This is a genomic window from Streptomyces sp. CA-142005, assembly GCF_050942335.1.
GTDB lineage: Bacteria > Actinomycetota > Actinomycetes > Streptomycetales > Streptomycetaceae > Streptomyces.
On record NZ_CP192078.1, the window covers coordinates 9,116,031 to 9,172,373 of the forward strand.

At 72.7% G+C, this 56,343-nt stretch carries 48 protein-coding genes, 4 pseudogenes and 1 riboswitch (2 of these 53 running past the window's edge); of the genes and pseudogenes, 27 read left to right on the plus strand and 25 right to left on the minus strand.

Annotation, left to right across the window (positions count from 1 at the left end; translation table 11 throughout):
• Window positions 1–749 carry the 3' end of a cellulase family glycosylhydrolase gene (locus ACQPXS_RS42055; RefSeq protein ID WP_433454763.1) on the plus strand. Its footprint begins 1,117 nt before the window's first position, so 749 of the gene's 1,866 nt are visible here — the last part of the coding sequence; its start codon lies beyond the left edge, outside the window; it ends in the stop codon at window positions 747–749.
• A gap of 65 nt (window positions 750–814) precedes the next feature.
• Here the strand turns inward: ACQPXS_RS42055 and ACQPXS_RS42060 are convergent, their stop codons facing one another.
• Window positions 815–2,068 (minus strand): YncE family protein, encoded by a 1,254-nt coding sequence (locus tag ACQPXS_RS42060; RefSeq protein ID WP_433454764.1) that lies wholly within the window; start codon window positions 2,066–2,068, stop codon window positions 815–817.
• Window positions 2,069–2,218: 150 nt separating this feature from the next.
• Between ACQPXS_RS42060 and ACQPXS_RS42065 the strand changes: the two genes are divergently transcribed.
• Together ACQPXS_RS42065 and ACQPXS_RS42070 are read left to right on the plus strand one after the other, a co-directional pair.
• Window positions 2,219–2,881, plus strand: coding sequence for a TetR/AcrR family transcriptional regulator (locus ACQPXS_RS42065; protein WP_433454765.1), 663 nt, complete (start codon window positions 2,219–2,221; stop codon window positions 2,879–2,881).
• A 319-nt stretch (window positions 2,882–3,200) separates the two neighbouring features.
• Entirely contained in the window at window positions 3,201–4,226 is a 1,026-nt protein-coding gene (locus tag ACQPXS_RS42070) for an alcohol dehydrogenase (protein WP_390679975.1), read from the plus strand.
• Window positions 4,227–4,256: 30 nt separating this feature from the next.
• On the opposite strand, the pseudogene ACQPXS_RS42075 reads toward ACQPXS_RS42070, so the two are convergent.
• The 3 genes and pseudogenes from ACQPXS_RS42075 to ctaD all read right to left on the minus strand — a co-directional run.
• Window positions 4,257–4,964, minus strand: a pseudogene (locus ACQPXS_RS42075) (glycosyltransferase); the annotation flags it as partial.
• 11 nt (window positions 4,965–4,975) lie between these two features.
• Window positions 4,976–5,314 (minus strand): hypothetical protein, encoded by a 339-nt coding sequence (locus ACQPXS_RS42080; protein ID WP_433454766.1) that lies wholly within the window; start codon window positions 5,312–5,314, stop codon window positions 4,976–4,978.
• The gene (gene ctaD / locus ACQPXS_RS42085; protein ID WP_433454767.1) at window positions 5,311–6,945 is read right to left on the minus strand and encodes an aa3-type cytochrome oxidase subunit I; all 1,635 of its coding nucleotides are present in this window, start codon (window positions 6,943–6,945) and stop codon (window positions 5,311–5,313) included. Before ctaD ends, ACQPXS_RS42080 begins: the two co-directional genes overlap by 4 nt.
• A 106-nt stretch (window positions 6,946–7,051) precedes the next feature.
• Between ctaD and ACQPXS_RS42090 the strand changes: the two are divergent.
• Window positions 7,052–7,564 (plus strand): annotated as a pseudogene (locus ACQPXS_RS42090) (RNA polymerase sigma factor); the annotation flags it as partial.
• Window positions 7,565–7,811: 247 nt separating this feature from the next.
• Entirely contained in the window at window positions 7,812–8,807 is a 996-nt protein-coding gene (locus ACQPXS_RS42095) for a CU044_5270 family protein (protein ID WP_433454768.1), read from the plus strand.
• Between the two features lie 39 nt (window positions 8,808–8,846).
• Here ACQPXS_RS42095 and ACQPXS_RS42100 read toward each other — a convergent pair.
• Window positions 8,847–9,530, minus strand: a pseudogene (locus tag ACQPXS_RS42100) (bifunctional 5,10-methylenetetrahydrofolate dehydrogenase/5,10-methenyltetrahydrofolate cyclohydrolase); the annotation flags it as partial.
• Between the two features lie 25 nt (window positions 9,531–9,555).
• Window positions 9,556–9,637, minus strand: a riboswitch (ZMP/ZTP riboswitch).
• 26 nt (window positions 9,638–9,663) lie between these two features.
• Window positions 9,664–10,503, minus strand: a complete 840-nt coding sequence (locus ACQPXS_RS42105; protein ID WP_433454769.1) for a hypothetical protein — start codon at window positions 10,501–10,503, stop codon at window positions 9,664–9,666.
• 59 nt (window positions 10,504–10,562) lie between these two features.
• Here ACQPXS_RS42105 and ACQPXS_RS42110 point away from each other — a divergent pair, with 59 nt between their 5' ends.
• A complete protein-coding gene (locus tag ACQPXS_RS42110; protein ID WP_433454770.1) occupies window positions 10,563–11,105 on the plus strand; it encodes a MarR family winged helix-turn-helix transcriptional regulator in 543 nt (180 codons plus the stop codon).
• A 54-nt stretch (window positions 11,106–11,159) separates the two neighbouring features.
• Here ACQPXS_RS42110 and ACQPXS_RS42115 read toward each other — a convergent pair whose 3' ends face one another.
• The gene (locus tag ACQPXS_RS42115) at window positions 11,160–11,525 is read right to left on the minus strand and encodes a nuclear transport factor 2 family protein (RefSeq protein WP_365331319.1); all 366 of its coding nucleotides are present in this window, start codon (window positions 11,523–11,525) and stop codon (window positions 11,160–11,162) included.
• 175 nt (window positions 11,526–11,700) lie between these two features.
• Between ACQPXS_RS42115 and ACQPXS_RS42120 the strand changes: the two genes are divergently transcribed.
• On the plus strand, window positions 11,701–12,006 hold the full coding sequence (locus ACQPXS_RS42120) for a hypothetical protein (RefSeq protein WP_433454771.1): 306 nt from the start codon (window positions 11,701–11,703) through the stop codon (window positions 12,004–12,006).
• 523 nt (window positions 12,007–12,529) lie between these two features.
• Here ACQPXS_RS42120 and ACQPXS_RS42125 read toward each other — a convergent pair.
• Window positions 12,530–13,321, minus strand: a complete 792-nt coding sequence (locus ACQPXS_RS42125; protein WP_433454772.1) for an acyltransferase domain-containing protein — start codon at window positions 13,319–13,321, stop codon at window positions 12,530–12,532.
• 235 nt (window positions 13,322–13,556) lie between these two features.
• Here ACQPXS_RS42125 and ACQPXS_RS42130 point away from each other — a divergent pair, with 235 nt between their 5' ends.
• The 4 genes from ACQPXS_RS42130 to ACQPXS_RS42145 all read left to right on the plus strand — a co-directional run bounded on the left by ACQPXS_RS42130 (window position 13,557) and on the right by ACQPXS_RS42145 (window position 17,093).
• Entirely contained in the window at window positions 13,557–14,642 is a 1,086-nt protein-coding gene (locus tag ACQPXS_RS42130) for an S-(hydroxymethyl)mycothiol dehydrogenase (protein ID WP_433454773.1), read from the plus strand.
• The gene (locus ACQPXS_RS42135) at window positions 14,642–15,271 is read left to right on the plus strand and encodes an MBL fold metallo-hydrolase (RefSeq protein ID WP_433454774.1); all 630 of its coding nucleotides are present in this window, start codon (window positions 14,642–14,644) and stop codon (window positions 15,269–15,271) included. The genes ACQPXS_RS42130 and ACQPXS_RS42135 overlap by 1 nt, the downstream gene beginning before the upstream one ends.
• A gap of 87 nt (window positions 15,272–15,358) precedes the next feature.
• Window positions 15,359–16,273 carry an SDR family oxidoreductase gene (locus tag ACQPXS_RS42140; RefSeq protein ID WP_433454775.1) on the plus strand — a complete coding sequence of 305 codons (915 nt, stop codon included), beginning with the start codon at window positions 15,359–15,361 and terminating at the stop codon, window positions 16,271–16,273.
• Window positions 16,274–16,304: 31 nt separating this feature from the next.
• Entirely contained in the window at window positions 16,305–17,093 is a 789-nt protein-coding gene (locus ACQPXS_RS42145; protein ID WP_433454776.1) for an SDR family NAD(P)-dependent oxidoreductase, read from the plus strand.
• A gap of 14 nt (window positions 17,094–17,107) precedes the next feature.
• Here the strand turns inward: ACQPXS_RS42145 and ACQPXS_RS42150 are convergent, their stop codons facing one another.
• Entirely contained in the window at window positions 17,108–18,496 is a 1,389-nt protein-coding gene (locus tag ACQPXS_RS42150) for a pyridoxal phosphate-dependent decarboxylase family protein (protein ID WP_433454777.1), read from the minus strand.
• A gap of 459 nt (window positions 18,497–18,955) precedes the next feature.
• On the opposite strand from ACQPXS_RS42150, the gene ACQPXS_RS42155 reads away from it, so the two are divergent.
• Entirely contained in the window at window positions 18,956–19,651 is a 696-nt protein-coding gene (locus ACQPXS_RS42155) for a L,D-transpeptidase family protein (protein ID WP_356315135.1), read from the plus strand.
• A 30-nt stretch (window positions 19,652–19,681) separates the two neighbouring features.
• On the opposite strand, the gene ACQPXS_RS42160 is transcribed toward ACQPXS_RS42155, so the two are convergent.
• Entirely contained in the window at window positions 19,682–20,884 is a 1,203-nt protein-coding gene (locus ACQPXS_RS42160; RefSeq protein ID WP_433454778.1) for a Gfo/Idh/MocA family protein, read from the minus strand.
• 126 nt (window positions 20,885–21,010) lie between these two features.
• Here ACQPXS_RS42160 and ACQPXS_RS42165 point away from each other — a divergent pair, with 126 nt between their 5' ends.
• Complete coding sequence (locus ACQPXS_RS42165; protein ID WP_433454779.1) at window positions 21,011–22,159, plus strand: ROK family protein; 1,149 nt, start codon at window positions 21,011–21,013, stop codon at window positions 22,157–22,159.
• Between the two features lie 99 nt (window positions 22,160–22,258).
• Window positions 22,259–22,444 (plus strand): hypothetical protein, encoded by a 186-nt coding sequence (locus ACQPXS_RS42170; protein ID WP_153537178.1) that lies wholly within the window; start codon window positions 22,259–22,261, stop codon window positions 22,442–22,444.
• A gap of 92 nt (window positions 22,445–22,536) precedes the next feature.
• Here the strand turns inward: ACQPXS_RS42170 and ACQPXS_RS42175 are convergent, their stop codons facing one another.
• Window positions 22,537–23,925, minus strand: a complete 1,389-nt coding sequence (locus ACQPXS_RS42175) for a S1 family peptidase (RefSeq protein WP_433454780.1) — start codon at window positions 23,923–23,925, stop codon at window positions 22,537–22,539.
• Window positions 23,926–24,338: 413 nt separating this feature from the next.
• Window positions 24,339–25,169 carry an SAM-dependent methyltransferase gene (locus tag ACQPXS_RS42180; RefSeq protein ID WP_433456189.1) on the minus strand — a complete coding sequence of 277 codons (831 nt, stop codon included), beginning with the start codon at window positions 25,167–25,169 and terminating at the stop codon, window positions 24,339–24,341.
• Window positions 25,170–25,314: 145 nt separating this feature from the next.
• On the opposite strand from ACQPXS_RS42180, the gene ACQPXS_RS42185 reads away from it, so the two are divergent.
• Window positions 25,315–26,493: a MalY/PatB family protein gene (locus tag ACQPXS_RS42185; RefSeq protein ID WP_433454781.1), complete on the plus strand. Its 1,179-nt coding sequence runs from the start codon at window positions 25,315–25,317 to the stop codon at window positions 26,491–26,493.
• Window positions 26,494–26,561: 68 nt separating this feature from the next.
• Entirely contained in the window at window positions 26,562–26,948 is a 387-nt protein-coding gene (locus ACQPXS_RS42190) for a PPOX class F420-dependent oxidoreductase (RefSeq protein ID WP_433454782.1), read from the plus strand.
• An 88-nt stretch (window positions 26,949–27,036) separates the two neighbouring features.
• Here ACQPXS_RS42190 and ACQPXS_RS42195 read toward each other — a convergent pair whose 3' ends face one another.
• The 4 genes and pseudogenes from ACQPXS_RS42195 to ACQPXS_RS42210 form a co-directional block, all read right to left on the minus strand.
• A complete protein-coding gene (locus tag ACQPXS_RS42195; protein ID WP_399175631.1) occupies window positions 27,037–27,456 on the minus strand; it encodes a Zn-ribbon domain-containing OB-fold protein in 420 nt (139 codons plus the stop codon).
• A 158-nt stretch (window positions 27,457–27,614) separates the two neighbouring features.
• Window positions 27,615–28,361: a TetR family transcriptional regulator gene (locus ACQPXS_RS42200; protein WP_433454783.1), complete on the minus strand. Its 747-nt coding sequence runs from the start codon at window positions 28,359–28,361 to the stop codon at window positions 27,615–27,617.
• Window positions 28,362–28,565: 204 nt separating this feature from the next.
• A pseudogene (locus ACQPXS_RS42205) lies at window positions 28,566–29,396 on the minus strand (cytochrome P450); the annotation flags it as partial.
• A 173-nt stretch (window positions 29,397–29,569) separates the two neighbouring features.
• Window positions 29,570–30,142: a MarR family winged helix-turn-helix transcriptional regulator gene (locus tag ACQPXS_RS42210; RefSeq protein ID WP_365331262.1), complete on the minus strand. Its 573-nt coding sequence runs from the start codon at window positions 30,140–30,142 to the stop codon at window positions 29,570–29,572.
• A 199-nt stretch (window positions 30,143–30,341) separates the two neighbouring features.
• Here ACQPXS_RS42210 and ACQPXS_RS42215 point away from each other — a divergent pair, with 199 nt between their 5' ends.
• A complete protein-coding gene (locus tag ACQPXS_RS42215) occupies window positions 30,342–31,184 on the plus strand; it encodes a hypothetical protein (RefSeq protein ID WP_433454784.1) in 843 nt (280 codons plus the stop codon).
• On the opposite strand, the gene ACQPXS_RS42220 is transcribed toward ACQPXS_RS42215, so the two are convergent.
• Window positions 31,171–33,588: a polysaccharide lyase 8 family protein gene (locus ACQPXS_RS42220; protein WP_433454785.1), complete on the minus strand. Its 2,418-nt coding sequence runs from the start codon at window positions 33,586–33,588 to the stop codon at window positions 31,171–31,173. The two genes, ACQPXS_RS42215 and ACQPXS_RS42220, sit on opposite strands and share 14 nt — an antisense overlap.
• Window positions 33,589–33,737: 149 nt before the next feature.
• Here ACQPXS_RS42220 and ACQPXS_RS42225 point away from each other — a divergent pair, with 149 nt between their 5' ends.
• The 3 genes from ACQPXS_RS42225 (at window position 33,738) to ACQPXS_RS42235 (ending at window position 35,493) form a co-directional block, all read left to right on the plus strand.
• A complete protein-coding gene (locus tag ACQPXS_RS42225) occupies window positions 33,738–34,367 on the plus strand; it encodes a peptidoglycan-binding protein (RefSeq protein ID WP_433454786.1) in 630 nt (209 codons plus the stop codon).
• A gap of 426 nt (window positions 34,368–34,793) precedes the next feature.
• Complete coding sequence (locus tag ACQPXS_RS42230) at window positions 34,794–35,267, plus strand: flavin reductase family protein (protein ID WP_433456191.1); 474 nt, start codon at window positions 34,794–34,796, stop codon at window positions 35,265–35,267.
• A 4-nt stretch (window positions 35,268–35,271) separates the two neighbouring features.
• Window positions 35,272–35,493: a hypothetical protein gene (locus tag ACQPXS_RS42235; RefSeq protein WP_433454787.1), complete on the plus strand. Its 222-nt coding sequence runs from the start codon at window positions 35,272–35,274 to the stop codon at window positions 35,491–35,493.
• A gap of 51 nt (window positions 35,494–35,544) precedes the next feature.
• On the opposite strand, the gene ACQPXS_RS42240 is transcribed toward ACQPXS_RS42235, so the two are convergent.
• From ACQPXS_RS42240 to ACQPXS_RS42265, 6 genes are all read right to left on the minus strand, one after another.
• A complete protein-coding gene (locus ACQPXS_RS42240) occupies window positions 35,545–37,962 on the minus strand; it encodes a SpoIIE family protein phosphatase (RefSeq protein WP_433454788.1) in 2,418 nt (805 codons plus the stop codon).
• Window positions 37,963–38,144: 182 nt separating this feature from the next.
• The gene (locus ACQPXS_RS42245) at window positions 38,145–38,525 is read right to left on the minus strand and encodes a hypothetical protein (RefSeq protein WP_356315208.1); all 381 of its coding nucleotides are present in this window, start codon (window positions 38,523–38,525) and stop codon (window positions 38,145–38,147) included.
• A gap of 443 nt (window positions 38,526–38,968) precedes the next feature.
• The gene (locus ACQPXS_RS42250) at window positions 38,969–39,886 is read right to left on the minus strand and encodes a MurR/RpiR family transcriptional regulator (protein ID WP_433454789.1); all 918 of its coding nucleotides are present in this window, start codon (window positions 39,884–39,886) and stop codon (window positions 38,969–38,971) included.
• A 78-nt stretch (window positions 39,887–39,964) separates the two neighbouring features.
• A complete protein-coding gene (locus ACQPXS_RS42255; RefSeq protein ID WP_433454790.1) occupies window positions 39,965–41,911 on the minus strand; it encodes a phospholipid carrier-dependent glycosyltransferase in 1,947 nt (648 codons plus the stop codon).
• A 92-nt stretch (window positions 41,912–42,003) separates the two neighbouring features.
• Window positions 42,004–43,911, minus strand: a complete 1,908-nt coding sequence (locus tag ACQPXS_RS42260) for a phosphatase PAP2 family protein (RefSeq protein WP_433454791.1) — start codon at window positions 43,909–43,911, stop codon at window positions 42,004–42,006.
• A gap of 227 nt (window positions 43,912–44,138) precedes the next feature.
• A complete protein-coding gene (locus ACQPXS_RS42265) occupies window positions 44,139–45,071 on the minus strand; it encodes an N-acetylglucosamine kinase (protein WP_433454792.1) in 933 nt (310 codons plus the stop codon).
• A 287-nt stretch (window positions 45,072–45,358) separates the two neighbouring features.
• Here ACQPXS_RS42265 and ACQPXS_RS42270 point away from each other — a divergent pair, with 287 nt between their 5' ends.
• The 5 genes from ACQPXS_RS42270 (at window position 45,359) to ACQPXS_RS42290 (ending at window position 51,902) form a co-directional block, all read left to right on the plus strand.
• Window positions 45,359–46,504, plus strand: a complete 1,146-nt coding sequence (locus ACQPXS_RS42270; protein WP_433454793.1) for an ROK family transcriptional regulator — start codon at window positions 45,359–45,361, stop codon at window positions 46,502–46,504.
• 310 nt (window positions 46,505–46,814) lie between these two features.
• Window positions 46,815–48,146 (plus strand): ABC transporter substrate-binding protein, encoded by a 1,332-nt coding sequence (locus tag ACQPXS_RS42275; RefSeq protein ID WP_433454794.1) that lies wholly within the window; start codon window positions 46,815–46,817, stop codon window positions 48,144–48,146.
• Between the two features lie 44 nt (window positions 48,147–48,190).
• Window positions 48,191–49,168, plus strand: coding sequence for a carbohydrate ABC transporter permease (locus tag ACQPXS_RS42280; protein ID WP_433454795.1), 978 nt, complete (start codon window positions 48,191–48,193; stop codon window positions 49,166–49,168).
• A gap of 20 nt (window positions 49,169–49,188) precedes the next feature.
• Entirely contained in the window at window positions 49,189–50,067 is an 879-nt protein-coding gene (locus tag ACQPXS_RS42285; RefSeq protein ID WP_433454796.1) for a carbohydrate ABC transporter permease, read from the plus strand.
• 5 nt (window positions 50,068–50,072) lie between these two features.
• Entirely contained in the window at window positions 50,073–51,902 is a 1,830-nt protein-coding gene (locus ACQPXS_RS42290) for a hypothetical protein (RefSeq protein ID WP_433454797.1), read from the plus strand.
• Window positions 51,903–51,908: 6 nt separating this feature from the next.
• Here the strand turns inward: ACQPXS_RS42290 and ACQPXS_RS42295 are convergent, their stop codons facing one another.
• Entirely contained in the window at window positions 51,909–52,571 is a 663-nt protein-coding gene (locus ACQPXS_RS42295; RefSeq protein WP_433454798.1) for a nucleoside/nucleotide kinase family protein, read from the minus strand.
• Between the two features lie 85 nt (window positions 52,572–52,656).
• Here ACQPXS_RS42295 and ACQPXS_RS42300 point away from each other — a divergent pair, with 85 nt between their 5' ends.
• Complete coding sequence (locus tag ACQPXS_RS42300; RefSeq protein WP_390679941.1) at window positions 52,657–53,397, plus strand: HAD family hydrolase; 741 nt, start codon at window positions 52,657–52,659, stop codon at window positions 53,395–53,397.
• Window positions 53,394–55,757, plus strand: coding sequence for a glycoside hydrolase family 65 protein (locus ACQPXS_RS42305; RefSeq protein WP_433454799.1), 2,364 nt, complete (start codon window positions 53,394–53,396; stop codon window positions 55,755–55,757). Before ACQPXS_RS42300 ends, ACQPXS_RS42305 begins: the two co-directional genes overlap by 4 nt.
• A 49-nt stretch (window positions 55,758–55,806) precedes the next feature.
• Here ACQPXS_RS42305 and ACQPXS_RS42310 read toward each other — a convergent pair whose 3' ends face one another.
• Window positions 55,807–56,343 carry the 3' portion of a M56 family metallopeptidase gene (locus ACQPXS_RS42310; protein WP_365331238.1) on the minus strand. Its footprint extends 357 nt past the window's final position, so the window shows 537 of its 894 coding nt (coding positions 358–894); its start codon lies off the right edge, out of view — the gene reads right to left on this strand; it ends in the stop codon at window positions 55,807–55,809.

The following is a 56,343-nucleotide window of genomic DNA, read 5'->3' on the forward strand; positions in this document are numbered from 1 at the left end:
GCACGGTGTCCGACAAGGCGCCGTCCGTCCTGAAGGCCATGTACCAGGCCCTCGACTCCCGCGTCGCCGGGGCAGGTTGGTGGACGCACCCGGCCGCCTCCGGTCCGGTGCTCTCCGGCACCCAGTGGCAGTGGGACCTCTACAACGGCCGGCACCACGAGCTGATGAACGGCAACCCCGACAAGGTGCGCACCTCCGGCGACGCCTGGAACGACGAGGACCTCTCCGCCGTGCGCCTGGACGACTCCGGAAACGTCGCCCTGCGCCAGGACGCCCGCCTGCTGGACCGCCTCTACCCGAGCGCCACGGCCGGTACGGCACTCGCCTTCACCTACGAGGACCGCTCCCGCGACGGCTCCACCACCCTCACCTGGAACCCGGTGCCGTCCTCGTTGCCGAACGCGGCGAAGCTGGTGGGCCCCGGCCGGTACGGGCTGCTGGTGTGGCGCTCCGGCGCCGGCAGCGCCCCGACCGAACTGCATCTGCCGGCGTCCTTGCCCACCGCGTCCACCACCGTCGTCTCCGACCTGGGCACGGCCCACGCCCCGCCCGCCTACACCGGCGCCGCCACCCCGGTCGCCGTCGCCCCCGAGCCGGGCGGCACCGGCAGCCGCCGGCTGCTCCTCACCGACACGGACTCCGGGGCCCTGCACTACGCGCTGGTGACCGACGGGGCCACCGCGCCCTCGGCGGACCTGCTGAGCGCGGCCCGGTCCGAGCTGGCCGCGTGGGCGTCGGCGCACTTCTGAGCCGTCTCGGAGGGAGCCGTACGGCCCCCGGGGGGAGTGGGGTCGCCCCGGAAGCCGTACGGCGCTCAACTCCCGGCCGGAGTCGTCCAGTCGGCCTGGACGTGGCCCAGCCGGACGCGCTGCGGATGGTCTCCCACCGGCACCGACAGCACCTTCTGGCCGGTGGCGAAGTCGATGGCCGTGACCTGGTCGGCGCCGGCCTCGGAGACGACGCAGTCCTTGCCGTCGCCGCTCACGGTCGCCCAGTACGGCGTGGAGGCGGTGATCAGCGGGCCGACGTCGAAGGAGGCCCGGTCGACCACGGTGGCGTAGTTGTCCATCGTCCCGGCGACGCACAGCTTGGTGCCCTCGGGGTTCATGGAGATGCCGTGGTGGCGCGAGTCCAGCAGCCAGGTGGTGCGGTCGGGGTTCGTCGCCGGGTTCTCCGGCAGGGTCTTCACCCGGGTGATCCTGTCCGTGGCCACGTCGTACTCCAGGAAGCCGTTGAAGAACGACACCTGGAAGTACAGCTTGGACCAGTCGGGCGTGAAGGCGGCGGGCCGGACGGCGTCGGAGAAGTCCTTCAACCCGATCGCGTCCAGCCGCTGCCGCATGTCGATGGTCCTGACCTGCTTGAACGTGGTCGCGTCGACGATCGTGATGTGGCGGTCGCCCTTGGTCCAGTCCCAGCCCGGGGCGTCGAGGGAGGTGGTCACCTCGCCGATGGACATGTTCCAGATGTACTTCCCGCCGCCTGTGAAGAAGTTCTCGTGCGGCTTGTCACCGGTGCCGAACTCGCCCAGTTCCTCACCGGTGTCGATGTCCAGCACCTGCACCTTGTTCGCGGTCGAGGCCGACACCGCGACCCGGGTGCCGTCGGGTGAGACCGCCATGTGGTCCGCGCGGTAACCCGCCACCGGGAAGCGCCAGTTGACCTTGCCGGTGGCCAGGTCGATGGAGACGACGTCCGCGAAGCTGGGCCGGGAGACGACCACGGACCTGCCGTCGGGCGTGGAGTACATGTCGTCCACGTACTGGTCGTGTCCCTCGCCGACCTGGTTGCGGATGGACGTGTAGTAGATCCACTTGATCGGGTCGGCGTTGATCTCCGCCAGCCGCTCCGCCTTGTCGGGGATCACGTTGATCCGGCCGATCTTGGCGAAGTCGCCGGAGGATTTGATGACATCGGCGGTGCCGTCCCAGTTGTCGCCGACGAACAGCACCTCACGCAGGCCGCCGGAGATGCCGCTCGCGGCGGAGGCGGCGGTCGCCGGGCCGGCGACGCTCAGGGCGAGGGCGGCGGCCATGGAGCACAGGTGCCTGGTTCTGGAAGCAGGCATGACTGCTCTCTTTCCTCGGGGGGTGTGCGGGGAATCTGAACACGGGCGCATTCACAGTGAACTTACTGAAAAGTAAGGAACGGTCGGGCTGCTCGACAAGATGTGTGCACGACAAGATTGGGGGAGTGGTGGCGAACGGAGGGGGAACACGTGACGGGCAGGCTCAAGGCGCCGACGGGCCGCTACGGCGGCAGATCCGCCGAGGAACGGCAGGCCGAGCGGCGCCGGCGTTTCCTGGACGCGGCCCTGGAGCTCTTCGGCGGCGCACCCGGCTACCGGAGCACGACGGTCGCCGCGCTGAGCCAGGCCGCCGGCCTGTCGACCCGCCAGTTCTACGAGGAGTTCCGCACCCTGGAGGACGTCCTCGCCGCGCTGCACCTCCAGGTCAACGGCTGGGCCGAACAGGCGGTTCTGGACGCCCTCGCCACGGCGGACGGACTGCCGCTGGCGGAGCGGGCCGGCGTGCTCTTCCGGGCCTACGCCCGCGACGTCACCTCCGACCCGCGCCGCACCCGCATCACCTTCGTGGAGATCGTCGGCGTCAGCCCACGTCTGGAGGAGCAGCGACTGGCCCGCCGGGCCCGCTGGATCGACCTCATTCGCGCCGAGGCCGACGCGGCCGTGGTACGCGGGGAGGCGGCGCCCCGCGACTACCGCCTCGCCGCGACGGCCTTCATCGGCAGCGTCAACGGCCTGCTGCACGACTGGAGCGCCGGCTGGGTGGACGCCACCCTGGACGAGGTGGTGGACGAGCTGGTGCGGCTGCTGCTGGGCATGCTCCGCCCGGAGGGCTGGCGGCCAGGGGGCGGGTGACACGGGCGGCGGGGGCCGACGGGCCCCGGACCGGTGCCACAGGTGCTGCTCGGCCTGTCGGCCCCCAGCCCCGGTCCCGGCGCGCCCGCGGCGCGTCCCTCCCGCTGCTGGGCCGCTGCCCCTCTCGCCCCCGCACCTCCGTCCCCCTTCCGCTTCCGCCGCTGCCGCCGAGGCGGCAAAGCCGCGGCCGGAGAGCGGAGGCGGCGAGGGCGGCGACGGTTCGGCGCGCGGGAACGGCCCGGAACTGGTCTGCTGGTGCGGGGGGTGTCGTAGCCGTGCTCCGGAACGCGGGACACACCGCCTGACCCAGGAGAATGTGATGAGTACCTATCGAGTCGCGCAGGTGACGAGCGCGGGCGGCCCGTTCCAACTGGCCGAACGGGAGGTGTCCGAGCCGGGGCCCGGCCAGGTGCGGATCGCCGTCGAGGCGTGCGGCGTCTGCCACAGCGACAGCATGTTCGTGAACGCCGCCGTGCCGGGCCTGACCTTCCCGGTCGTCGCCGGGCACGAGATCGCCGGCCGCGTCGAGGCGCTCGGCGAGGGCACGCAGGACTGGGGCTACCAGGCCGGCGACCGGGTCGCGGTCGGCTGGTTCGGCGGCTCCTGCGGCCACTGCCCGTCCTGCCGGCGGGGCGACTTCATCGTGTGCGTCAATCTGAAGGTCCCCGGCTGGGCCTACGACGGGGGCTTCGCCGAGAAGGTGATCGCGCCCGTCGACGCCCTCGCCCGGATCCCGGAGGCGCTGGCGGCGAGCGACGCCGGGCCCATGGCCTGCGCCGGTGTGACCACGTACAACGGGCTGCGGCGCAGCTCCGCCCGGCCCGGGGACCTGGTCGCGGTGCTCGGCCTGGGCGGCCTCGGGCACCTTGGGGTGCAGTACGCGGCGGCGATGGGCTTTGAGACCGTGGCGATCGCCCGGGGCGCCGAGAAGGCCGACTTCGCCAAGCAGCTCGGCGCCCACCACTACGTCGACAGCACCTCCGGCACCCCGGTCGCCGAGGCCCTGCAGTCCCTCGGCGGCGCGAGCGTCGTACTGGCCACCGCCGGGCACTCCGAGGCCATCACCGCCACCGTGGACGGCCTCGCGCCGCGCGGGGAGCTCGTGGTCATCGGCGCGGACCCCGAGGCGATGGGCATCAGCCCGCTCCAGCTGATCATGGGCGGCCGGGTCGTGCGCGGTCACCCCTCCGGCACCTCGCGGGACGTGCAGGACACCATGGAGTTCAGCGCCCTGCACGGCATCCGCCCGATGACCGAGAACGTGCCGCTGGACGCCGCCGCCGAGGCTTACCGGAAGATGCTCGACGGCAAGGCCCGCTTCCGCATGGTCCTCACCAACGGCTGACTCCGGGCACCCGGACTCCGGCCCGGCGCGTCAGCCGCCGAGCCGCTCCAGTGCCGCGAGGACCGGGGCGGCGCCGTCCTCGTCGCGGATCCGGGCGCCCAGACGGCGTGCCCGCTCCCGGAACTCCGGCTCCCGGGTGGCCCGTACCAGGGCCGGGGCCAGCGCGTCCACGGTGAGGCGGCGCAGCGGTACGACGTCCGGGGCGACCCCCAGCGCGACCAGCCGGGCGGCCCAGAACCCCGCGTCGAACTGGACCGGCACCGGCACGGCCGGCACCCCGGCGCGCAGCCCCGCCGCGGTCGTCCCCGCGCCCGCGTGGTGGACCACCGCGGCCATCCGCGGGAAGAGCAGTGCGTGCGGCACGTCGTCGATGGTCAGCATGTCGTCGCCGGCCGCCGCGAGCCCGCCCCAGCCGCGCTGGATCACCCCGCGCAGCCCGGCCCGCCGCAGCGCCGCGACCACCTGGGCGCTGAGCCGGGCCGCGTCCGGCACGGTGGCGCTGCCCAGCCCGACGAAGACAGGCGCCGGGCCGGCGTCGAGGAACTTCCGCACCTCTTCGGGGAGTTGTGTCTGCGTGTCGTACGGCCACCAGTAGCCGCTCACCGTGAGGCCGGCCCGCCAGTCGCGGGGCCTGGGCACCACCAGGGGGCTGAAGCCGTGGTGCACCGGCCAGCGCCGTCGCTCGCGGGCCCGCCGTGTCATGCCGGTGCGTATGCCGATGCCGCACCGCCGCCGTACCGCGGCGGCCCCTACGCCGCGGCGGACACCATCAGCAGGCCCGCCGCCGCGAGCACCGCGCATCCCAGCAGCAGACACGCCAGCAGGCGCTGCCGCAGCGCCCGGTAGCGCGTCTCGTACGTCCGCCGCAGTTCCTCGGCGCGGTCGGCCGTGCGCTGCCACGACCGGCGGGACAGGGCCAGGTACTCCGCCTCGAACTCCCGCTCCAACGCCTCTCGTTGGACATCGGTGAGCCAGCCCAGCCGGGACGCGGTGCGCACCGCCGCCGTACGGCCCTCCTGCCGTGCGGCGGCGAGCAGGAGATGGCCCTCGATCTCCCGGACGAGAGCTCGCTCTTCCGGCGCCGTCATCGTGCGCTCAACTCCCTTGCCGCTTCGGCGGTCTCGGGGTGGTGCAGGTCGAACGCCGGGGATTCGCTGCGGATCCGCGGCAGGGCGAGGAAGTTGTGCCGCGGCGGCGGGCAGGACGTCGCCCACTCCAGCGAACGGCCGTAGCCCCAGGGGTCGTCGCTCTCGACCCGCTCGCCGTACTTGGCCGTCTTCCACACGTTGTAGAAGAACGGGAGCATCGAGGAGCCGAGCAGGAACGAGAAGATCGTCGAGACCGTGTTGAGGGTGGTGAGCCCCTCGGCCGCGAGGTAGTCGGGAATCCGGCGCTGCATCCCGTTCGTGCCCAGCCAGTGCTGGACCAGGAAGGTGCCGTGGAAGCCGACGAACAGCGTCCAGAACGTGACCTTGCCGAGGCGCTCGTCCAGCATCTTGCCGGTCATCTTCGGCCACCAGAAGTGGAAGCCGGCGAACATGGCGAACACGACCGTGCCGAAGATGACGTAGTGGAAGTGGGCCACCACGAAGTACGTGTCGGAGGTGGCGAAGTCGATCGGCGGCGAGGCGAGCATGACGCCGGTCAGCCCGCCGAACACGAACGTGACCAGGAAGCCCATCACCCACAGCATCGGCGTCTCGAAGGAGAGACTGCCCTGCCACATGGTGCCGATCCAGTTGAAGAACTTCACCCCGGTCGGCACCGCGATCAGGAACGTCATGAAGGAGAAGAACGGCAGCAGCACGCCGCCGGTGACGTACATGTGGTGGGCCCACACGGTCACGGACAGACCGGCGATGGAGATGGTCGCGGCGATCAGGCCCATGTAGCCGAACATCGGCTTGCGGGAGAACACCGGGATCACTTCGGAGATGATGCCGAAGAACGGCAGGGCGATGATGTACACCTCTGGATGGCCGAAGAACCAGAAGAGGTGTTGCCACAGCAGGGCGCCGCCGTTGGTGGCGTCGAAGACGTGCGCGCCGAACTTGCGGTCCGCCTCCAGGGCGAACAGCGCGGCCGCCAGGACCGGGAAGGCCAGCAGGACCAGCACGGCGGTCAGCAGCACGTTCCACACGAAGATCGGCATGCGGAACATGGTCATGCCCGGGGCGCGCATGCAGATGATCGTGGTGATGAAGTTGACCGCACCGAGGATGGTGCCGAAGCCGGAGAAGGCCAGACCCATGATCCACATGTCGGCGCCGACGCCCGGGGAGCGGACGGCGTCCGACAGCGGCGAGTAGGCGAACCAGCCGAAGTCGGCCGCGCCGTCCGGGGTGAGGAAGCCGCCCACCGCGATGGTCGAGCCGAACAGGTACAGCCAGTAGGCGAACATGTTCAGCCGCGGGAACGCCACGTCGGGCGCGCCGATCTGCAGCGGCATGATCCAGTTCGCGAAGCCGGCGAACAGCGGCGTCGCGAACATCAGCAGCATGATCGTGCCGTGCATCGTGAACGCCTGGTTGAACTGCTCGTTCGACATGATCTGCAGGCCCGGCCGGGCCAGCTCGGTGCGCATGAGCAGCGCCATCACACCGCCGATCAGGAAGAACGCGAACGCGGTGACCAAATAGAGCGTTCCGATCGTCTTGTGATCGGTGCTGGTGATCCACCGCACGGCCCTGCTGCCCCTGAAGTCTCTGATCCTCTTCACGCCCCGCCTGTGTCCGCGCCCGGCCCACGGGTCACACTCGGACGACGCGAGAAGCATCACGGAAGAAGGGTGTGACGATCCGGGCGGTGCCGGACACGAACGGAACATGAGCAACGACGAGATCTTCGCCGCTGCCTACCGCGAGCACTACTGGGCGGTCAGCCGCTATGTCGCGCGGCGACTGCACGGACGGGCCGACGAGGTGGAGGAAGTGGTGGCGGAGGTGTTCACGACCGCCTGGCGGCGCCGGCGCGACCTGCCGGACGCGCCGCTGCCCTGGCTGTACGGGGTGGCCCGCAACTGCCTGGCGAACGCGGTACGCGGCTACGGGCGCCGGCGCCGGCTGGTGGACCGGCTGGGCAACGACGAGGCCGCGCACGGCCGGCACGTCGTGGACAGTCCGGACGCGGAGACGGCCGGCGCCTGGGTGCACGAGGCCCTGGACCGGCTCTCCCCGGCCGACCAGGAAGTACTGCGCCTCGCGGCCTGGGAGGAGCTCGACGCCGGGCAGATCGCGGTCGTCCTGGGCTGCGGCAGACGCGCGGCGACGATGCGCCTGCACCGCGCCCGCCGCCGGCTGCGAGCCGAGATAGACCGCCTGCGCCCGGCAGCGCCGGCGGCGGCGACACCGCCCGGGCAGCGCACGCGTCCCGAGGCGCCGGAGGGCGTGCCGCTCCCTGATCGCCCTGCGTGTCCGGGAGCGGCGGACGGCGCGTCGGCGGAGGTGAGCGGGGAAGGCACACCCTCGGCCTCTCCGTCCCGTACCGGTGATGACTCAGCCGCCGGGGAGCACGCACCCGGCCGGCGCTCGTCGTTTTCCGCTTCCGCTGTTTCCGTCGGCGTACCCCTGCGCAAGGACCCCCGCCATGCCTGACGAACTCGACCTCCTGCGCCGTGCCAACCCGGTGCCGGCACATGGCCCGTACTTCGGCGACGGTCCGCTCGACCACCATGCCGAGCGGAGGCTGGAGCTGTTGCTGGCCGGGGACGAACGCCGGCCCGCCCGGCTCCGCACTCCGCGCGCCCGGCTGTGGTGGGGCCTCGCCGCCACCGCCGTCGTGCTGGCCACCGCGCTCACCGCGTTGCTCGGCGGCCCGAGCGGCCAGCCCGCCGTCGCCGCGCCACGCCCGCTCGCTGTCCGCGCCCAGTCCACGGCCGTACCGCTGGACCGGATGGCCCGACTGGCCGCCGCGGCCGCCACGGACGGTTCGCCGGGCCTGCACAAGGGCACCCATGTGCAGTCCTGGAGCCTCGGCATGAGCGACGACGGGCCGCCGGTGACCCTCCCCGAGGAGCGCGTCGTGCGGTGGCACGCGGACGACAGCCACACCGAACTCGTCGTGGCGACCGATCCGCGCCACCCGGGCCGCCCGGTCCTCACCGACGAGGGCGCCGCGCCCCACCTGGTGGCGGACGGACAGGTACTGAGCCGGACCGACTACCCGCCGAGCTGGAGCGACGCCCCGCCCGAGGCGCGCCCCCCGCACGAGCCGGCCGCCCTGCGGGCCTACCTCGCCGAGACGGCCCGCCCCGGCCCCGGCCCCGGCACCCTGACCACATCCGAACTCCTGGACTCCGTCCAGGAGTTGCTGGACCACTGGACACTCGGTGCCCGGGAGTCCGCCGCGCTGGTGCGGACCCTCGCGGACGCCAAGGGCCTGCGCCCCGCCGGGCAGGTGACGGACCGGCTCGGGCGGCCGGGACAGGCGTACACGTACGACGCCCCGGGCGCGCGGCGCATGCTGATCCTCGATCCGCGCACCGGCGCCGTCCTCGGTCTCGAGACCACCTTCACCCGGGACGACCCCCGGTACGGGGTGAAGGCCGGGGACGTGATGGACTACAGCGCCTGGATGCGCTGACCCCCGCGGGCGCCGATCTCTACGCGCCGGGCTGCCGGGCGCGGCCTCCACGGTCTGCTCCAGCAGCGTGGCGATCGTCATCGGGCCGACACCTCCCGGCACCGGCGTGATCAGGGAGGCCCGTTCCACGACGGAGTCGAAGTCGACGTCGCCGACGTTGCCCGGGTTGTAGCCCGCGTCGATCACGGCGGCGCCGGGCTTGATGTCCTGGCCGCGGATCAGCCGCGGCCGGCCCACGGCGGCGACCACGATGTCCGCCTCGCGTACCGCCCCCGACAGGTCGGCCGGGCTTCGCTCGCGCGCAGGCACGCTCATCCGGCGGGGTCGACGCCGTACTCGTCCAGCAGCCGCAGGATGCCGCCGGGCGTGCAGGACACGAAGCCCGGCAGGCCGAAGCTCATCGTGGCGAAGAGGCGAGGGTGACGCCGTCCACGTCCTTCTCCGGCGCGATCGCCTCGAACGCGGCGCGCTCGTCGATGTGGTCGCCGACCGGGTGCTGGAGCAGGACGCCGTGCACCGCCGGATCGGCCGACAACTCGCGCAGCTGCCCACCAGTTCATCGGTGGTCGTGGTGGCGGGCAGGGCCACGTGCCGGGAGAGGACGCCGGCCTTGCGGCAGCGGTTCTGCTTCATGCGGACGTAGGTCACGGACGCCGGGTCCTCGCCGACCAGGACAGTCGCGAGACACGGCGCGGTGCCGTCCATGAGGCGGGCCTGGGTCATGCTGCACACTCCTGAGCTCGATCGACTCTCTCGCCCAGGCGCGCGGCGGCCACCACGGGCCGCTTCCCCGGTGGTACTCCACCTCGGCGCCAGTCACGGCCGGGCACAGCGTAACCGAGCAGCCGTACGCCCCTCAGTCGCCGTCCGCGGGGACCGACGGCATGGGGCCGGCCCCGGCGAGAAACGCGGTCGTCCCCGCATGCAGCCGCTCGGCGCCGATGGCCCGTGCCCAGCGGGCCAGTTCGGTGGCCAGCGCCGTGGCGCCCGCCTCGTCGCCCGTGTCCCGGGCCAGGACCGCCAGCAGCAACTGCTGGGAGAGGGTGCCGGGTACCGCGCCGGCCCGGGCGCCCAGCGCCGTGGCCCGGCCCCAGCGCTCCCGGGCCCGCTCGTGCTCGCCGGAGTCGTGGTCGTGCCCTCCGAGATGCCGCAGCGCCTCGCGGGCCAGCAGATCGTCGGCGCCGCCCTCCCCGGCGCGCAGTGCCTGCGCGTAGTGTCCGGCGGCGGCCGGGGCGTCGGCGAAGTGGTTGTCCGCGATCAGCCCGCGGTACATCGCCGCCCAGCCCCGGCGCACCTCGTCCGGAGCCTCGTCGTACAGGTCGCGCGCCCGGTCGCGCAGGGCGGCGAGCGCCTCGGGGTCCTTGCCCGCCGGGCCCTGGCGCGGGGTGCCGTCGGCGTGGAGCAGCCGGACATAGGTGTGCCTGAGCCGGAGGAAGCCGGTGTCCCAGTCACCGTCCGGGAACTCTCCTTCGGCGGCCTCGATCCGGGCGGCCGCGGTGTCCGTTCCGGCGAACCAGTCTCGTTCCAGGGCGACTTCGGCATGCGCCCGGACGATCCTCGCGTGGTCGGCGGGATCGTCCACGGTGACCGAACCGAGCAGCAGCGCGGCGCGCTGCCAGCGGCCTGCGGTGCTCAATTCCCTTGGCGCGGCGATGAGTTGCTCGACATCGACAAAGGCGTGTGCGGTCTGTGTCATGCGCGGCAAAGTAGTTATCCGAAAAATGATCCACAAGAAAACTACTGCGGGAGGCAGAGGTGCAGGACTCGGTGGACCGGCATGTGGCCGTCTGGGCACGCGAGCTGGAGTGGCTGGACCCGGTGCGGGAGGCCATCGCCGCCCGGCTGATGATCCTGGCCCGGCACACGGCGCAGGCCCGCCGGGAGGTGCTGGACGCCGACGGTCTGAAGTACTGGCAGTACAAGGTGCTGTTGATGCTGCGCAGATCCGGGCCGCCGTACGAGTGCGGTCCCTCGGGGCTCGCCGAGCGGCTGGGCCTGACCCGCGGTGCCCTCTCCGCCCGGCTGGGGCCGATCGAGGAGGCCGGGCTGATCACGCGTACTCAGGAGAGCGGTGACCGCCGGCGCGTGCGGGTCCGGCTCACCGAGGCCGGCCACGCGGCGTTCGAAGCGCACGCGGCAGCGGAGGACGCGGGCGAAGACGCGCTGCTCTCAGCGCTGACCGAAACAGAACGGCGCACACTGGCGGACCTGCTGCGGAAGCTGGTCGTGACCGTCGAGGGCGAGCCGGGGCAGCCGCCCCAGGCTCGCCCGCGCCGAGAAGGTCCAGGTCAGCCGTGAGGTGACCCGGACCGTCGCGAAGCTCCTTCCGGCGCCCGTCATGCCGGGGTGTGCCTACTCGTCCCACGCCTGGATGATCAACTGGTCGGCTATCTTCCCGTCGCGCAACGTGATCATCGACTCGGCGAGAACGCGGGTGCCGTCCCCGTACTGGCAGGACTCGCTGAACGCGGCGTGATCGCCCTGCACGACGCACCGGTCGAGCTTGTGGGTCATGTCGCGGCTGTAGATGTCGTCCAGCAACTCGGCGATCTGACCCCGCCCGCGCAGGACGGTGGGGTGGCTGGGCTGGTTGTTGCGGTCGACGATACGGATCTCCGCGTCGTCGGCGTAGAGCGACAGAAGGGTGTTCCCCGTGTTCCCTTCTATACCCCGGCGCAGCGTCTCGATGTCGAAGGCGGAACCTGTCGCGGTGCCCATGGGTGACCTCCTTCGGGCGCCCGCGGCCCGGCGGGGCGCGGACCGCACGGACCCCCACCCTTCGAGGCTCCCCCGGCCCGGCGGACTCGGCAAGCGCAGACGGCGGGCTCCGCCTCACGAGTGAGCGAGGGCCGCCGCCCGTGTCCGGAGGGGATTCGGAACCGTTGCTGAGAGCATGATCTCAACACGACGTATCGTCGCCGTCCTCGGCCTCGCCGCGGGGGTCACGGGCCTTGCCGCACCGCTGGCGAACGCGGCCGGCGAGAGCGCACCGCACACCGGGCAGATCAACCCCATGACCATGCTCGACTCGCTCACCGTCAGCGACATCCCCGCCGCGCACAAGGCGCAGGTCCCCCGGGTCTCCGAGCAGGTGCGCGGGCTGAACCAGGTCAGCGAGCTGAACCGGCTGAACGAACTGCACCAGCTCACCGACCTCGTGGCGCCCGTGACGGGCCTGCTGCCGGCCGTCCAGGCCTGAGCGACGCGGACCCGAGGGCGCGCGGCAGGTGCGCGGGGGCCGCTTCCGGCGGGGCGGCCCTCAGCGCTGTGCGGCCCCGGATCCGGTGCTCGGCCCCGACCGCAGTGCCGCCCAGTCGCGGGTCAGTGCGGATGCCGAGGCCGTAGCGCCCGGGGCGGTCAGGGAGGCATTGCGGGAGCCGTCTGGTGAGCCGGTCACCCGGGCCCGGCTCCAGCCGGGTGCGGACGTCGTAGCGGTGCGGACGCGAGGGCGCGGGGCAGGTGCGCGGGGGCCGTTCTCGGCGGGGCGGCCCTCAGCGCTGTGCGGCCCCGGTCCGGTGCTCGGCCCGGACCGCAGTGCCGCCCAGTCGCGGGACAGTGCGAATGCCGAGGCCGTAGCGCCCGGGGCGGTCAGGGAGGCATTGCGGGAGCAGGCGGGTGAGCCGGTCACCCGGGCCCGGCTCCAGCGGGGTGCGGACGTCGTAGCGGTGCGGACGCGAGGGCGCGGGGCAGGTGCGCGGGGGCCGTTCTCGGCGGGGCGGCCCTCAGCGCTGTGCGGCCCCGGAGCCGGTGCTCGGCCCGGGCCGCAGTGCCGCCCAGTCGCGGGTCAGTGCGGATGCCGAGGCCGTACCGTTCGGGTGGTGGTCAGGGAGGCATTGCGGGAGCAGGCGGGTGAGCCGGTCACCCGGGCCCAGTTCCAGCCAGGTGCGGACGCCGTCGCGGTGCAGCCGGCCGACCGCTTCCGCGAAGCGCAGCGGTGCGCGCCGCACCCAGAACTCCGGCTCGGCGGTCTCCGCGCCCACCGGCCGGGCGGTGACGTCGGACACCAGGGGGAGGCGCGGCGCGCACGGGTGGAGGGTGGCGAGGGTGCGGCCGTAGGCGTCGAGGACGCCGTCCGGGCGCGCCGAGTGCGGCTCCGGGCCCGCCCGGCCGCCCAGCAGCCGGGCCAGGGTGCCGGCCGCGTGGCAGGCGTCCGCCAGTGAGAAGACGCCCGCGGCATACGCGGCGGCCATCCGCCCGGCCGCCTGTCCGAACACCACGTCCGGCAGGATGCCCCAGCTGCTCAGCAACCGGTACTGCGCCACCTGGAGCGCGAAGACCGCGGGCCCGGCGAACGGCTCCCGCTCCAGCAGTGCGGCCGTACGCGTGCCGTCGTCCGCGAACATCACGGATTTAAGCGGGAGTTCGAGATACGGATCGAGGCGCCCGCAGATGTCGTCCAGCGCGTCGGCGAACACCGGGAACGCATCCCCGAGTTCCCGTCCTGTTCCGGGCCGGGGCGCGGCGCCGGCCGAGAAAAGGAATGCGATGAGTCCATTGCGGCCTTCGATGGGCATGCCCCCATTGAGGCACGCCCGGGCCGACACACACACCAGGCGAACTCATGCACCCTGCAAAAAGATTGCCATCATGGAATGACGTCATTCGGTCAAATTCTTACCCGAGAGCGAGTCATTTCTTACAGGGGATACCCGCCGTTCGCATGGGGCGCGTCCGGCGAGGCGTCCGCCCCGCTACCGATCGGTCGCGCGTAGGGTCGGCACCGAAGGCATTCGAGGAAGGGGCCAGACCATGGCGCAGGAAGTGCGCGGCGTGATCGCACCGGGGAAGGACGAGCCCGTACGGGTCGAGACGATCGTGGTGCCGGACCCGGGCCCCGGCGAAGCCGTGGTGCGCGTCCAGGCCTGCGGTGTCTGCCATACCGACCTGCACTACAAGCAGGGTGGCATCTCGGACGACTTCCCCTTCCTCCTCGGCCATGAGGCCGCCGGTGTGGTGGAGTCGGTCGGCGAGGGCGTGAGCGATGTGGCGCCCGGCGACTTCGTCGTCCTCAACTGGCGTGCGGTGTGCGGGCAGTGCCGGGCCTGTCTGCGCGGCCGCCCCTGGTACTGCTTCGACACGCACAACGCCAAGCAGAAGATGACCCTCACCGACGGCACGGAGCTCTCGCCGGCGCTGGGCATCGGCGCGTTCGCCGAGAAGACGCTCGTCGCCGCCGGTCAGTGCACCAAGGTCGACCCGGCCGTCTCCCCGGCGGTCGCCGGCCTGCTGGGCTGCGGGGTCATGGCCGGTATCGACGCCGCCATCAACACGGGCGGCGTCGGCCGCGGCGACTCCGTCGCGGTCATCGGGTGCGGCGGAGTCGGCGACGCGGCCATCGCGGGGGCGAACCTCGCCGGCGCGGCGAAGATCATCGCCGTCGACATCGACCACCGCAAGCTGGACAAGGCCCGGACCCTGGGCGCCACCCACACCGTCAACTCCAAGGAGACCGACCTGGTCGCGGCGATCCGCGAGCTGACCGGCGGCTTCGGCGCCGACGTCGTCATCGAGGCCGTCGGCCGCCCGGAGACGTACCAGCAGGCCTTCTACGCCCGCGACCTCGCCGGCACCGTCGTCCTCGTCGGCGTGCCCACGCCCGAGATGAAGCTCGAACTGCCCCTGCTGGACGTCTTCGGCCGCGGCGGCGCCCTGAAGTCGAGCTGGTACGGCGACTGCCTGCCCTCGCGTGACTTCCCCATGCTGATCGACCTGCACCTCCAGGGCCGGCTGCCGCTCGACGCGTTCGTCACCGAGACGATCCGACTGGACGAGGTCGAGAAGGCGTTCGAGCGGATGCACGGCGGCGACGTACTGCGCTCGGTGGTGGTCTTCTGATGACCGTACGCATCGAACGCCTCGTCACCTCTGGGCAGTTCACCCTCGACGGCGGCACCTGGGACGTCGAGAACAACGTGTGGATCGTCGGCGACGAGCGGGAGGTGATCGTGATCGACGCCGCCCACGACGCCGAGGCCATCGCCCGCGCCGTCGACGACCGGCACCTGATCGCCATCGTGTGCACCCACGCCCACAACGACCACATCAACGCCGCGCCGGCACTCGCCGACCTGACCGGCGCCACCATCTGGCTGCACCCGGACGACCTGCCGCTGTGGAAGACGACCCACCCGCACCGCGACCCCGACCGGCACCTCCTCGACGGCCAGGTCATCGAGGCGGCCGGCGCCGACCTGACCGTGATCCACACCCCGGGCCACGCCCCCGGCGCCGTCTGCCTGTACGACCCCGCGCTCGGCACCGTCTTCACCGGGGACACCCTGTTCCAGGGCGGCCCGGGCGCCACCGGACGCACGTACTCGCACTTCCCGACGATCATCGACTCCATCCGCGACAAGCTCCTCACCCTCCCGCCCGAGACCAAGGTCCTCACCGGCCACGGCGACTCCACCACCATCGGCGCCGAGGCTCCGCACCTGGACGAGTGGATCAGGCGCGGACACTGACACCGCGCCGGCAACACCGACAGAAGGTGTCCGGCTTTCCCGTGACAGTGGACGGCGACAGCAGTCACCGCACACGGGAGGCCGGACATGTCAGGACCGCTGCAGGACAAGGTGGCACTGGTCGCGGGGGCGACCCGGGGCGCCGGACGGGGCATCGCCGTGGAACTCGGCGCGGCCGGTGCCACCGTCTACGTCACCGGCCGCAGCACACGCGAGCGCCGCTCGGAGTACGGCCGCCCCGAGACCATCGAGGACACCGCCGACCTCGTCACCGCGGCCGGCGGCACCGGCATCGCCGTCGCCGCCGACCACCTGGACCCGTCCGCCGTACGCGCCCTGGTGGAGCGCATCGACCGCGAACAGGGCCGCCTCCACCTCCTCGTCAACGACATCTGGGGCGGCGAGAAACTCTTCGAGTGGGACACACCGGTCTGGGAGCACGACCTCGCGGGCGGGCTCCGGCTGCTCCGACTCGGGGTGGAGACACACGCGATCACCAGCCACTTCGCGCTGCCGCTCCTGCTGCGCCATCCCGGCGGCCTGGTCGTGGAGATGACCGACGGCACCGCCGACTACAACCGCGACACCTACCGCGTGAACCTCTTCTACGACCTCGCCAAGGCCTCCGTGCTGCGCATGGCCTTCGCCCTCGGTCACGAACTCGGCCCGCGCGGCGCCACCGCCGTCGCCCTGACCCCGGGCTGGCTGCGCTCGGAGATGATGCTCGACGCGTACGGCGTCCGCGAGGACAACTGGCGTGACGCGCTGGACCGCGAACCGCACTTCGCCATCTCCGAGACCCCGCGCTACGTCGGCCGGGCCGTCGCCGCCCTGGCGGCCGACCCCGGCGTGGCCCGCTTCAACGGGCAGTCGCTCTCCAGCGGCCACCTCGCCCGGGAGTACGGCTTCACCGACCTCGACGGCAGCCGGCCCGACGCCTGGCGGTACCTGGTCGAGGTGCAGGACGCGGGCAAGCCGGCCGACGTCACCGGATACCGGTGAAGGGACACCCGCCGGGCCGTACGGTCACCGCATGACTGATCACACCCGCTTCGCAGGACACGGGGTTCTCGTCACAGGCGCGGCCCGCGGCATCGGGGCCGCCGTCGCGAGACGGCTCGCCGAGGAGGGCGGGCAGGTCCTGGTCACCGACCAGGACCTGCCCGAGGCCGAGCGGACCGCCACCGCCCTGCGCCAACAGGGCCTTGCCGCCGAGGCGTTGGCGTGCGACATCGCCGACCGCGCCTCGGTGGAGGCGGCCGTCGCCCACGCCGTCGCCGCGTTCGGCTCGCTCGACGTACTGGTCAACTGCGCCGCCCACTGCACCCCGGACGTCCCGCTCTTCGAGGACGACCCCGACGAGGCATGGGCCCTGGACCTCGACGTCACCCTCACCGGCGCCTACCGTTGCTGCCGCGCCGCCCTGCCCCACCTCGCCGCCTCCGGACGCGGCGCGATCGTCGGCATCGGCTCCGTCAACGGCTTGCAGGACTTCGGCAACCACGCCTACAGCGCCGCCAAGGCCGGCCTCGGCTCGCTCACCCGCACCCTCGCCGGGCACGCGGCACCCCGGGGCGTGCGGGTGAACCTCGTGGTGCCGGGCACGGTCCGCACCTCGGCGTGGGAGGGGCGCGACGACGAACTCGCCGCGCTCCGCCCGTTCTACCCGCTCGGCCGGGTCGGCGAACCCGAGGACATCGCCGCCGCGGTCGCCTTCCTCGCCTCCCACGACGCCGCCTGGATCACCGGCACCACCCTGGTGGTCGACGGCGGACTCACCGCGGTGAACACCGGCTTCCACATGGCCGTACGGCGCCCCTGAGCACGCCCGAACCGTCAGCCCGAGGCCGCCGCCAGCACCTGAAGCACCCGCTCGGTGTCGGCCTCGGTGGTGCGCCAGTTGCTGAGAGCGGCCCGCAGCCCGGGCACCCCGCCGTACACGGTCGGCGTCACATACGCCTCCCCGGACGCGGCGACCGCCCGGGCGAGCGCGTCGACCCGAGCCTGCGCGGGGTCCACGGCGAGGGTGAAGCACACGACGTTCAGCCGGACCGGTGCCAGCAGGCGAAGGCCCGGCAGCGCGTCGATGCCCGCGCCGAGCCGGCGGGCCAGGGCCACGTTCCGTTCCACGATCTCCCGGTGCCCCGCGCGTCCGTAGGCCACCAGCGAGAACCACGCCGGCAGGGCGCGCAGCCGGCGGGAGTTCTCCGGCGTCAGATGCAGGAAGTCCGGCTCGCCGGTGGGCAGGCCGAGATAGGGGGAGGCGTTGTGGAACACCCTCACCTGAAGGTCGCGGCGCCGGGTGAACTGCACGGCCGCGTCGTAGGGGACGTTGAGCCACTTGTGCAGGTCCACGCAGACCGAGTCGGCCGCGTCGAGACCGTCGACCAGCGCCTCGTACTCGGGGGAGAGCGCGGCGAAACCGCCGAACGCGGCATCGACGTGCAGCCAGAAGTCGTAGCGCTGCTTCAGCGCGGCGATCGCCCGCAGATCGTCGAAGTCGACGGTGTTCACGGTGCCCGCGTTCGCGACCACGATCGCCGGCCGGCCGTGCAGCTCCGCGAGGGCCGACTCCAGCGCGGCCACGTCCACGGCCTCCCGATTGCCGGGCAGCAGCGGCACCTTCCGCAGCCGATCCCGGCCGATGCCCAGCACGGACATCGCCTTGGTCACGCTGGAGTGCGGGCTGCCGGAGAGCACCTCGACCGGGCCGAGCGCCGCCGCGCCCTCCCGCGAGACGTCCACACCGAGCCGTTCGCCGAGCCACTCCCGGCCGATCGCCAGACCGACCGTGTTGGAGGCCGTGGCCCCCGTCACGAAGGCCCCGCTGTGCGCCTCGTCCAGCCCGAACAGCTCGCGCAGCCAGGCCACCGTCTCGCGCTCCAGCTCCTGCGCCCAGGAACCGCCCGCCCCGGACAGGTTCTGGTCGAACGCGGAGGTCAGCCAGTCCCCGGCGACCGAGGCGGGGGTGGCACCACCGGTGACGAAGCCGAGATAGCGCGGGCCGGCCGAGCCGGAGAACCCGGGCGCCCACCGCTCGGCGAACCGCGCGAGCGCCGCGTCCGCGCCCGCGCCGTCCTCCGGAAGCGGTTCCGACGCGGGCGCCGGTCCGGACACGGCCACCGGCCGCTCGGCCAGCCCCGCCGCCGCACCGACGGCGACGTCCCGGGCGGACTGGAGCAGCTCGGGGAGCCGGGAGAGATCGCCGGCGAGGGTGGGGTGCATGGGGGCAGCGTAGAGGGACGGGGAGGCCGCCGACCCGGTCCAATCGCGGGGAACTGGACTGGGCCGGGGTGGGGGATGAGGGCCCCTGAAGAGGCGCGGGGAACCGCCAACCTCCTCGGCCGCTCCGCCCACCGGGCCAGGGCCACCCTGCCGCGTGCCCGCGGGTCGTGCACAGGGACGACGGGGAGACCCGGCCGGGGGCCGCCGCCATCGCCGCCGGGCGTCGAGAACCGGCCGGTCTTTTCGAGGCGCTGACGCCCGGGCAGTGGAGCGCTCCCCGTCCGTGCGCAGGGTGGCGCGTGACGGCTGCGCGGCGGGGAAGTTCACCGTTTCGTCACAGACTGACCGGAACCACAACCCTCCAACCCCCCGCAGAGGTCTAGTAGTCCGACATCGCGGGAATCGCGCAGGGGAGCACCCGGGGCAGGCCCTGGGCGAGATGGGGAGAAGAGGTCGCACATGGGGGACACACGCAGACGAGGTGTCGTCGCGCTGGGCGTCACGGGACTGGTGGCGCCGCTCACGCTCGCCTTCACCGCGGCACCGGCCCAGGCCGCGAGCTGCACCACGCAGACGGGGCCGTACCAGAAGCAGGTGGAGAAGTTCCTCGGCCTGCCGGTCGACGGCAGGCAGTCCGCCTCCGACTGCAAGGCCATCAAGGCATTCCAGGACAAGCACGGCATCACGCCCGACATCGGCTACGCCGGCCCCGTCACCTGGGGCGTGATGGACCTGATGAACAAGCAGAAGGCCGTCGGGAAGAACCCCAACAAGGACGGCAAGTGCCCGGTGAACAAGGGCCGGATCGCCTGCGTGAACCTCACGCTCCAGCTGAGCTGGATCCAGGACGGCAACAAGCTCGTCTACGGACCGGTCCCCGTGCGCACCGGCCGCAAGGGCTACACCACCCGCACCGGCCTGAAGAAGATCTACTGGCGGGACATCGACCACGTCTCGACCATCTACAACGTGCCGATGCCCTACAGCCAGTTCTTCGACGGCGGCCAGGCCTTCCACTCGGTCAACCTGAGCATGTGGAACCCGCCGGGTTCGCACGGCTGCGTCAACATGACGACCAAGGACGCCAAGTCGTACTGGTCGCTGCTGAAGACGGGCGACGACGTCTTCGTCTACGGCCGCAAGCCGGGCACCTGAGCGGCCCTCGAGCCGTCGCCGCCCGGACCGTCACACCTCCGGCGCGTCCCCGAAGTCGGGGATCGGAAGCCGGACCCCGCCCTGCCGCGCGGACTCGTGCGCGACGATGCCCGGCAGGGTGTAGCGGGCGGCCACCCATGCGTTGACCGACGGCAGCGAGCGGGTGTTGACCGCCGTGACGAAGTCGTCCGCGAGGAAGTGGTGGCTGCCCTCGTGGCCGTTGTGCAGCTGGTCGAACTCCCGGGGCAGCCTGGACCGGTCGTGCACCGGCGCCGAACCGGAGGTGAAGGCCGCCCGCAGCTCGGGCGCGATGTGCGCCAGGGACGGATCGTCGGGGGCCAGCGTCGGCTTGGGCTCCAGCAGTTCGCTGATGTCCTTCACCCCGTTCTTGTCCTGCCACAGCGCCACCGTCGCCAGCTGCTCCATGCTGGCCTCCGTGCCGAAGAACCGGAACCGGGACTCGCGGATGTGCGAGGGGTAGCCGACCCGCCGGAACTCGTTCGTACGGAACGATCCGCCGCCCGCCACCTCGAACAGCGCGGTCGCGTTGGACACGTCGTTGTCGAACTGGCTGACCGAACGATCGAAGACGCCGTCGCCGCGATCGTCTCGCACCCCGATCGCCGACACGCTCACCGCGTGCGTCTGCCAGGCGCCGAGCACCCCGCCCACCGAGTGCGTCGGGTACAGCAGCGGCGGATAGCTGGCCGTCGTCTTCCAGTTCTCACCGCCGCTGTACTGGTACGCCTCGTAGAAGCCGAGGTCCATGTCGTGGACGTAGTCGCCCTCGGCGTAGAACAGCCGGCCGAAGGCACCCTCGGCGATCTGGTTGCGGGCGTGCACGGTCGCCGGGTTGTACTGGCTGGTCTCACCCATCATGTACGTCAGCCCGGTCGCCCGTACCGCGTCGATGATCGCCGATATCTCGTCCGTGGTGATCGCCATGGGGACCGCGGAGTAGACGTGCTTGCCGGCACCGAGGCCCTGCAGGACCAGCGGGCCGTGCGTCCAGCGCTGGGTGAAGATCGCGACGGCGTCGACCGCCGGCGACTCCAGCATGGCCTCGTACGACGGAAAGGTGCCGGCGAGACCCTGCGCGGCGACGAGCCGCTCGGCCCGCTCGGGCAGCAGGTCGGTGACGTAGACGTCACGGACACCGGGATGGGCCTGGAACAAGGCGGCGAACTGACCGGAGAACTGTCCGGCGCCGACGATGCCGAGAGAGAAAGTCATGCCGTTTACTTTTGACGCGGAAGAATCCAGCCGTCAAGAGGTGGGCCGTGGCTTCCTTGGTGCGCGTCCCGCCCGTTAAGATGGGGCTGATTACTTCTGAGTCAGAAGAAAACGAGGGTCGGGTCCATGACCAGCTGGCTGCCGCTGAGCCCCGCGGAGCGCACCGTGGCGATCGAAGTGCTCGTGCACGGGCCGCTGTCCCGCACCGAGCTGGCCCGGCGCCTCGGGCTCTCCCAGGGCAGTCTCACCCGGCTGACCAAGCCGCTCCTGGAGTCCGGGCTGCTCGCCGAGGCCCCCGAGACGGCCGGCCCGGCCCAGGCGCGTCAGGGCCGCCCGTCCCAGCCGCTCGACGTCGTGGCCGACGCCCGCTCCTTCCTCGGCTTCAAGATCACCGAGGACATGGTCTACGGCGTCGTCACCACCCTGCGCAGTGAGGTGACCGGGCGGCTCGACCGGCCGCTCACCACGCACGACCCGGACGCCGTCGCCGCGCTGCTCTCGGAGATGGCGGCCGCCCTGGCCGAGGGGCACCCCGCCCCCGCGGGCATCGGCATCGGCGCGGGCGGCCTGGTGCGCGAGCGCGCGGTGGTCGCCGAGTCGCCGTTCCTCGGCTGGCGGGACGTGCCGCTCGGGGCACTGGTCCAGGAGCGCACCGGACTCCCGGTCGTCGTGGAGAACGACGTGGCCGCCCTGGTCGAGGCCGAGACCTGGTTCGGCGCGGGCCGCGGGCTCGACCGCTTCGCCGTCCTGACCATCGGCGCGGGGATCGGCTACGGGCTGGTGCTCGGCGGCCGGCGCGTACCGTTCGCGGAGGACGGCCACGGCTTCGGCCATCACTGGATCATCGACCCGAACGGCCCGCTCACCCCGGCCGGCGCCCGCGGCAGCGCCGTGTCCCTGCTCACCATCCCCGGCATCGAGTACCAGATCCGCGCCGCCACCGGCCGTGACACCACCTACGAGGAGATCCTCGCCGGTGCCGCCGCGGGCGAGCCCATGGCCTTCCGGGTGATCGACGAGGCCGCCCGGGCCCTCGGCACCCTGGTCGCACAGATCGCCAACTTCGCGATGCCGCAGAAGATCCTCCTCGCCGGAGAGGGCGTCGGCCTGATGGATGTGGCCGGGAACACGGTCCGCGACACGATCGGCGCCCACCGGCATCCGCTGGCCGACCCGGTCGACCTGGAGACGAAGGTGTCCGACTTCCACGACTGGGCACGCGGCGCCGCGGTGCTGGCGATCCAGGTGCTGGTACTGGGTGAGGGCCCGGTGTGAACTCCCGCCGCAGGCTTGACACATTGACGTGATGAGCACCACGTCCGGATTGTCCGTCTCGGGTGTACTTACTCACAGCGCCTTCACCTCGATCGGCATATGCTTCACAGCATGTCCACCACTGTTGAAGCCGCCCCCGAGCGCTCGGCCGCGGAGGTCAACGAGGAGATCAGGGCCCTGTGGCGCCGGTCGGGCGGGACACTGACCACCGAGCAGCGCGCGGAGTACCAGCGCCTCGTGATGGAGTGGGCCGCCGCGACCCCGCGGTCGCAGCGGGCGGCCTGACCGCCCCGCGCGGACCGCACCGTATCCACCAGGGCACCCGTGAGCGCACGGGTGCCCTTCGCATGTCGCCCGCGCCGGCCCGGCTCGGCGCGTCAGCCCCAGGTCGCCGAGTAGTACCGCTGATAGGCCTTGCGGTCCTGTTCGGCCCGGATGTAGCGGGTCGCGACCAGCGCGATCAGACTGCCCGCGATGACCAGCAGCCCGGGACCGATGTTCCGGGTGTCCGTCAGCCGTGCCAGCAGCGTCTGGCCCTGCGCGCCCGTCACCGGCGCCGAGGAACCCGGCGAGGCCGCGCTCGGCGCCACCGCGCCCTGCGCGGCGGAGGCGGACGGCGCGGGGGACGCTTTGCCGGTGGCACCTCCGGCGTTCTGCGCCGACACGATGAGCTTCACGTTCAGCGCCGCCAGCGCCCGCGTCACCGGCTGGAAGAACGTCGTCCCGCCCGCCGTGCAGTCACCGCTGCCGCCCGAGGTCACACCGAGCGCGATTCCGTCGGAGAACAGCGGGCCGCCGCTGTCGCCGGGCTCGGCACACACATCGGTCTGGATCAGCCCGGTGACCGTCCCCTCGGGGTAGTTGACGGTCGCGTTCAGCGCGGTGACCGTCCCGTCGTGCAGTCCACTGGTGCTGCCGCTGCGGAACACGCGCTGCCCCACCGCCGCATCGGCGACGCCCGTGATCCGCACCCCGTTGCCGCCGCCGATCGCGACGACGTCGGCGCCGTCACCGGCCCTGCCGGAGGCGTACTGCACGAGCGAGAAGTCGTTGCCCGGGAAGGTGCCGGCCACCGTCCGGCCGAGCTGCTGATTCCCCTGGTTGTCGGCGAACCAGATGGACCCCGTAGGACCGCAGTGACCGGCCGTGAGAACGAAGTCGCTCTGCCCGTTGGTCACGTTGAACCCGGCCGAGCAGCGCCCGCCGGTGGACAGGATCGGCTGCGCGCCGTTCAGCCGTGTGGTGAAGGTGCCCTTCGTGCGCTCCATCCGCACGAAGCTCCCCGCCTTCGCGGCCACTCGGGTCATGCCTGCCCAGTCGGCCGCGGACACCGTGCTGTCCGCGCTCACCACGACCCGGTTGGTCCGGTAGTCCACCGCCCACGCGGTGCCCGCCACGCGCGGCGCCGAACTCAGCACCGCCGTCGCCGACTTGAGCTCGTTCATGCTGTGCGAGACGACCTTGGCCTCGGCGCCCGCGCGCCGCACCTCCCGTGCCGCCGCCTCGTCGGTCACCGCCACGACCGGCCGCCCGTCGGCGCCGATCCAGTTGCCCGCCGTCCGCGCCGTGCCGAGCCGCGTCACCAGCGCGGCCCCCGTGTTCCCGGCGCCCGATGCGCCGGACGCGGAGGCGAGCGGTCTGGTGGCGGCCGGCGGTGTCTCGCTCGCCATGGCCGCCTGGGCGACCATCGCGCCGCCCAGGAGGAGTCCGCCGACCGCCGCCAGGCGTGTCACCCGCCTGACGATCCGTCGTCGTGCGTGCCGCATGCAGGGCTCCCGAAGCCGAACCGAACGCGCGCCGCCCGTGCCGGCGGCGCGGAGCCCTCGGGTCGTCGAGGGCCCGCACCTCCATACGCGGCCCACGGCCCGGGCGTTCACCGGCAGAAGCGAAACCGCCGCCCGGACCCGGCTCCCGCGGCAGCCCTACGGGCCGCGCGGCGCTCTGGGGAACTGCCTCTCGCCCGTGCTGCGTGCGTGCGGGTTCCCCTTGCCCGTGCTGGGTGCTTGCGGGTTCCGGCTTGCCCGGCTGGTGCTTGCGGAGATCCCCAGTGCCCGCGTTGGGTGCCTGAGGGATCTCCCCGTCCGCGCCGGGCGCTTGAGGGATCCCTTTCACCTGTGCTCAGTGCTTCCCGGATCCCTCTCGCCCGCACTCAGCGCTTTCCGGATCCCTTCGCCCGTGCTCAGTTCTTGCGGGCCACCCCGCCGAACATCGCGACCTCCTCAGGCTCGGTGCCGTCCGTGTCCTGCGGGCGCCAGCGCGAGCAGGACACGACACCGGGCTCCAGCAGCTCGAGACCGTCGAAGAACCGGGCCACGTCCTCGGGAGTGCGCTGGGTCAGCTTCGGCGTGCCGTGCTCGTTCCAGAACTTCACCGCCTCGTCCACGTCCGGCATCGCCGGGTGGGTGACGGTGTGCGACAGCACCAGATGGCTGCCCGCCGGCAACCGGTCCGTCAACCGCCGTACCAGCCCGTACGGGTCCTCGTCGTCGCCGATGAAGATGATCACGCCGAGCAGCATCAGCGCCACCGGCTCGCTGAAGTCCAGCGTCTTCGCCGCGTGTTCGCAGATCGCGTCGACATTGCGCAGGTCCTCGTCCAGATAGTCGGTACGGCCCTCGGGCGTGCTCGTCAGCAGGGCACGCGCGTGTGCCAGCACCAGCGGGTCGTTGTCGACGTACACGATCCGCGACTCCGGCGCGATCCGCTGGGCGACCTCGTGCGTGTTGTCCGCGGTGGGCAGCCCGGTGCCGACGTCCAGGAACTGCCGGATGCCCACCTCGCCGACCAGGTGACGCACCGCACGGCCCAGGAACAGCCGGTCGGCACGCGCGTACTCCCCGATGCCGGGATGCAGTTGGCGTATCTGGTCGCCGGCCGCGCGGTCGACCTCGTAGTTGTCCTTGCCGCCGAGCCAGTAGTTCCAGATCCGGGCGGTGTGCGGCTGGCTGGTGTTGATGCGGGCACGCAGCGACACGGCCACGTCGTCGGTGGCTGCCGGGTTGTCGGTCACGTGGGTCAGCTCCTGGGTACGGATGAGTTGCCGGACGAGGGGTACACCGTTCAAGACGCAATCTAGACGCCCGAGTTGATCTCCGCTCGCCTCCCGGTCGTTCCGGTCGTTCCCGCGCTCCGCAGGGGCTCCTATCGTGAGCCCCATGACGAGCATCCCGCACGCCACCCCCGGCGAACCCGGCCCGCTGCGCGCCCTCGGCCTGGACCAGCTGCGCCGCCGTACGAGCATGAAATGGCGCACCTACTCCGAGGACGTGCTGCCGCTGTGGGTGGCCGAGATGGACGTATCCCTCGCCGGACCGGTCGTCCGGGCCGTGACCGACGCGCTCGCCCTCGGCGACACCGGGTACCCCGCCGGCACCGCCTACGCCGAGGCGCTGGCCGCGTTCGCCGCACAACGCTGGAACTGGGACGGGATCGCCGTCGAGCGCACCGCGATCGTTCCGGACGTGATGCTCGGTGTGGTCGAGATGATCAGACTGGTCACCGGGCCCGGCGATCCGGTGGTCGTCAATCCGCCGGTGTATCCGCCGTTCTTCCAGTTCGTCGCGCACATGGACCGCAGGGTGGTCGAAGCCCCGCTCGGCGCCGGTCTGCGGATCGACCCGGCCGCTCTGGAGGAGGCGTTCCGGCAGGCGGCCGCCGCGACCGGCCGCGCCGCCTTCCTGCTGTGCAGCCCGCACAATCCCACCGGAACCGTGCACACCGCCGACGAACTGGCCGCCGTCGCCGCCCTCGCCGAGCGGTACGGCGTCCGGGTCGTCGCGGACGAGATCCACGCCCCGCTCGTCGCCCCCGGCGTCCCCTTCGTGCCATACCTGAGCGTGCCGGGCGCCGAACGCGGCCTGTCCCTGATGTCGGCCTCCAAGGGCTGGAACCTGGCCGGCCTCAAAGCCGCCCTCGCCCTCGCCGGGCCCAAGGCCGCCACCGACCTCGACCGGCTCCCCGAGGAGGTCGGCCACGGCCCCAGCCATGTCGGTGTCATCGCCCACACCGCCGCGCTGCGCGAGGCCACCGGCTGGCTGGACGCGCTGCTCGCCGGGCTGGAGACCAACCGGAGCCTGCTCGCCGGCCTGCTCGCCGAGCACCTGCCCGCGATCCGCCTGCACCCCGCCGAGGCGACCTATCTGGCCTGGCTCGACTGCCGCGCGCTCGGTCTCGGCGACGATCCCGCGCAGGTCTTCCTCGACCGCGGCCGGGTCGCCCTCAGCTCCGGCCTGCCCTTCGGCTCCGGCGGCGCGGGGCATGTGCGGCTGAACCTGGCGACCTCACCCGACATCCTCACCGAGGGGATACGGCGCATGGCGGCGGCCCTGCGGTGACCGGCCGGGCCGCAGGAGCGCGTGACCGAGCCGGTCCGCCGAGCAGCGCGGCGCCTACACTGCCGTGCATGGACGACAAGCGGCTGGACCGGCTCGGCTCCGGCAAGTACCTGCTGGTGACCAGCCACCGCAAGAACGGCACCCCGGTCGCCACCCCGGTGTGGGTGGTCCGCGACGGTGACACCCTCGGCGTCTGGACGGCCGCCGACAGCTTCAAGGTCAAGCGGATCCGCCGCCGCTCCGACGTCCTCGTGGGCCCCTGCGACCTGCGCGGCAACCCCACCGGCGACCAGGTCCCGGCCACCGCGGAGATCACCGACGCCGCCACCACCGCCCACTACCGGGACCTGATCGCCCGCAAGTACGGCATTGTCGGCCGCCTCACCCTCCTGGGCAGCCGGCTGCGGCGCGGACTGGACGGAACGGTCGGCATCCGGGTGACCCTCGCGGAGTGAGGACGGTGACGGCCCCTGGCCGACAGCCGCTCACTGCAAGGCAGTTGGTGGCGGGACCGTGGCACCGGTAAGGGTGCGGGCGGGACCGTCAGGTCCACGCGCCCCGGTACGGCTCGTCCAGCAGCTGGAAGACCGGCTCGCCTCGTACCGGATCCTGGGCGGTGGACAGCCGGACCCGGTCGCCGCTGTGGATGCCGACCGGCGGGCCCATGACCCGGCCCCGTACGACGAACCCCTCGGCCATCTCTATCAGCGAGACATTGCGTGCCGCGGGCGTGTTGCGGTGCACCACGGTGGAGTGCCGGACCGTCCCGACCCCCTCGCTGCGTTCGGTGCGCAGCTCGCTGCCCTGGCACACCGGACACAGCAGCCGGTGGTACATCGCGGTGCCGCACCAGGTGCAGCGCTGGAAGACGATGGCGTCCCTGGAGTCCGCGAAGACGGGGTCGAGAACACCCGCCGCGGAGCCGGCCGCCGAATGCGAGGCGTTTGCTGAGTAGTGGTACACGCTGGTCAACTCCCTGCGCTCGGCCGGAATCCCGCGTGTCCGGCGCGCACCGGGCACACGCGTGCGCGGCGGCCGTGCTGCCGTGCACGCCGACAGAGTATGGCACTCAGTGTCACTCGTAAAGGCACTGCGTACCCCCATGTGGCGGGGAAGGTCCGTCAGGTGCGCCCGAGCGCCGTCTCCAGCTCCTGCACCACCCGCCACAGCGGGGCGTCCCGGCGGGACACCAGCACCACCACGTCCTCCGGGCCGCCCTCCGCCTCGCCGGCCGGCAGCGGGGCGATCCGCGCGGGCGCCGCGGCGGGCTCGGCCGGGTGCCCGAACGCCCGCTGCACATACCCCAGCGCGTGGTCCACGGCCGCGCCCGCGTCGTCCCTGCCGTCCGAACGCAGCCAGGAGCGCAGGGCGTTGTTGTGCGCGGCGACCACCGCGGCCGCGACGACATCAGCCCGTAGCGTCCCGTCGGGCCGGCCGGCGAACCGCCCGCGCAGGTACTCGGCGAGCGCGCGCTCGTAACGCCACACCACCGACAGCTCGTAGGCCCGCAGGCCCGGCACCTGTTTGGTGAGGCGGTAGCGCTGCACTGAGAACGCCGGGTTCTCCGCGTACATCCCCAGCACCAGCCGGGCCGCGTCGCACACCCGGCGCACCGGTTCGTCGTCCTCGTCGCTCGCGGCGAGGAAGGCGGTCATGTCGGCCAGGCAGCGCTCGTGGTCGGGGAAGACCACGTCCTCCTTGGAGGGGAAGTAGCGGAAGAACGAACGCCGGCCCACCCCGGCCAGGGCCACGATGTCGTCCACGGTGGTCTGCTCGTACCCGCGTTCCAGGAACAGCTGGAAGGCCGCCGCGACGAGGGCCTCCCGCATCGGAGGCTTCGCGGCCGGCGCCGCGCTGCTGGAGCTCATGGAGGGGAACGTAGCACCCGGACGGAGCCGGATGACACTCAGTGCAGTCCGGGTGGGTGTAAGGGGGAACTGAGTGCTGTGAGGTCGTGTGCGCGCGGTGCCGTCGTACACGCCGATCGAGGCGGGGCCCCGGCGCACGGTGCGCCGGGGCCTTCAGTGCATGGACCTCGGGCAATGGTGGGCGGGCTGTGAGGCCGCCGGACCTCAGGCCAGGGTGACCTCGACCGGCAGCTTCTTGATGCCGTTGACGAAGTTCGAGCAGACTCGCGGGACCTCACCGGTCAGGCGGATCCCGGCGAGGCGCGGGATCAGCTCCTCGAACATGATCCGGATCTCGGTGCGGGCGAGCAGGTTGCCCAGGCACAGATGCGGGCTGCCCTTGCCGAAGGTGACGTGGTCGTTGTTCTGCCGGGTCACGTCGAAGTCGTACGGGTTGCCGAAGACCTCCTCGTCACGGTTGCCGGAGGCGTACCACATCACGACCTTGTCGCCCTCCCTGATCCGCTTGCTGCCCAGCTCGACGTCCCGGGTCGCGGTACGGCGGAAGTGGTAGACGGGGGAGGCCCAGCGGAGGAACTCCTCCACGGCCGTGGGGATCAGGGAGGGGTCCTCCTGGAGACGGGCGAGCTGCTCGGGGTGCTGGAGCAGGGCCAGCATCGAGTGGGTGATCGTGTGCCGGGTGGTCTCGTTGCCCGCGACGACCAGGAGCAGGAAGTAGTTGTCGAAGTCCTGCGCGGACAGCGGGACTCCGTCGCGCGGTGTGGTGTTGACCAGCTTGGACACCAAGTCCGTGCCCTCGCCGCCGCGCCGCTGCCGGGCCAGCTCCCGCCCGTACGCGAACACCTCGAGCGAGGCCGGGGAGCGGAACGGCAGGTCGCGGTACTTCTCGCTCTCCTCGCTGTGCAGCAGCACGTCCGCGTAGTCGGGGTCGGTGTTGCCGATGATGCGGTTGCCCCAGTCGATGAGCCGCTGGTTGTCCGCCGGCGGCACGTCCAGCAGCCGCGCCAGGACGTTGATCGGGAAGTCGGCCGACACCTGCCGGCTCGGCGCCACCGAGCAGTTCTCGGCGGCGTTCCTCGCCGTGTTCCTCCGCTTGCGGGAGGAGTCTGCCGCAGTCCCGCGGCGAGGCTGCGGCGCGAAGGCCTGGTCCGGCAGGGCGTGTTCGTCGCCCTGGTGCGTGTGGCGCGCTCCCGTCTTTGACGGGGCAGTCAGTTGCGGGGGCGCCGTCCGCTGCGCCGGGGTGCCGGCTCGGCGCCGGCGAGCAGTTCCCGGCGGCGCTCCTCGCCGTGCTCCTCCACCTGCAGGACGACCTGCCGCAGCCCCGCCGCGAGGCCGCGGCACTCGGCGTCGCTCAGGCGCGCGGTGACGAACGCCTCCTCCTCGTTGAACTCCGGGAACACCCGCTGCATCAGGTCCTCGCCCTTGTCGGTGAGGCTCAGCAGCACCAGCCGCCCGTCGTCCGGGTGCCCGGCCCGGCGCAGCAGGCCCCGCGACTCCAGGGTGCGCGCGACGCCGGTGAGCGTGCCCTTGGAGATCCCGGCCTCCTCGGCGACATGCCGGGTCTCCGACTCGCCCCACACCCACACCACCCACAGCACGACGAACGCCGTCCAGGTCAGGTCCGAGCCGCGCAGCACCGAGTTCTCCAGGTGCTGCCGCACCGCGGAGGCGGCCCGGTAGATGTTGGCCACGGCCGCCATCTGCTCCCGGCGGATCGGAACACCGCCGAGCTTGGCGGAGGCGAGCCGTTCGGCTTCGGTGATCGATCGCTGGCCGGGCACGGGCGCTCCTCGGGTCGCTGAGCGGGACACCCGTGGCCGCGCCTCGGCCACGGAGGTCGTTCGGACTCAAATTGTACGGAGGCCAGGGCCGGGAACGGGAGCGCCCGTACCCCGACGTAACCTTTCCGCATCCACCGCCGGCACGGCGCGTTTCCGTGCCCGCCGCCGACACGGCCGCACCCGCCCGAGGAGACCCCGTATGCCCGCCGCCCGCCCCCGCCTGCTCTACGTCACCGACCTGGCGTACGAGGCCCGCGGGCGCCGCTACTGCGACGAGGACATCCTCCTCACCTCCCGGCTGCGCGCCCGCTTCGACCTCGCCCTGTGCCATCCGCTGGACGCCGCCGCGCTGATGGACGGCTTCGACGCCGTGGTCGTCCGCAACAGCGGGCCCGTCCTCGGCTACCAGCGCGAGTACGACGCCTTCCGCGCGCGTGCCCTGGCCACCGGTGCCCGCGTGTACAACCCGCTCACCGGCAAGGCGGACATGGCCGGCAAGCAGTACCTGCTCGACCTGAGCGCGGCGGGCTTCCCCGTCATACCGACGGTCGGCCGAGCCGATGAGCTGCACCTGCTGCCGGCCGCCGAGCGCTACGTCGTCAAGCCCATGCTCGGCGCCGACTCCCTCGGCCTGCGGATCGTGCCCGCCCGCCAGGTCGCCGCGCACGCCACCGGCGACGTCCTGATCCAGCCCTGCGTCGACTTCGTCCACGAGGTGTCGTTCTACTTCGTCGACGACGACTTCCAGTACGCCCTGTACGCCCCCGACCCGGAGCGCCGCTGGGAACTGAAGCCCTATGCGGCCACCGCCGCCGACCTGGAGTTCGCCCGGCGTTTCATCGACTGGAACGACCTCGGCCACGGCATCCAGCGCGTCGACGCCTGCCGCACCCGCGACGGCGGCCTCCTGCTGGTCGAACTGGAGGACATGAACCCCTACCTGTCGCTTCAGGCTCTGCCGGAGGAGGCCAGGGACGCCTTCGTCGCCGCGTTCACCGCGTCCCTGGGCCGGTTCGCGCAGGGAGCGCTCAGCCCAGCCTGACGGTGACCCGCTGGGTGGCCCCGGCCGTGCCCGTGAGGTCGCCGAAGGCCAGCGTCAGCGCGGAGCCGGTGGTCGCCGAGACCAGCGTGCCCGGCGCGGACGTCACCGCGGCGACCGCCCGCCGCCAGGTCAGGGTGAGGCTCGTGCGCATGCGCATCGGATCGCTCACCGCGATCACTGCCGTGCCGTCGCCGTTCTCACTGATCATCACGGAGCACGGATCGCTCGCGGTGAGCGTGCCGACCGTTCCGCCGTACCAGAAGTTCACCCCGGTGAAGCCGAGCGAGCGCACCGCGACGCCCTGCCCGCTGTCGGTGTTGGCGAGCACGGTCAGCCAGGCCGCGTCCGCCGCCCGCGCCTGCGTACGGGCCGCGGTGGCGCCCGGCAGCAGCTGGTAGGCGTACGACGCGTTCGCCGGGTCGGTGCCGTGATCGACGTACATCGTCAGGTACTTGCGGTTCAGCACGGTGGTCGCGCCGCCCTTGTTGATCGTGCTCCAGCTGCCGTCGCGGGCGTCGCGCAGGGCCCGTACCGTCGCCCCGCCGGGGACGACATAGCCGCCGTGCCCGCCGATGTGCGCCCACTTCGCCCTGGTGAGCGTCGCCGACCAGGGGTAGGAGGCGGGCTGGACCGTGCCGTCGACGGTGAAGGGGGCGCCGCCGGTGGGGCCGAGGTTGCGGTTCTCCACCGTGGTCTCCACGGCCGTGCCGTCGGTGCAGCTGATGCCCGCGCCGAGACAGACGACCGTGTCGTCCAGGAAGAACCACGACTTCTTCGCCACGAGCGTCGACTGCAGGCCCTTGAGGTACTGCCCGACGGCGGCCCAGCGGCCGTCCGTCGCGCCGCCCACCCAGTTCACGTCCGGCATCGAGGCACCCCAGTCCCCGCCGGCCCCGTCCGCCAGCGCCGTGCGCGAGGCGGTCGTACCGGGCAGCCGGTAAGGGTCGACGGTGGGCCAGAAGGCGTCGCTGTACTGGCCGTTGGCGAAGGCGTCGCCCCACCAGTAGAGCATCCCGGAGCCGGTGTGCCAGCCGCGCAGGTTCTCGCCGTTGCCGGTCTCGTAGTACGTGATGCGCTTGTTCGCCATGCTCAGCGCGGCCGCCCAGCCCGGTCCGCGGTGCGTGGCCCGTGCCATCGACGGGAACAGCCGGTGCCCGGCCGGCTCGGCGACCGCCGTCACCGACCCGTCGTCCTGAACCGCCTTGAGCCGGGCCAGATGCGGCAGGCTCAGCACCGGGTCGGCGAGCGGCGGGCTGTAGTAGTCGCGCTGCATCCAGCCCTTCACCAGGGCGCGCCAGCGGGCGTTCTCCGCCGCGCTCGCACCCTGTCCGAGCAGCACGATCGAGGCCAGGATCGGATGGCCGCGCAGATGGTCGTCCTGCTGGATCTGCTTGGAGTCCGCCGCCGAGAGCCCCCGGCTGATCGCCCGGCCCGCCACGCCGTCCATCACCAGGCCGTTGTGGAGGAACGGCGCCCAGGCGTGCTCCACCGCGTCGAACACGATCTGCCGGTTCGGATCCGTCACCGCCCAACTGGAGCCCGCCAGCGGCGCGAACAGCAGCCCGAGGCCGCCGAGCAGGACCGAGCCGTAGGAGCCGGTGTATGGCACCGTGGTGTGCTGGACGAACGAACCGTCGGCGTACAGGCCGTCGCCGGAGGTGACGTACGGGAACACGGGGGACAGGGCGTCGCGGGCCAGCGCCACCTTGGCCGGGCTCGCCCCGACGACCCCGCGCAGCGCCAGCACCCGGCACAGATCGACCCGGTTGGCGCCCGTGCTCGTCCCGCTGTAGCTCGCCACCGCCGAGTCGGGCACGAAGTGGTCGACGGCGGCGAGGTAGCCGGCGAGCCGGTCGGCCCGCAGGGCGTCGTACATCAGCACGCACACGTCCAGAAGGGCTTGCGGGGCGCCGATCTGCCAGCTGTACCAGTTTCCGTAGCGGGTCTGGTCCGCGTTGTAGACGTCGTCGTGGAGGTGGTCCAGGCCGGTGAGGATCGCGTCGCGCAGATCCGCGTCGCCGGTCAGGCCGGTGCCGGGCTGGCAGTAGGCCTGCGCGAGGGTGCTCAGCCGCGCGTAACTGGTGTTCATGTTGCCCGAGTAGCCGTACGACTCCTGGTCGGTGTCCGGATCCGGGTCGGCGTAGACCAGGTCGGGCCACAGGGAGCCGGCGGCCGGGGCCATCGCGGCCCGGTACCGGCCCGCCGTCGTCCCCAGGTCGGCGAGCCGGCTCTTGAACGGTTCGGCGGTGGGGTCGAAGCCCTCGCCGAGGACGAGGGTGCGCCACCTCGCCCGGAGCGTCGCGAACTCGTCCGACGCGGCGAACGCCCGGGGCCCGAGACCCAGGGCGACAGCGGTTCCCGAACAGACGGCCAGAAAACCGCGGCGTGACCAAGGAGTCGTCATGACGGCGCTTTCTAGCACGCGCTTTCTCAAACGCTCAACATGTCTTGCCGAGTTGAGCGTTTCGAGCGTGTGAGGGGAGTCCGGCCACGCCTGAACGGCGGCACCTCCGTCGTCGTATCTCTGCACGGGGACGACGGAAGGAGAGTCAGGTGCCGACACCGCCCGATCCCGAACGGCCGCAACGCGGACCGGTCCTGGAACCCGTCCGGGTCCTGCGGCCCCGCCGTCTCGACGGCCTCGCGGAGCTGATGCGCGAGATGGACAGCCTTGCGGCGCGACCGGCGGACACCGACGAGGCGGAGACACAGGAACTGCCGCCCGTGGCGGCACCGTCCCGCACCACCGACGTGCTGCGCCGGACCGCCGTCGCCGGGGCCGTGGCCGCCGCCGCTCTCCTCGGCTTCGGCTGCGCCCTGCTCCTCACCGGCCGCCAGCAGGCCGCGGCGACCGCGCCCCCGCACCGGCCGGCGACGACCGCACCCCCCGCCACGGCTCCGGCACCGCCCCCCACGCCCACCGCCGCCACCGACCCCGACGGACCCGGCACCCTCCGCCAGGGCGACACCGGCCCCGAGGTCGCCGAGCTGCAGCAGCGGCTGCTCCGCGTCCCGGACGTCTACCGCGACGGCTCCACCAGCGGCACCTACGACGCCGGCCTGACCGCGGCCGTGGCCCGGTTCCAGCTCTGGTACGGCATCAGCGGCGACGAGACCGGTGTCTATGGCAACGACACACGGCGTGCGCTGGAGTCGCGGACCAGCCTGGGCGACGATTCATGAGAGGGGCGCGGGGAACCCCGGGTGAGCGGTGCGGACCGCGCCCGGACCTCCCCGCGTACGCCGAGGCCGGGCCGTAGCGGCGGACGGGAGCGCGGTGCCATGAGGGACGTGGACGGGACGCGGAGCACAGGGGACACGGACGGCGCGGCGGGCACGGACGGCACGGTGAGCGTGGGCCGTACGGCTGGCACGGACGGTGCGGCGGGCTCGGGCGATGCGGCAGGCGCGGACGGCACGGCAGGCATGGCGGGCGCGGACGGTGCGGTGGGCGCGGGCGGTGCGGCAGACACGGCGGGCACGGACGGCACGGTGCGCCTGGGCCATACGGAATGCACGGCGGGCGCCGGCGGTGCGGCGGGCCCGGCGGGTGTCGGCGGTGCCCCGAGTGTTGCCGGCGCCGGCCCTGGAGCCGGCGGGGACGGTTCCATGGAGGACTTCTTCGCGCGGCTGAACCCCGACATGTGCGTGGTCACGGCCGTCGCCGACGGTGAGCGCGCCGGGTGCCTGGTCGGTTTCGCCTCGCAGTGCTCCATCCGGCCGCCCAGGTTCACCGTCTGGCTGTCCAAGGCCAACCACACCTACCGCGTCGCCCGGGCCGCCCAGCACCTCGGCGTCCACCTGATCACCCGCGACCAGCGGAACCTCGCGGAACTCCTCGGCGGCGAGACCGGGGACGAGGTCGACAAGTTCGCGCGCCTGGAGTGGACGGAGGGGTACGGCGGCGCGGTGGTGCTGCGGAACACCGCGGCCTGGTTCGTCGGCACCATCCTCCACCGCACCGACGGCGGCGACCACGTCGGCTTCGTCCTGGACCCGGTGCAGTGGGGCGAGGGGCGCCCCGGGCCCCTGCTGCGCCTGTCCGACGCGGCCGGCATCAAGGCCGGTCACCCCGTGGAGTGAACCGATGCGAATGCCCGGCGACACCAGGCTGGAGGCATTGCCCCGGCGGCGGCCCGGCGCCATCATGGGCAGCCCGCGGCCGACGGCCGCGCGTACCGCCGCACCACGAACGAAAGCCAGCCCGATGACCGGCTCCCGCATCCCGGGCCTGCTCGTGCCCGCCGTCTTTCTGCTGGCCCTCGTCGTCGGGGCGTTCTGGTACTGGCGGCACCGGGACGACGACTGATCCCGGCCCTGCCCCCGGAGGACCGCCACCGGACCCCGGCGCCGCCCGGCCCTAGTCGTCCGTGTCCGGCGCGTCCGTCACGTCCGTCACGTCCTCCAGCGGCAGCCTGATGTCCAGCACGCACACATCGTCCCGCCCCTCCTCCGCGAGCATCGTGTCGAGCAACGCGTCGAGGGATCCGGAAGCGCCGCAGCCCTGGCCGCGCACCGCTTCGGCCAGCCGGTCCAGGCCCGCGTCCAGGCTCTCACCGGTGCGCTCGACCAAGCCGTCGGTGTACAGCAGCAGCCGGTCCCCGGGCTCCAGACGGAGTTCCGCCGCCTCGAAGACGGGGGCCGCGCTCGCGCCGAGCAGCATGCCGCCGGGCCGCTCGAGATACCGCACCTCGCCGCGGCGCACGAGCAGCGGCGGCAGATGCCCGGCCTGCGCCCAGGCGAGGACGTGCCGGACGGGGTCGTAGCGGGCGAGTACCATCGTGGCGGTGGTCTGGCTGTCGCGGGAGTGCAGCAGCAGGTAGTTGAGGCGCCCCAGCACCCCGGTCAGCGAGGAGCCGGTGGTGACCATGCCCTTCGCGCTGAATCTGAGCTGGGCCATCGTGGCCACCGCGTCGACGCCGTGGCCCGCGACGTCACCGACCACGAACAGCGCGTGCTCGTCGGGAAGTTCGATGGCGCTGAACCAGTCGCCGCCCACATGGACGCCGCTCTGGGCGGGCAGATACGCGACCTCGATACGCAACCCGGCCAGGCGCACCGGCTTGATCGGCAGGGGCAGCAGGGCGTGCTGCAGCCGGGCGGCCAGGGCCCGCTCGGCCTGCAGGATCCCGCGCTGCAGCAGCATCGCCCGCTCGCTCTCCACCAGCGCCAGCTCCGCGCTCCGCTGCCGGGTGAGGTCCTGGACGAAGCCGTGCACCTCGACGGTGGTGCCGTCCGGTGCCGTCACGGCCTCCGCGACCAGTCGCAGATGCCGGACACCCTCGGTCGTGTCGATGCGGAACGGCACGTCGAACGGCCGGGCGTGGCGGACCAGTTCGGTGATCGCGTGGGTGAGCGGGCCCGCGTCCTCCGGCAGGGCGAGGTCCGGGAGCCGTTCCAGAGCGAGCGGCCGCTCGGCCGGGGGCCGGCCGAGCACGGCGTACGTCTGCTCGGACCAGGAGATCTCCTGGGTGACCAGGTTCCAGTTGGCCCAGCCGAGCTTGCCCAGCCGCTGCACATCGGCCAGGCGCTGCTCCTGCCGCTCGGCGGGGCGGTGCCGCAGCCAGGTGACCAGCAGGCCCTCGCCCAGCGGGGCGGCCCGCACCGAGTAGGTGGCGGTCACGGGCACCTCGCCGACCACCTCCTGGTGGACGAACGGCTCGCTCTCGAACGGCACTCCCGTCTCCAGCGCCTGCAGACAGCCCTGCCACAGCGGCTCGCCCGCGAGGGCCGGATAGCTCTCCAGGACCTGTCGGCCGGCCATCTCCCGGCCGGACCGGCCGAACATGTCGACCGCCTCGGAGGTGGCGGCCTCGATGCGGTAGTCCTCCACCTCGCCGGAGGCGGCGCGCAGCGGGGTCAGCATGATCGCCGCGCCGGGCAGCGCGTCGAACACGGCCTGCACGGTCTGGGTGACGGCCTCGCCGGTGCGTTCCTGGCCGGGGTCGAAGGCGCGCAGCCGGCCCGCGCACAGCCGGCTCACGGCCCGCAGCAGCCGCCGTTCGCGCGGTTCGAACGTCCCGCCGCGGCCGCGCCACACGCCGAGGGCGACATGCGCGGAGTCCCCGATGGGCACGGGCAGCCAGGCCCGGCTGGGCCAGCGCTCCGGCGACTCACCGATGATCAGGTACCGGTCGCCGTCCCCGGAGAGGTCCTCCAGCCACCGCGGCTCGCCGGAGCGCAGGGCGTCCAGCGCGGCCACTCCGGACACCGGGGGGACGTACCGCCACTGCGCGGCGAAGGTCGGGTCGACGCCGGCGTGCCCGATCAGTTCGAGCCCGCCCTCGGGCAGCCGCCGGTACAGCATCACGGCGTCGGCGTCCGTCTCGGGCGCGATGTGCTGCAGCAGACACCAGGCCAGTTCCTGCGGCGTGCCGACCCGGACCAGGTCCTGGCCGATGTGCCCGAGTATCTTCGCGAGCTCCACCGTGCCGGTGGGCGCGACGTCCCAGGAGCCGGCGGCCGGCGGTGCGGCGGACGCGGGCGGCGTGCCGGCCGGCTGCTCCTTCGCCGGTGGCAGGGCGCCCAGGGTGAGCCAGCACTGTTCGAGGAGCGTACGGTTGCCCTCCGCGGCGCGCCGCAGCAACTCCTCGTGCGCGGCTTCCGGGGAACAGCCGGTGACGGCCATGAGCACGCCTTTGGCCCGTTCCTGGACCGCCGCGGAGGCGGCCAGGTCCCGGAGCCGTTCCAACTCCGCGCGCTGCCGGGCGACGACCCTCGCCAGTGCGACCGGGTCGCCGCCGGGGGGATCCACCGGGTGAACGGGCTCGCTCGTCACGCGACGAGCATGTCACATCAGGGCCGGTTCGATCACTCGTCTGGCGGGTCCGGTTTCGTATGAGCTTCACACGAGCGTTGCAGGGCCGCCCGAAGGCGTGTGCGAGTCGTCCGCACAAACCCCGCGCAACGGGATGAACGGTGGTGCGCCCTCGACCGCAGGAGCCGGTCGCGGCCCGTCGATCAGCGGCCCGCGCCGCGTCCGGCCAGGGCCTCGCTGACCGCGCGGACGCTGCGGGCGATGTGCTGCAGCTGCAGGACCTCGGCGGCGTACAGCTTGATCGTGTGCTCGATGACCGACTCGGGCAGGCCGAGCATCGGCAGCTCGGCCCGTGCGGTCTGCAGTGCCGTCCGGGCCACCCGGATCTCCTGCTGGACCTGCAGCTGGGCGTGCCGGGCGAGCAGGACGGGGTGCCGGATGAGGGCCGGATAGCTGGCGTAGCGCGCGGGGATCAGCTCACGCAGCCACTTGGCCGCCGAGCGCTCCCAGTCGTACGAGCCCGGCGTCTTGACCTGACAGGGCCAGTCGGGGCTGATGCGGGTGCTGGTCAGAGGCATGATCATCGCTTCCGGTGTGCGGCGTCGTGAGGGTGGTCCGACGGGTGCGGGGCGGCCCCGGCCTAGGGGATGGCCGGGGCCGCCACGGGCGCGTCGCGCAGACGGCGCGCCCCGGTACACCCCGGGCGCCGACGTGGGTAGGGGACGGCGGCTGGGGGTGTCCGTGCGGGGCCCCGGGCATCGGAAACCGGCGCTGCGTGGGGACTGGCATACGCATGGGCGGTCCGTCGGCTTTCTCGGGGCGGTGTGCGAGCGGTGAGTCCGCAGGTGCGGAACGTGCCCGGAGTGGGCCGGGCGCGATCCGTGAGCAGTATTTATATATGCCGTCTGCTTTGCAAGACGTATGAAAACATTCATGCGTGATTTGTCGTGGATGATCCCCGTCCATGGCAGAGAGACCGCGAGATCTTCACCCCACCCGGCGCCAGGGGCGCACGAATCTGTCGGATTCAGTCCTTCATGAAGAAATGGTGCTGGTCGGAGAGCTGCTCGTACTTCTCCAGGCGGGCCTGGGTGCGCTCCGGATCGGCGTCGGTCATGGCCTGCAGCAGCGCGGCCGCCATCACGCCCGGCGCGGCGTAGGAGTCGAACACCAGCCGTGAGCCGGTGCCGGTGGCGAAGGTGACGTCTGCCTCGTCGGCCACCGGCCCGAGCGCCAGGTCGGTCACCAGGGCGACCTTCAGGCCGGCGCCGCGGGCCACCCGGACGGCCTGGAGCGTCTCCTGCGAGTGCCTGGGCATGGCGAAGGCCAGCACCCAGGTGCCGCCGGCCTCACGGCACTGCAGCAGCGTGTCGTAGGCCACGCTGCCGCCCCGGGTGACCAGCCGCACGTCGGGGTGGATGCGGCGGGCCGCGTACCCGAAGTACTCGGCGAGCGACTCCGAGATGCGCAGGCCCAGCACCGTCAGCGGAGTGGAGCGGGACAGCTCGCGACCGACCCGGATGATCTGGTCGGGGTCGGCGAAGTCCCGCCGCAGGTTCTCCAGGTTCTCGATCTCGGCGTCGACGGCCGCCTGCAGCTCGTTCGCCCGGTTCTCCTCGCCCGGCCCGCCGGCCAGCGTGCTCAGCGCGATCGACTGCAGCCTCTCGCGCAGCGCCGGGTAGCCGCTGAAGCCGACGGCCGCCGCGAAGCGGGTGACCGAGGGCTGGCTGACCCCGACCCGGTCGGCCAGCTCGGTGATGGACAGGAAGGCGGCCTCGGTGATGTGCTCGATCAGGTACTGGGCGATGCGCCGCTGCCCCGGCGACAGACGGGGGCCGTCGAAGAGTTCCCTGAGCTGCGAGGTCGGGGCGGCCTCGGCCGCGGGCACGGCCTTGCCGGACGTGATCGCTGATGCCTGTGCGCGTGCCTGCTGCGGCGAGGGCACCGGTCCGCCTCCTTTTTCTGCCACAAGCACTCAACATAGCTCACCCACCGTCAGGAACAGGGGGTTGAGCAGGAGGTTTCAGCGCCGGAAGAGGCTGATGGAATGGCCCACGTCACCGGCCGGTCGGCTGCTGCGGACCAGCTCCGCGAGCCGTCCGCGCGCTTTGGCGAGCGCGGAGTCCGAGACCACCAGCAGACCGTGCACCCGCTCCGGCGGCACCGTGCGCGGATCGGCGGCCTGGATGCCGTAGTACGACGGCACGCCGCTGCCCTTGTACACCAGCCACACCCGCTCGCCCGGATACCGCTGCCGGAGCCGGTCCGCGAGCCGGCCCAGGTCCTGTCCCCAGTCCACGTTGGAGTCGTGCAGCAGCCGGTGGGTGCGGGCGGGGCCGCCGAAGGCCTCGTTGGAGTACGGCAGGTAGGCGGGGAAGGTCCGCAGCGAGCTCACGGCCGTGCACAGCACCAGCGCGGCCGTCGCGGCGGCCGTCCACCGCCGGCCGGGCCGGGGCACACAGGCCGCCGCCACCGCGAGGAACATCGGCACGAACAGCGCGTACCGCGTCCCGAAGTCCCGCGACCCCGTCATGGCCGCCCCGAGCAGCACCCCTGGCGGCAGCAGCACATACGGCGCCGCGGGCCGCAGCCGCCGCAGCGCCACGACCGCCACCGCACCCGCCGCGCCCAGCGCCAGCAGCCCGAGCGGCGTCTTCACCAGCAGGGCGGCCGGCAGATAGTACCAGCGCGAGCCGGTGTACAGGTGCCCGAACAGATAGCCCTGCCACGGGTAGTCCTCCAGCCCGAACTGCACCCGCAGACCGGCGCGGTAGGCACCGGGCACCGGCAGCAGGTCCACCAGTCGGCCGCGCAGCCCGTGGAGGGCCGGGACGGGTTCGGCGGGGGAGAACCGCAGCCCGGGATCGACGGCGAGATACGCGGCCCAGACGACGGCGACCGCCACCACCGCCACGCCGACCGCGCCGGCCGGCGCCGACAGCGCCGTCCGCCGCCGGCCGCCGGGGGCGCCCGCGAGGACGGACAGGGCTGTGCGGCTCCCGGACCGTGGCGCCTTCCGGTCCAGGCCGGTGGCCGCGTCCGGCTCGCCGGCCGGGTGGGTGTCCCGTTCCCGGCCGGTGCCCGTGTCCGGTCGCGCCCCGGTCGGGTGCGTGTCCCGTCGCCGGTCGATGTCCGTGCGCGATCCGGCCGTTGGGCGTGTGCCCTGCACCCGGCCCGCGCCCGTGTCCGGCCGGTCCCCCGGTGACGAGGCCGGTCGCCGGTGCGCTGCCAGGACGGACACCGCGGCCAGGCCCATCAGCACCGGAACCGCCGGCAGGGCGCTCATCTTGGTCGCCACGGCCGCCCCGAGAGCCGCACCGGCGAGCGGCAGGTACAGCCAGGGCCGGCGCCGCGCCCGCCACACCAGCCAGGCCGACGTCAGCACGAACCCGGCCATCGGCACATCCAGCGTGGCCAGCGAGCCGTGGGCGATCAGATCGGGCGAGAAGGCGTACAGCGCGAGCGCCACCAGGCCGCCCGCCGTGCCCGTCAGGTCGCGGGCGAACGCGAAGGCGACCAGCCCGAACAGCAGCGTCAGCACGATCACCGGCAGCCGCGCCCACAGCATCACACGCCAGGGGTCGTTGCCCGACTCGTAGAGCAGATGCCGGCCGACATCCCCCTGGGTGCCGGTGTACGAGGGGTCGTAGTGCGGGTCGGCCACCGCCACACCGGCCGCGATCAGCAGCTTGCCGAGCGGCGGGTGCTCGGGGTTGTAGCGCAGCCGGTGCTCGTGCAGATAGTCGGTGGCGGTCGCGACGTACACGGGCTCGTCGATGGTCGGGGTCTGCTGGACGGCCGTGACGACCATCGCCGCGGCCATCTGGGCGAGCAACAGCGCGGCCAGCAGGGGCACCAGCCACCGCCGGTGGCGGCGCAGCCAGGCGTACGGGCGGTGGCCGGGGGCAGGCCGTCGCGCCCCCTCGGCAGCCGCACGGGTGAGGACCAGGTGCTGTTCGCGCGCCATCATCCGCCCCGCGGTGGCACCGGCCGGAGGGCGGCGGGAACGGTCGTGGGCCTGGTCATGGCCCTACTGTCGCACCGCTCCCGCCGCCGGCGGCGTCACCGCTTCACGAGTCGTACCGACAGACCTTCTGCCGTGTACACGGGTACGGCCCGCAGCCGGTCGGAGTTCACCTCGATCCGAGTGAACCTGCCGCGCAGCCGCGGCACGTCGACGACCGGCACGGTGCCGCCCTCGGCCGGCGGCCGCCCGGTGTCCAGCCGCAGCGACAGCACCGCGGAGTCGCCCAGTACGGCGAGGTGCCCGACCGTCAGCGGCGCCTTGCCGCCGGCGCGCAGGGTGACCTCCAGCGTGCCCGCGTCCTGTGCGTACGCGCCGCGCACCCGCAGCCGCCCGGCCACCCGCAGCGTGCCGCCCGCGACGCGGGCGTCCCCGTGGCCGAGGGCGTCCTCGCAGCCGGCGACCAGCGTGCCCTCCGCCAGCACCGTCCCGCCCGTGTAGCGGTTGCGGCCGGTCAGCGCGAGCGCGCCGGTGCCGCGCTTGGTCAGCCCGCCGCGCCCGTCGATGTCGTTGCGCCAGGCGTCGGCCGCCGAGAAACCGCCCGCCGCCGCGTCCAGCGTGACCGAGACGTCCGAGTCGAAGGCGCCGTAACCGTCCGCGGCGGCGAACAGGTTCAGCCGCCCCCACTGCTCGAAGCCGTCGAGGAGGACGTACCCGGAGGGCAGGCCGGTGGTGCGCAGCACCTCGCGGCGCTGATCGGCCGTCAGATACGGCAGCCGGGTCTCCAGCAGCACCTCCGCGCCCTTCGGCACGGTCAGCGGCAGATCGCGGCCCTGCCGGGTGAGGACGTAGGTCAGCCGGGGCCGGACCGCTCGGGCACTCGCGTCCCGGTCGGCGTACGGGTCGGCGCCGGTGTGGGCGTAGGCGTACAGGGTGTCGGCGCTGGTGCCGGTCCGCGCGGTGAAGTAGGCGAGGGCCTGGGCGCGGGCGGCGGCCTTCAACTGCGCGTTGGCCGGGTCGGCGAGGGCGGCCGCGGCGAGGGCGGTGGCCATGATCCGGCCCCCGATCACGTCGACGGGATGGTGCATGCCGGCCACGATCCGGGTGTGGCTCAGCTCGAACGCGCGGGTCACCAGCTCCTGGAAGCGCTCGGGTACGGCGTAGGCGTAGGCCAGCGCGGCCAGGTGGAAGGCGTTGGTGTGGCCGCTCGGGAAACCGCCGTCGTCGGTGGCGGACGCGCCGCGCTGGCGCAGCAGCTGGGGGGCCACGACCACCGGCGAGTCGTACACCGGGAAGCCGAACGCGTCGGTCCGGCCCGTGTCGACGACCTCGCTGTCCTCGGTCAGGCGCCATGGACGCGGGTACTGGTAGGCGTACTTGGCGGGGTTGCCGGAGGCGTAGGGGCCGCGCACGGTGTCGACCAGTTCGGCGACCTTCCCGAGCGCCGAGTCGTGGGCGCCGGCGCCGAGCGCCGAGCCGGCCGGGGCGTCCGCGGGGACCGCGTCGCTGACGGTGGTCGCGGGTGTGCCGTCGGGCGCGCTCGTGATCGACGTGACCGCCTTCGCGCCCTCCTTGTAGAGACCGGCGAGCGGGCCGAGGCCGGCGATCAGCGCGTAGCTCTGGTGCTGGCGGTCGTAGACGAACGCCTCCTTCGCCTGTGCGTCGGTGCGCGTCCGGGTGACAAGGGCGCAGTAGTCCATGTCGGCGCGCAGCACGTCGGGGCGCAGCGGGGTGCCGGTGTCCCAGGCGGAGCCGGTCTTCCACACCTGGGCGAAGCCGCCGAGGATGCGGACCACCGCGTTGGTCTCGGGCGTGAGGTTGGCGACGACGTTGGTCTTGTAGTCGTCCACGAACGCCGCCGGCGCATTCGCGGCCTTGGCGTCGGCCGCCGGCAGCCAGGCGGCGAGTGCCGGGGCGGCGAGCACGCCCGCCGACGCGGCCAGCGAGGTCTTGAGGAACCCGCGCCGGTTCAGCACGTAGGAGGGGTGCCCGGCAGGTGACGGCATGCCTGTGCCTCTCAGGAGTCGTCCACGGGGTGTCCGGCGGGACGTGCCAAGGTGTGCGATCCCGTGGAGAAGAAGGGGAAGAAGTTGAACTGGTGAATATCTAGGCCTGTGGGGTGTCCCGCCGGGGAGGCCCCGGTGATCTCCGCGTGGTCGGCGGGTGAACGCGGGACGCGCCCTCCACGAAAACGCCCTTCACCGCACACGAGCGAACGCGATCGGGCGAACGCTCACGCGGTCATCGGAGCGGACGCCCTGCGCCCCCGCAGCAGCGAACGCGCCAGTGCCACCGCCCCGTCGACCGGCGGCACCCGCAGCGGCTGCGGCCGGGCCGAGGGCAGGAGCTCGGCGAGAGCGGTGGTGAACGTGTCCTGGAGCAGCGGCTGGGCGAGGACCGTGCCGCCCGCCACCACCACGTCGTCCGCCGCCACACCGCGCCGGGCCAGCAGCGCCACGAGCCCGGCCAGCGAGCGGCCCCCGGCCGAGATCACGGAGCGGGCGAGCGCCGAGCCGGCCTCGGCTGCGGCGAAGACGGCGGGTGCGTGCCGACCCCACGCGGCGGAGGGATCCGTGGCGTGCTCCAACGCCGCGCCCAGTGCGGGCACTTCGGGCACGCCGAACGCCTCGAGGAGTGCCTCCGCCAGCGCGTCGGGCGCCTGCCCGCGGTCGTGCGCGGCCCAGCAGGCGCGTGCCGCCTCCCGGACCAGCCCGGCCGCGCCGCCCTCGTCGCCGAGCGCGGCACCCCAGCCGCCGACCTGCACGAGGGTGCCGTCGGCGCGCCGGCCGACCGCGACCGAGCCGGTACCGGCGACCAGACCGACCCCCCGGTCCAACCCGGCGGCAGGCACGAGGAGTTCGGCGTCGCCCACGACCAGCCCGGGCACGTCGAAGTGGAGGTGCAGGGCGAGGCGTATCTGCTCGCACTGGCGCGGGGTCTCACAGGCGTGGCCGCCCACCGCCAGCGCCGACGGGCGTACGCCGGACGGCAGCGCGCCGGCGACCAGCCCGGCCAGCCAGGACGCGGCGGCCACGGGGTCGTGCGGCCACCAGCCGCTGCTCGTGCGGACGTGGTCGGCGACTCGGGTGTCCCCGGCCACGGCGCGCAGATGTGTCTTGGTGCCGCCCACGTCGATGCCGACCAGGACGGGCATGGAGTCCTGCACGGAACCTCTTTCGTCGGTGCGCCGGCTGACGACGGTGGGCGAACCGTGCCTGTCTCAAGGGATGGTTGGAGCGGTCGGGAAGCCCCGGGACGGGCCTCGGGCGGAGTACGGCAGGCGAGTACCGTGAAGTTCGTTAGGAAGTTAACTAACGAAGTACAGTGCGTCAAGAGGCGTCACGCCCCCGGTCCTTGGGACGACCGGGCCGCCCCGCGTGACGCCAGGCGTCCCCTCGCCGTATCCCGGTGGGTGAACCCTGCCGGGAGCGGTCCTTGACCTGTGGGAGAACCGTGGAACACGACGTGGTGACGGCGCCGCGGCTGTCCGAGAGCGCGAGCGCGGTCTTCGCCGTGCTCGCCCGGGCGGGCAGCGCGACCCGGCCGCAACTGGCGAGCCTCGCCGGCCTGTCCAAGCCGACGGTGTCCTCCGCCGTCGCCGAACTGCAGAGCGCTGGGCTCGCCGCCCTCTCCGGCACCGCCTCCAGCGGCACCGGCCGCACCGCCGCCGTGTACCGGCTGGGACCGGACGCCGGCGCCGTACTCGCCGTGGACCTGGGCCCCGACCTCACCCGGGTGCGGGGCTGCGCCCTGGACGGGACCCTGCTGGCCGAGGCCACCGGCTCCCGGGCCGGCGCCGCCGACGCCGTGCGCGAGGCCCTCGGGGCGCTGCCCGCCGGCATCCCGCTGCGCACCATCGTCGTCGCTGTCGGCGATGTCACCGAGCGGGCCGCGGGCGGCGGCACCATGCGTCCGGCGACCGAGAAGGCCGGGCCGGTCTTCGACTCCATGGCCGTCGCACTGCCACGGGGAGTCCCCGTCCACCTGGAGAACAACGTCAACTGCGCCGCCCTCGCCGAACTTCACGAGGGCGCCGCCCGGGGCCGCGGCACCTTCGGCTACCTCCGCGTCGGCGTGGGCGTCGGCCTCGGCATCGTCGTCGACGGCCGGGTGCTGCGCGGGGCCAACGGCGCCGCCGGTGAACTGGCCCGGCTGCCCTACCCGTGGGACGACGGCCGCGAGCCGCGCCTGGAGGCGCTGGAGGAGTACATCGGCGCCGAGTCCCTGCTGCGGCGCGCAGCCGCGGCCTGGCGGGACGCCGACGGGCCGTGCCCGGCCGGCACCGAGGGGCTGTTCGCCCTGGCCGGCCAGGGCTGCGCCCCGGCCTGTGCCGTCGTCGCCCGGCACGCCGTCGACGTGGGCCGGCTCGCCGCCGCCGTGGCCGCCGTGCTCGACCCGGGGCTGATCGTGCTGGGCGGCAGCACCGGCGCGGACCCGCAGCTGCTGCCCGGGGTGCGGGCCGAACTGGCGCGGCTGAGCTGGCCCACCGAGGTGGTCAGCAGCACGGTCGGCGAGCTGGGCACCGTCGTGGGCGCCGCCCGGCTCGCGGTCGCCCGCGGTGTCCGAACCGTGACCGAGGCCTCGCGAAGGAAGGATTGACGGCCTCCGGCTCGTTCTGCCAATGTCCGGACAAGCGCTTTCTAAGCCGGTCGGGAACACCGGCTTGGGGTGGCATCCGGGCCGTACGCGGCGTACGGCGCGGCGCACGAGGGCGTGCTCGTGCGGCACCGGCCCTCGGACGGCCGGGGATCCCACCCGTAGACAGGCGGTGCGGCCGGGCGAGGCCGCGCCCGGGAGGCGCACGTTCCCGAGCAACGCATCCGTGCCGCAGCGACCGCGCACCCGCACCCCGCACCCGTGCCGCGGCGACAGGCCGGGCATTCCGTCACGCACCTTCAGGGAGGACCCGGTGGGTCACCAGATCTCGCGCAGAACCCTCTTCCGCACCGCGAGCGGGCTCGCCGCCGCAGGCGCCCTCGGCCCGGCCCTCACCGCCTGCGCCGGCGGCACCGGAGCCGGCACCACCAGCGACAAGCTCACCATGACCTGGTGGGGCAGCGACGAGCGGCACGCGGCCTACAAGAAGGCCCTCGCGACCTTCCAGGAGAACAACCCCAAGATCAAGATAGAGGCCCGGTACTCGGGCTACGACGGCTACTTCGACAAGTTCAACACCCAGGTCGCCGGCGGCAGCGCCCCTGACCTGCTCCAGATGGACACCGCGCTGGTCGCCCAGTACGCCCGCAAGGGCATCCTCGCCCCGCTCGACTCCTACGTCGGCAAGTCCCTGGACCTGACGGGCTTCTCGAAGACGCTGCTGGCCGCGGGCACGGTCGACGGCAAGCTGTACGGCGTCCCCTCCGGTATCGGTGTCAACCAGCTCACCGTCAACCGCAGCGGCCTGGAGAAGCTCGGTCTGAAGTTCCCGGACCCGGAGTGGACCTGGGCCGACCTGAAGAACATCTCGGTCGACGTGTACAAGAAGAGCGGCGGCAAGATCTACGGCACCGACGACGTGGGCGGCGGCACCCTTCAGGCCTTCGAGATCTTCGCCCGGGAGAAGGGCCAGCAGCTGTTCGCCGCGGGCGGCAAGAAGCTCGGCTTCACCTCGGACACCCTCCAGGAGTGGTGGGAGTACTGGGCCGAGATGCGCAAGGTCAACGCCTGCCCCCCGCCGGCCATCACCTCCGCCGCGCACAACGACCTCACCAAGAACGCCGTCGTGATCGGCAAGGCGCTGTTCACCTTCGACACCGGTGTCTACGGCGCGGGCGGCTCGATCACCAGCGCCACACTGGACTTCCTGCCCACTCCGCAGGGCGACTTCTCCGGCGCCCGCGAGGGCAACTTCGTCAACGGCGGTGTCCTGCTGAGCGCCACGAAGGCCAGCAAGAGGGTCGCCGACTCCGTGAAGATCATGTCGTTCTTCGCGCAGGACCCGACGGCGATCAAGGACATGCAGCTGCAGCGGGGCATCCCGCCGACCGAGAAGGCCCGGAACCTGATCAAGGCGGGCCTGGACGACACGGACAAGCGCAACATGGCGATGGCCGACTACATCTCCAAGCGTGTCGCCAAGGCCACGGACGCGCTGCCGGCCCCGCAGCCGCCGCCGCAGGGCGCCGACCAGGTCTGGGACCTGCTGTTCCAGTCCAATCTGGCGATCGCCTTCGGCAAGGCGACGATCAAGTCGCAGCTCGGCAAGTTCTTCGATCAGGCGGCGGGAATCCTGTCCGCCTAGGCCGGGGCAGGGACGAACACCGGGAGAGTGCCAGGGAGATGAGTATGACCACCGCGAAGACCGACGAGGTCGCGAGGGAGGCGCATGCTCCGGCGACCCCGTCCGACCGGCGGGAACGCGACCGCCTGCGGCGCCGCCTGGCCAGACGGCGCGGTGGAGGGTGGTGGCCGTACGTCTTCCTGGCCCCCTGGTTCGTCGGTCTGTTCGGCCTGACGATCTACCCGATGCTGGACTCGCTGTACCTGTCCTTCACCGACTTCGACCTGCTCACGCCCGCCCGGTGGATCGGCGCGCAGAACTACACGCACATGTTCTCCGACGACCCGGTCTTCTGGGACTCGGTGCGCGCCACCCTGCTGTATGTCGCGATCTCCGTCCCGCTGAAGCTCGCGCTCGCGCTCGGCGTGGCCATCCTGCTCAACCGGCCGCTCAAGGGCATCGGCATCTACCGGGCCGCCTTCTATCTGCCCTCGCTGCTCGGCGGGGCGGTCGCCGTCGCGATCGTCTGGCGCCAGGTCTTCGGCGGCGACGGGCTGTTCAACGACTTCCTCGGCTGGTTCGGGATCAAGGGCCAGGACTGGATCTCCAGCCCGGACACCTCGATCTACACGCTCATCCTGCTCGCCGTCTGGCAGTTCGGCACCCCGATGGTCATCTTCCTCGCCGGCCTGAAGCAGCTGCCCAAGGACGTGTACGAGGCCGCCGCGATCGACGGCGCCGGAACGCTCACCCGGTTCTTCCGGATCACCCTCCCGCTGCTCACCCCGATCGTCTTCTTCAACCTGGTCCTGCAGATCATCGACGGGTTCAAGACGTTCACCCCCGCCTACGTCGTGAGCAACGGCACCGGCGGACCGCTCAACTCGACCATGCTGTACTCCCTCTACCTGTACAAGAAGGGTTTCGCAGACCTACAGATGGGATACGCCTCGGCGCTGGCCTGGGTGCTGTTCCTGGTCATCGCGGGCTTCACGGCGGTCAACTTCATCGCCGGCCGCTACTGGGTCCACTACGACGACTGAGCGAGGAGCCCGTTCCGATCATGTCCGCCATCACGCCGAGCGTTTCACCGCTCCAGAAGCTCCGCTCGCTCACCGGCCCGCGCCGCATCCTCCTGCACACTCTGCTCATCGGTGTCGCGATCGTCATGCTCTACCCGCTGCTGTGGATGCTCAGCAGCTCCCTGAAGCCCGACACCCAGATCTTCACCCACCCCGGACTGATCCCGGGCACGCTGCGTCCGCAGAACTACTCCGAGGGCTGGAGCGGCTCCGGAAACTCCTTCTCGCTCTACATCACCAACTCGCTGATCGTCACGATCGGCGCGGTGATCGGAAACGTCATCTCCTGCTCGCTGGCCGCCTACGCGTTCGCCCGCTTCGAGTTCCGGGGCAAGAAAATCTGGTTCGGCCTGATGCTCGGCACGCTCATGCTGCCCATGCAGGCCACGCTCATCCCGCAGTACACGATCTTCTACAACCTGACCTGGATCAACACCTTCCTGCCGCTGATCGTCCCGAAGTTCCTCGCCACCGACGCCTTCTTCATCTTCCTGATGGTGCAGTTCATCCGCTCCATCCCCCGCGAGCTGGACCAGGCCGCGATGATGGACGGCGCCAACCCGCTCCAGATCTACGGGAAGATCATCCTGCCGCTGATGCGGCCGGCCCTGGTCACCACCACGATCTTCACCTTCATCTGGACCTACGACGACTTCCTCAGCCAGCTCGTCTACCTCCAGCAGAACGCCCGCTTCACCGTCCCCCTCGGACTCACCCTCTTCCTGGACAAGACCAGCGGCTCCTCCTACGGCGCGATGTTCGCCATGTCGACACTCGCCCTCGCCCCCACGCTCATCTGCTTCCTCGTCTTCCAGAAGAGACTGGTCGAAGGCCTGGCCACCACCGGAATGAAGGGCTGAACAGCGTGCATCTGCCCCACCAGCGCGGCCCGCTGCACGACCTGCCGGACACCCCCGACGCCTACGACGCCGTCCTCGCCGACGTCACCGAGCAGGCCCTCGCCCGGATGACCCCCGACGGCAACCTCGAACACCCCGACGCCCACGACGACGTCGGCGACACCTGCCTCGGCATCACCTCACTGCTCGCCCTGGCCTGGCAGCGCGGCAAGGACCCCCGGCTGCCGGAGGCCGTCCGCCGCAGCCTCGCCTTCCATCTGCGCGAGCGCGTGTACACCGAGGACAACCCCGGCTACCCGAACCTCAAGGTCACCGGCTCGGGTCTGCCCCACGCCCGTTACGTCCTCCAGGCCGGTGCCCATCCCATCGGCGACTGGCCCAGTACGGTCTGGGCGCTGCTCCAGGCGGTCAACGTCCTCGACGGGGCCGACGGTCTCCTGGACGACGAACAGCGCACGGCACTGCGGGATATGGCGCACGGCTACTGGCGATGGCTCACCGAGGCCACCTTCTTCAACCCGCAGGAGGCCGGGAACCAGGCCATCGGCTGCGTGGTCGGCGGCCTGATGCTCGCCCGCCACCTCCCGCCAGGGCAGGGCGAGTCGGTCCGGGCGCGCGCACTGAGCCTGTACGCCGACGAGATCCGCGCCCACCGCGTCCGCGACCGGGGTGCGCTCCTGCCTCCCGAGCACGGCGGTGCCTACGACAACAACTACGGCCCGATCTCCCTGTCCTTCCTGGCCCAGGCCCACCGGGTCAGTGGAGAGGAGATGTTCGCCGAGGACGGCGACACCCTCGCCCGCTACATCGACGCCCGGCTGACGTCCGGGGGCTACGACAACGGCGGGCCCCGCTACAGCGAACAGCACTCCGGTTTCGAATCCGTCCTCGGGCTGCGGTACTTCGGCGCGCGCATCGGCGCCGACCTCGGCCGCTACCGGGGTGATACGCGCTGGGGCCGGCACGCGGCACAGCCAGACGGCGGGATCGACGGGCACTTCGCGTTCATGCTGGTCTGGCAGATCCAGGACACCACCCGCTGGCACCGCGAGCCGGCGGAGGCTCCCCGCCGCCACCAACTGCGCTCCGGAACGGTGTCCGTGGCCTTCGACAGCCGGATGACCCCCTCGCTCATCGAGGCGGCCGGCACCTACTACCTGCCCGCGGCCGTGCGCCGCCGGCACGGGTTCGGCCCGGTCACGGACGGCTTCCTGCTGTGCCGCCCCACGGGCGAGGTCCGGGTCGCGGACGTCCGCGCCGACGGGCTCGCGGCGAAGCTGGTGACCAAGCCAGTCGTCGGCCGCGACCACGTCCTGCGCCATGTGCGCTCGCTGTACGTCACCGACGGCACGAGCCTGTGGGTGACGGTCGTTGTGGAGCGGCTCGACGGGACGCCGTACCTGCTGTCCGGGCTGCCGTACGCGGCCGACGACGGCGACCGGGTGCGCCGCACAGCCGAGGGTCAGGTCACCGCGGCGGGAGGCCTGCGCCTCACGCACCCCACGGACTCCGGCCCCGACCACTTCGACGCCCGCGGCGAACTCACGCAGGAACAGGCGGCGTTCGCGCTCGCCGCCGATCCACGCGGCTACGGCAACCCCGACGAGGGCTGGCGCCACCTGGTCTCCTCCAGCGCCCTGGAGGCCGAGCCGGCGCCGGGCGCCCCCGAGGACCTGCACGTGTTCGCCGTGCGCTACGGGCCAGGCGGACCCTTCGCGCCGGTGTTCGAGGAGGGCGCGGACGGTCTCACCGTACGCACGGAGGCGTTCACGGCGGTCGTCGGCGCGGCGGCGGGTGACAGCCGTGGGGAGCCGTCCCTCACCCTGCGTCGCTGAGCGTCGTCAGCGTTCGGGGAGCACCGGTGCCGGCAGCGCGCCCGCCGGCACCACCAGGTCCGCCCGCACCCGGGTCGCCGCCACCAGGTCGGCGTTGCGCTGGTCCGTGCCCAGCACCCAGGCCACGGCCGTCTCGTGGTCCTTGCCGAACTCCTCGTGCCGGGCGATCAGCCGACGGATCCGCGCCTCCTCGTCCGTCTCGCAGAACCACACCTCGTCCAGGCACGGCCGCACCCGCGCCCATGAACCCTCCGTCAGCAGAAGGTAGTTGCCCTCGGTCACCACCAGCCGTGCGGCCGGCGGCACCGGAATCGCGCCCGCGATCGGCTGTTCCAGCACCCGCTCGAACCCGGGTGCGTACACCACCTCGTCGGTGTCCTCGTGCAGCCGCCGCAGCAGCGCCGCGTACCCGGCCGCGTCGAAGGTGTCCGGCGCGCCCTTGCGGTCCCGGCGGCCGAGCCGGTCCAGTTCGGTGTCGGCGAGGTGGAAGCCGTCCATGGGCACGTGCGCGGCCCAGGGCGGCCCGTCGGTGTTCAGGGCGCGCACCAGGTGCTCGGCGAGGGTGGTCTTGCCCGCACCGGGGCTGCCCGCGATGCCCAGCACGGCACGGCGGCGGTCCCGGACGAGGCCACGGGCACGGTCGAGGAGATCGGCGAAGGTCAGCGGCACACAGCAGAGTGTGTCACCTGGAGTTCGCACAGTGTGTGGCGTGTGCCACTCACTGGACGGCGCCCCACGGGGAACAGTGCTGGGTATGACTCAGCTCGGTCTGCCCGACACCATCCAGGCCTGTCTCTTCGATCTCGACGGGGTCGTCACCAGGACGGCCGTCGTCCACGCCGCCGCCTGGAAGGAGACGTTCGACGCGTTCCTGCGGGACTACGCGGGGGAGCAGGGGCGGCCGTTCGACGCGGTCGCCGACTACGACGAGTACGTGGACGGGCGCCCCCGCGCCGACGGGGTCCGCGCCTTCCTCGACTCGCGCGGCATCCGCCTGCCCGAGGGCACCCCGGAGGACCCGCCGGACGCACCTACCGTGCACGGCCTCGGCAACCGCAAGAACGTCCTGCTGCTGGAGCGCATCCGCACCGGCGGCGTGGAGGCCTACGAGGGCACGCTGCGCTATCTGGAGGCGGTCCGTGCCGAGGGGCTGCGCACGGCGATCGTCTCCTCCAGCGCCAACTGCCGGGACGTGCTGCGCTCCGTCGGTGCCGAGCACTTCTTCGACGTGCGGATCGACGGTGTGGTCGCCGCCGAGCGGCGGCTGCCGGGCAAGCCGCACCCCGACACCTTCCTCGCCGCCGCCCACGACCTGGGCGTCGAGGCGTCCCGGGCCGCCGTCTTCGAGGACGCGCTGGCCGGCATGGACGCGGGCCGCGCGGGCGGCTTCGGGTATGTCGTCGGCGTGGACCGCGTGGGCCAGGCCGACGCCCTGTACGCGCACGGCGCGACCATTGTGGTGAAGGACCTGGCCGAGCTGGGAGGCAAGCAGTGATCACCGACCGGTCGTACAGCGTGGAGCCGTGGGCCGTGCGGGAGACGGCCCTCGATCTCGATGTGCTCGCCCAGAGCGAGTCGGTGTTCGCGCTGTCCAACGGGCACGTCGGCTGGCGCGGCAACCTCGACGAGGGCGAACCGCACGGCCTGCCCGGCAGCTACCTCAACGGCGTCCACGAGGTGCACCCGCTGCCGTACGCGGAGGCCGGCTACGGCTACCCGGAGTCGGGCCAGACGGTCATCAACGTCACCAACGGCAAGATCCTCAGGCTGCTGGTGGACGACGAGCCGTTCGACCTGCGCTACGGCCGGCTCGTCGCCCACGAGCGGGTGCTGGACCTGCGCCGCGGGGTGCTGGAGCGGACCTGCGAGTGGACCTCCCCGGCGGGCTCCACGGTGCGGGTGCGCTCGACCCGGCTGGTCTCGCTGACGCAGCGCGCGGTGGCCGCGGTGGCGTACGAGGTCCAGGCCGTCGGCAGCCGCAGCCGGGTGGTGATCCAGTCCGAGCTGGTCGCCAACGAGACCCTGCCCGAGTCGAACGGCGACCCGCGCACGGCCATCGCACTGCAGTCGCCGCTGGAGCAGGAGGACCACTTCGCCTCCGGCGGCAGGCTGCGGCTGGTGCACCGCACCAGGCGCAGCGGCCTGCGGGTCGCCGTGGCCGCCGACCACGTCGTCAGCGGCCCCGAACGCACCAGCACCCGCAGCGAGAGCGGCACCGACGTGGCCCGGCTGACGGTCACCTCCGTACTGGAGCCCGGGCAGACCCTCCGGGTCGAGAAGCTGGTCGCGCACGGCTGGTCCGGCACCCGTTCGCTGCCCGCGATGGCCGACCAGGTCGACGCCGCGCTCGCCGCGGCCGCGCACGACGGCTGGGACGGCCTGCTGGCGGACCAGCGGACCTGCCTGGACGACTTCTGGTCCCGCGCCGACGTCGAGGCGGAGGGTGACGAACAGGTCCAACAGGCCGTCCGCTTCGCCCTGTTCCACGTCCTGCAGGCGGGCAGCCGGGCCGAGCAGCGGGCCATCCCGGCGAAGGGCCTGACCGGCTCCGGCTACGACGGGCACGCCTTCTGGGACACCGAGATGTTCGTGCTGCCCGTGCTCACCCACACCGCCCCCGCGGCGGTCGCCGAGGCGCTGCGCTGGCGGCACAACACCCTGGACGAGGCCCGCGAACGCGCGGCCCAACTCGGGCTCGGCGGAGCCGCGTTCCCCTGGCGGACGATCGCCGGACCGGAGGGCTCGGCGTACTGGCCGGCCGGTACCGCCGCCTTCCACGTGAACGCCGGCGTGGCCGACGCGGTGGTCCGCTACGTCGAGGCCACCGGCGACCGCGTGTTCGAGCGCGAGGTCGGCGTGGAACTGCTGGTCGAGACGGCCCGGTTGTGGCGCTCGCTGGGCCACCACGACGCGCACGGCGTCTTCCACATCGACGGCGTCACCGGACCCGACGAGTACAGCGCGGTCGCCGACGACAACACGTACACCAACCTCATGGCCCGGCAGAACCTGCTCGCCGCGGCCGACGCCGTCGAACGCCATCCGCGCGAGGCGGCACGGCTCGGCGTGGACGAGGAGGAGAGCGCGGCCTGGCGGGACGCCGCCGAGGCCATGTACGTCCCCTACAACGACGAACTCCGCGTCCACGAGCAGCACGCCGGGTTCACCCGCTACCAGCGCTGGGACTTCGCCGGCACCCGCCCCGACCAGTACCCGCTGCTGCTGCACTTCCCCTACTTCGACCTCTACCGCAAGCAGGTCGTCAAGCAGGCCGACCTGGTGCTGGCCATGTACACCTGCGGGGACTTCTTCGACACGGGAGACGACGAGGAGGACGCCGAGCAGGTCGCCCGGAACTTCGCCTACTACGAGCCGCTGACCGTGCGGGACTCCTCCCTGTCGGCGTGCTGCCAGGCCGTCGTCGCCGCCCAGGTGGGCCATCTGGACCTCGCCTGGGCGTACACCACCGAGGCGGCCCTGATGGATCTGCAGGACCTGGAGCACAACACCCGCGACGGGCTGCACATCGCCTCGCTGGCCGGTACCTGGATGGCGCTGGTGGCGGGCTTCGGCGGGATGCGCCGCGACGGGGAGCGGCTGCGGTTCGCGCCGCGCCTGCCCGAGCGGCTGAGCCGGCTCGCCTTCAACGTGGAGTTCCGCGGCCGGCGGCTGCGCGTGGACATCGGCGCGGACAAGGCCACGTACGCGCTGCTGGACGGCCCGCCGCTGACCCTGCGCCACCATGGTGAGCCGCTGACCGTGAGCACCGACGAGCCGGCGGTGCGGGCCGTACCGCCGGCGGTCCGCCGCCCCACGCCGGAGCAGCCGCCGCATCGCGCCCCGAACGGCGGCTGAGGCAGGAGCGTCGCTGCGCGTGCCTGCCCCGCGCCCCTTGAGGGCGCTCTCAGTTCAGGACGCCGGACAGTTGCCGCAGCAGATCCCCCGTCGCGTCCGCGGCGAGCAGCGCGGACAGGGTGCCCAGGAGGAGGACGGCCGCCGCGGCCGGCCACAGCCGTGGCGGCGGGCTGGTCTGCAGCGCCGCGATGCGCCGGGTGACGGAGCGGTCGGTGAAGTGCAGGGCGCAGGCGGTGCGGGCCCGGCCGGCGGTGAGCGCGGCCCGGGCCAGTGCCCGGGCGGTGGTGCGCCGGTCGCCGACCGTGGCCGCCGCCTGCTCGTCGGCCCACCGCTCCACGAGGAAGCCGACGGCCCTGCGCACCGGGCCGAGCAGGGGGTCGGCCGCCGCCGCGAGGGTCGCCGCCGTGACCAACGGCCCGTGCCGGTGGGCGAGATGGGCGCGCTCGTGCGCGAGCAGCACCCGCCGCTCGGCGGGCTCGAGGGTGCGCAGCATCGCCGAGGTGACCAGGATCCGGCCCGGCCGGCCCGGGATCGCGAACGCCTGCGGCACGTCGGAGGCGGCGACGATCAGCTCGGTGCCCGCCGG

What these genes read in the sequence shown, in the direction of transcription:
- ACQPXS_RS42060 (WP_433454764.1), bottom strand. Translation starts at nt 2,068, where the DNA reads ATGCCTGCTTCCAGAACCAGGCACCTGTGCTCCATGGCCGCCGCCCTC.
- ACQPXS_RS42070 (WP_390679975.1), top strand. Translation starts at nt 3,201, where the DNA reads ATGAGTACCTATCGAGTCGCGCAGGTGACGAGCGCGGGCGGCCCGTTC.
- ACQPXS_RS42080 (WP_433454766.1), bottom strand. Translation starts at nt 5,314, where the DNA reads ATGACGGCGCCGGAAGAGCGAGCTCTCGTCCGGGAGATCGAGGGCCAT.
- ACQPXS_RS42095 (WP_433454768.1), top strand. Translation starts at nt 7,812, where the DNA reads ATGCCTGACGAACTCGACCTCCTGCGCCGTGCCAACCCGGTGCCGGCA.
- ACQPXS_RS42105 (WP_433454769.1), bottom strand. Translation starts at nt 10,503, where the DNA reads ATGACACAGACCGCACACGCCTTTGTCGATGTCGAGCAACTCATCGCC.
- ACQPXS_RS42115 (WP_365331319.1), bottom strand. Translation starts at nt 11,525, where the DNA reads ATGGGCACCGCGACAGGTTCCGCCTTCGACATCGAGACGCTGCGCCGG.
- ACQPXS_RS42120 (WP_433454771.1), top strand. Translation starts at nt 11,701, where the DNA reads ATGATCTCAACACGACGTATCGTCGCCGTCCTCGGCCTCGCCGCGGGG.
- ACQPXS_RS42125 (WP_433454772.1), bottom strand. Translation starts at nt 13,321, where the DNA reads ATGCCCATCGAAGGCCGCAATGGACTCATCGCATTCCTTTTCTCGGCC.
- ACQPXS_RS42130 (WP_433454773.1), top strand. Translation starts at nt 13,557, where the DNA reads ATGGCGCAGGAAGTGCGCGGCGTGATCGCACCGGGGAAGGACGAGCCC.
- ACQPXS_RS42135 (WP_433454774.1), top strand. Translation starts at nt 14,642, where the DNA reads ATGACCGTACGCATCGAACGCCTCGTCACCTCTGGGCAGTTCACCCTC.
- ACQPXS_RS42140 (WP_433454775.1), top strand. Translation starts at nt 15,359, where the DNA reads ATGTCAGGACCGCTGCAGGACAAGGTGGCACTGGTCGCGGGGGCGACC.
- ACQPXS_RS42145 (WP_433454776.1), top strand. Translation starts at nt 16,305, where the DNA reads ATGACTGATCACACCCGCTTCGCAGGACACGGGGTTCTCGTCACAGGC.
- ACQPXS_RS42150 (WP_433454777.1), bottom strand. Translation starts at nt 18,496, where the DNA reads ATGCACCCCACCCTCGCCGGCGATCTCTCCCGGCTCCCCGAGCTGCTC.
- ACQPXS_RS42155 (WP_356315135.1), top strand. Translation starts at nt 18,956, where the DNA reads ATGGGGGACACACGCAGACGAGGTGTCGTCGCGCTGGGCGTCACGGGA.
- ACQPXS_RS42160 (WP_433454778.1), bottom strand. Translation starts at nt 20,884, where the DNA reads ATGACTTTCTCTCTCGGCATCGTCGGCGCCGGACAGTTCTCCGGTCAG.
- ACQPXS_RS42165 (WP_433454779.1), top strand. Translation starts at nt 21,011, where the DNA reads ATGACCAGCTGGCTGCCGCTGAGCCCCGCGGAGCGCACCGTGGCGATC.
- ACQPXS_RS42170 (WP_153537178.1), top strand. Translation starts at nt 22,259, where the DNA reads ATGCTTCACAGCATGTCCACCACTGTTGAAGCCGCCCCCGAGCGCTCG.
- ACQPXS_RS42175 (WP_433454780.1), bottom strand. Translation starts at nt 23,925, where the DNA reads ATGCGGCACGCACGACGACGGATCGTCAGGCGGGTGACACGCCTGGCG.
- ACQPXS_RS42185 (WP_433454781.1), top strand. Translation starts at nt 25,315, where the DNA reads ATGACGAGCATCCCGCACGCCACCCCCGGCGAACCCGGCCCGCTGCGC.
- ACQPXS_RS42190 (WP_433454782.1), top strand. Translation starts at nt 26,562, where the DNA reads ATGGACGACAAGCGGCTGGACCGGCTCGGCTCCGGCAAGTACCTGCTG.
- ACQPXS_RS42200 (WP_433454783.1), bottom strand. Translation starts at nt 28,361, where the DNA reads ATGAGCTCCAGCAGCGCGGCGCCGGCCGCGAAGCCTCCGATGCGGGAG.
- ACQPXS_RS42215 (WP_433454784.1), top strand. Translation starts at nt 30,342, where the DNA reads ATGCCCGCCGCCCGCCCCCGCCTGCTCTACGTCACCGACCTGGCGTAC.
- ACQPXS_RS42220 (WP_433454785.1), bottom strand. Translation starts at nt 33,588, where the DNA reads ATGACGACTCCTTGGTCACGCCGCGGTTTTCTGGCCGTCTGTTCGGGA.
- ACQPXS_RS42230 (WP_433456191.1), top strand. Translation starts at nt 34,794, where the DNA reads ATGGAGGACTTCTTCGCGCGGCTGAACCCCGACATGTGCGTGGTCACG.
- ACQPXS_RS42235 (WP_433454787.1), top strand. Translation starts at nt 35,272, where the DNA reads ATGCGAATGCCCGGCGACACCAGGCTGGAGGCATTGCCCCGGCGGCGG.
- ACQPXS_RS42245 (WP_356315208.1), bottom strand. Translation starts at nt 38,525, where the DNA reads ATGATCATGCCTCTGACCAGCACCCGCATCAGCCCCGACTGGCCCTGT.
- ACQPXS_RS42255 (WP_433454790.1), bottom strand. Translation starts at nt 41,911, where the DNA reads ATGATGGCGCGCGAACAGCACCTGGTCCTCACCCGTGCGGCTGCCGAG.
- ACQPXS_RS42260 (WP_433454791.1), bottom strand. Translation starts at nt 43,911, where the DNA reads ATGCCGTCACCTGCCGGGCACCCCTCCTACGTGCTGAACCGGCGCGGG.
- ACQPXS_RS42280 (WP_433454795.1), top strand. Translation starts at nt 48,191, where the DNA reads ATGACCACCGCGAAGACCGACGAGGTCGCGAGGGAGGCGCATGCTCCG.
- ACQPXS_RS42285 (WP_433454796.1), top strand. Translation starts at nt 49,189, where the DNA reads ATGTCCGCCATCACGCCGAGCGTTTCACCGCTCCAGAAGCTCCGCTCG.
- ACQPXS_RS42300 (WP_390679941.1), top strand. Translation starts at nt 52,657, where the DNA reads ATGACTCAGCTCGGTCTGCCCGACACCATCCAGGCCTGTCTCTTCGAT.